Source organism: Paraburkholderia sp. JPY419, assembly GCF_050435705.1.
Lineage (GTDB): Bacteria > Pseudomonadota > Gammaproteobacteria > Burkholderiales > Burkholderiaceae > Paraburkholderia > Paraburkholderia youngii.
In genome coordinates this window covers 1,778,149-1,835,314 of the sequence record NZ_JBNDKV010000002.1, presented here as the reverse complement: position 1 = coordinate 1,835,314, position 57,166 = coordinate 1,778,149, and the positions used below count along the sequence as shown (strand labels likewise).

Sequence of the window (57,166 nt, the reverse complement as noted above, 5' to 3'; positions counted from 1 at the left end):
ATTTCGAATTGAGCCGGCCGCGCTGGTACTGGTTCGACGAGCAGCCGGTCAGCGTGTCGCAAAGCTTGCGGCTGTCGTTCCAGCCGCTCACGCGCGAATATCGCGTGTCGAGCGTGCAGTCGGGCGGCTTGCAGCTCGGCTTTTCCACGCTGAAGGATGCGCTCGCCGTGATCAAGCACGTGACGTCGTGGCACGTTATCGACCGCAATGAGGTGCGTGTCGGCGAAACCTATAACGCGTCGGTGCGCATGCAACTCGACATCGGGCTGATGCCCAAGCCGTTCCAGATCGACGCGGTGAACAACCGCGACTGGAACCTCGCCTCCGATTGGAAGCGCTTCACTTTCACGGCGGCCGATCGTGCTAAATAAAGTGCGCTCATCTTCCACCAGTGTCAGCAGCATCGTCGTGCGCGTGCTGGTGTCGACGGTCGCGGTCACGGCCGTGCTGCTGCTCGTATTGCTGGCCGCCGCGAGCGCGAACACCGAATTCTTCGACCGCTATTACCAGTGGCTGTACGCGGCCAACGTCGCGGTCGCGATGATCTTTCTGCTGGTGGTGGCGACGCTCGTCGTCATCATCGTTGTGCGCTTACGCACGGGCAAATTCGGCACACGGCTACTCGCGAAGCTCGCGTTCTTTATGGCGCTGGTCGGCGTGGTGCCGGGCGGCATCATCTACATCGTGTCGTATCAGTTCGTGTCGCGCAGCATCGAGTCGTGGTTCGACGTGAACGTCGAAACCGCGCTAGCGTCCGGCCTCAATCTCGGGCGCGGGATGCTCGACGCGTCGCTGTCCGATTTGCAGACGAAGGCGCGTCTGATGTCCGAGCAGATCGCGAGCGCGGATGCGGCCGGCACCACGCTGACGTTGCTGCGTCTGCGCGACCAGTTCGGCGTGCAGGACGCGACGATCGTCGAGCCGACCCGCAGCATGTCGGGCGCGACGCCGGACATGCACGTGGTCGCGCAGGCGTCCAGCAATTACGCGATGCTGCTGCCGAACGATCTGCCGACACCGTTGATGATCGAGCAGGCGCGAGGCCACGGCTATGCGGCGATCGAAGGCGAGGTGGACGGCGACGCGCACGCGCAGGGCGGCAAGGGCGCGCTGCGTCTGCGCGTGGTGCAGCGTATTCCCGATGCGAACGCATCGCTATTGCAGCCCGCCGAGCGCTTCCTGCAACTGACACAGCCAGTTTCGACGACACTCGCGCGCAATGCCGACGCGGTGCAGCGCGCGTATCGCGAGTATCAGGAGAAGGCGCTCGGCCGCACCGGCCTGCGCAAGATGTACATCGGCACGCTGACGCTGTCGCTGTTTCTCGCGACCTTCATCGCGATGATGCTCGCGCTCGCGCTCGGCAATCAGCTCGCGCGGCCGCTGTTCCTGCTCGCGCAGGGCACGAAGGAAATCACCGAGGGCGACTACACGCCGAAGCGCGAGATCAAATCGCGCGACGAACTGGGCTTCCTGACTCAGTCGTTCAACGCGATGACGCGGCAGTTGGCGGAAGCGCGCGGGGCCGTCGAGAAAAATCGTATCGCGCTCGAGCATTCGAAGGCGTATCTCGAGAGCATCCTCGCGAACCTGACCGCAGGCGTGTTCGTATTCGACCGGCAATTTCGGCTGACCACCGCGAATCGCGGCGCCGAGCGGATTTTCCGTCAGCCGTTCCAGACGGTGCTCGGTTCGTCGCTCGACCAGATCGGCGTGCTCGGCGAATTCGGCGCGATGGTGCGCAAGGCATTCGCCGATCGCGAAGCGGCGAGCGAAGACGGCCATGACGACAACGGTCATTGGCAGCAGCAGTTCTCGGTGCCGGTTCCCGGCGAGACCGAGCCGCTCACGTTGCTCGTGCGCGGCGCACGGCTCGTCGCGGCGAACGAGCGCGATGCCGAAGACATCCAGACCTCGGGCTACGTGGTCGTGTTCGACGACATCTCCGACGTGATCTCCGCACAGCGGTCGATTGCATGGGGCGAAGTCGCACGGCGCCTCGCGCACGAGATCAAGAATCCGCTCACGCCGATTCAACTGTCAGCCGAGCGTTTGCAGATGAAGCTCGCCGACAAGCTCGCGCCGTCGGATGCGGACGTGCTGAAGCGCGGTGCGACGACGATCGTCAATCAGGTTGCGGCGATGAAGCAGATGGTCGACGATTTCCGCGACTACGCGCGCACACCGCCCGCGGTCCTCGCGCATCTGCAATTGAACGATCTGGTCAGCGAAGTGCTCACGCTGTACGGTATCGAGGAAGGCAAGGGTGTGATCCAGGTCGAGCTTGCGGCCTTGCCGGCAATACGCGGCGACGCCACGCAATTGCGTCAGGTGATCCACAACCTGCTGCAGAACGCGCAGGACGCGGTCGCGGAAGTCGCGCATCCGCGTGTTTTGCTCGAGACGAGGACAGTAGAATACGGAGACCCCGACGTGCAAGGCAAGGCGCGCGTCGCGGTACGTCTGACCGTGTCGGATAACGGACCGGGCTTCCCCGCGCGTATCCTCACGCGCGCGTTCGAGCCGTACGTGACGACCAAGGCCAAAGGTACGGGTCTGGGACTTGCGATGGTCAAGAAGATCGTCGACGAACATGGCGCGCGCATCGACATTCGCAATCGCATGAAGGCTGGCGACGTGATCGAAGGCGCGCAGATTTCGATTCTCTTCCTTCAACTGGCGGACGAGCCCGCGCAGCCGGGTGCACCTGGTTCGGGTGCGCATCTGGCGCATAGTGGCGCGTCGCAGGGAACGACAAAAGCAACAGTGCAGACAAGGGCAGCGTAAATGGCAACCATCCTGGTGGTAGATGATGAAATGGGCATCCGGGAACTGCTCTCGGAGATCCTCAGCGACGAGGGACACGTCGTGGAGGCCGCTGAAAACGCGCAGGAGGCGCGCGAGTTCCGGCTGCGTCAGGCGCCGGACCTCGTGCTGCTCGACATCTGGATGCCGGACACCGACGGCGTAACGCTGCTCAAAGAATGGGCCGCGCAAGGTCAATTGACGATGCCCGTCATCATGATGTCCGGTCACGCGACGATCGACACCGCAGTCGAGGCCACAAAGATCGGCGCGCTCAACTTCCTCGAAAAGCCGATCGCGTTGCAGAAGCTGCTGAAGGCGGTCGAGCAGGGACTTGCGCGCGGCAACTCGGCGGCCGTGCCTGGCGGTGTGGCCGCGAAGCCGGCGTTGCCGGTCAGCGCATCGTCGGTCGCGTCGGCGGCCGCATTGCCGATGCTGTCGGCCGATGGCGTCGGCGGCGGCGCGCTCGCCGCGCAAACCGCGTCGATCTCGTTCGACATTCCGCTGCGCGATGCGCGCGACGCGTTCGAGCGCGCGTACTTCGAATATCACCTTGCGCGCGAGAACGGCAGCATGACGCGCGTCGCCGAGAAAACCGGTTTGGAGCGCACGCATCTTTATCGCAAGCTGAAGCAACTCGGCGTCGATCTCGGCAAGAACAAGGGCGAGTAAGCGCCATGTGTTGCATGCAAACGCGGCCCGGCAATATTTTTTATGAAAGGGCTTGCTGAACTGCAGATCGCTTGATATAGTTTCGTTCTTCGTTGGCCCGGTAGCTCAGTTGGTAGAGCAGCGGATTGAAAATCCGCGTGTCGGTGGTTCGATTCCGCCCCAGGCCACCAGGATTCAGCCCCAGGAAATCGCAAGATTCCTGGGGCTTTTCCATTTGGCGGACAAGTCGTCACTTTGGCTCGCCATGCAGTTGGAGCCACGACGCGTCGGACAACAGGCGTCGGTGACATTCGGTGTCGCGTGATAAAATCGCGCCAGTTCAAGGACTTGCATGCAGGCGTCGCACGCGGTCGTATGCCGCGCGAATGCGGTGCCGAGCGTATCGCACCGAAGCACCCAATCCTTCGCCCGACGATCGGCGGTATAAGCGCCCAGCCACGATAACGCGCAACGCGCGACCTATACTGCTTTGGGCCGGCACAATGCCGGCACACGTCGCGCCGCGTTGCTCGCATAGCGCACCTCGCGCAGCGCGACGTGGCGCTCTCATTCACGGAGTATCACGGTGATCCGCAAAGACGCTAAGCGTAGCGCGCTCGTGCTGTTTTCCGGCGGCCAGGATTCCGCCACGTGTCTCGCGTGGGCGCTCGATCGTTACGACACGGTCGAAACGATCGGCTTCGACTATGGTCAGCGTCATCGGGTCGAGCTCGAATGCCGAGAGGGGTTCCGTCAGGCCGTCGTGCGTGCGTTTCCGGCGTGGGCCGATCGTCTCGGCGACGATCACACGATCGACCTGTCGCTGCTCGGCGCGATCAGCGACACCGCGATGACGCGCGAGATCGAGATCGAAGCCACGGCCAATGGGTTGCCGAACACGTTCGTGCCGGGCCGCAATCTGATGTTCATGACGATCGCCGCGGCCATCGCGTATCGGCGCGGTTTGCAGGTGCTGGTCGGCGGGATGTGCGAGACGGACTTCTCGGGCTACCCCGATTGCCGCGACGACACGATGAAGGCGTTGCAGGTTGCGCTGAATCTCGGCATGGACAAGCGTTTTGCGCTGGAGACACCGCTAATGTGGCTCGACAAGGCCGATACATGGCGTCTCGCGCACGAGCTCGGCGGCGACGCACTGGTCGAACTGGTGCGCGTCGAGACCCATACTTGCTACCTCGGCGAGCGCGCCGAACTGCATTCATGGGGCTTCGGCTGCGGCGAATGCCCGGCATGCCGGTTGCGCAAACGTGGCTATGAGGCTTACCTCGCCGGTGAGAAAGTCACCGAGCCCGTGTGACGGTTCGCGCAAGAGCGCGCATCATTGATTCAGGGACACAGGACAGAAAGCAGCATGACGTACGCGGTCAAGGAAATCTTCTACACGTTGCAGGGCGAGGGGGCGAATGCCGGCCGGCCGGCCGTGTTCTGCCGTTTTGCAGGCTGCAATCTGTGGTCGGGCCGCGAAGAGGATCGCGCGGAAGCCGTCTGCCGTTTCTGCGACACCGACTTCGTCGGCACCGACGGAGAGAACGGCGGCAAGTACCGTACACCTGACGAACTCGTCGCGATGATCGCGTCGCAATGGCCGCAAGGCGAGGGCGAACGCTTCGTCGTGTGCACCGGCGGCGAGCCGATGCTCCAGATCGATCAGCCGCTCGTGGACGCGCTGCACGCGGCCGGCTTCGAGATCGCGATCGAGACCAACGGCTCGCTGCCGGTGCTCGACACGATCGACTGGATCTGCGTGAGCCCGAAGGCCGGCGCGCCGCTCGTCGTGACGAAGGGCAACGAACTGAAGGTCGTGATCCCGCAGGACAACCAGCGCCTCGCCGACTACGCGAAGCTCGACTTCGAGTATTTCCTCGTCCAGCCGATGGACGGTCCGTCGCGCGACATCAACACGAAGCTCGCGATCGACTGGTGCAAGCGTCATCCGCAGTGGCGCCTGTCGATGCAGACTCACAAGTATCTGAACATTCCCTGATTTGCCGTGCTGACGATTACCCGAAAACTCGAATTCGACGCGGGCCACCGCATCCCCGATCACCGCAGCCAGTGCCGTAATCTGCACGGCCATCGCTATGTGCTCGAAATCACGCTGCAAGGCGATCTGGTCGACACCGAAGGCGCGCCCGACCGCGGCATGGTGATGGATTTCGCCGACGTGAAGTCGCTCGCAAACGAGCACCTGGTCGACAAGTGGGACCACGCGTTTCTCGTCTACGAAGGCGACACGCAGGTGCGTGGCTTTCTCGACAGCATGGCGGGTCACAAGACGGTCGTGATCGATCGCATTCCCACGGTCGAAAACCTCGCCGCGATTGCATTCGATATCCTCGCGAACGTCTACGACGCGCACTACGGCGTGAACCTGCGCTTGCATAAAGTGCGTCTGTACGAGACGCCGAACTGCTGGGCCGACGTGGTCCGCGACTAGCTTACCGCCTGAATCCACACCCCGCCGCGCGAGCGAACTCTCGCGTTATTGTCACGGTATGATCGTTGCGACCAACACACGGAGCGAGACATGCCGGTCACCGCATCGCGTCGCAGCAAGTATCGAGGCCGTCAGCGCCCCGGTGCCTGCCTGATTCGCTATCTGGCCCCGCTTCGCATTGCAAACCTGCGCGAGGCCAGCCGATGAGCACCTTCACCAACTCCCTCAAACAACGTCTGAAGGACAACGCGCCGCTGTTCGGGCTGTGGTTGTCGCTCGGCAGCGAGGCCGCCGCCGAAGCGCTCGCGCACGCCGGCTTCGACTGGCTGCTGATCGACATGGAGCACGCGCCGAACGATAGCGGCGGCGTCGAGTCGCAATTGCGCGCGATCGCCGCCGCCCATCTGCCGAGCGAGCCGGTGGTGCGCGTGCCCGCGAGCGAGCCGTGGCTCGTCAAGCGCGTGCTCGACGCCGGCGCGCGCACGCTGATGTTCCCGAACATCGAATCCGCTGAAGACGCGGCACGCGCCGTGCGGCTCACCCAATATCCGACCGCGGAGGCGCTCGACGGCCTGCGCGGTGTCGCGGGCGTCGTGCGTGCGGCCGGCTACGGCATGCGGCGCGACTACGTGCAGACGGCGAACGCACAAATCGCGACGATTGTGCAGATCGAATCGGCGCGCGGCTTGCGCGAGGTCGAGCAAATCGCGGCGACGCCGGGCGTCGACTGCGTTTTCGTCGGGCCGGCCGATCTGGCCGCGAGCCTCGGTCATCTCGGCGACGCGAAGCACGCGGACGTGCAGGCGGCGATGGCGCGCATCGTCGGCGCGGCCGACCAAGCCGGCATTGCCGCCGGCATCTTCGCGATGGACGTGGCCGGCGCGCGGCAGCATCGCGACGCGGGCTTTCGCTTCGTGGCGCTGGCCGCCGACGTGATCTGGATGTTGCGCGCGACGCGCCAGGCATTACAGGAGGTGAGGTCATGAACGGCAGAGTGCAGGGGGGCGCCGGGCCGAGGATTGCGCGGGCGACCGCGCAAGTGACCATTACGGCGGCGGCGCTGCTCGCGAGTACCGCGTGGAGCGCCGCGTACGCACAGGATCACGTCGCCAGGTCGAACGATCCGCAGACGCAATCCGCAGTGGCCGATTACAACGCCGGCAACCTCGCCGCTGCGCTGACCGAATTCCGCGAGGCCGCCGAGCGCGGCAGCCGGCTCGCCCAGTTCAACTACGCGATGATGCTGCTCAACGGCGAAGGCACGCCGGTCAACGTCGACGAAGGCAAGAAGTGGCTGCGCAAGGCCGCCGACGCGAACATGTCGCACGCGCAATACGTGTACGGCAAGATGTACGACGATGGCGAGTTCGTCGAGCGCGACCCGGTGGAGGCGCATCGCTGGTTCATGAAGGCCGCCGCGCAGGGTCATGTGCAGGCGGAACTCGCGCTCGCGAATCAGTTCCTCGACGGACGTGGTACCGAGCGCGACAACAAGCAGGCGTTCGTCTGGTACAAGAAGGCGGCGCAGGGCGGCGACATGACCGCGCAGTATGTGACCGGCTCGTTCTACGAGCGCGGCGGCGATGGTGTCGACCGGAATCTGAATGTGGCGCGCGCGTATTACGCGGCCGCGGCGGCACAGGGCGATCCGGCCGCGCGCCTGAAGTATCAGCAGTTGAGCGCGCAGTTGCGCGATCAGAAGGAAGTGAAACCCCAGTAGTGAAGCAGCAATCAAGCAAAAGGGCGCTCGCAATGAACGCCCTTTTGGCATTTTCAATTGCTGCGTGCCGTTAGCTACGCTTAGCTCTGCATCAACCGCTTCTGTCGCGCGACACTCATGATCAGCCCGGTCGCGACACCCAGTGTAGTCAGCGCGGTGCCGCCGTAACTCATGAACGGCAACGGCACGCCGACCACCGGCAGAATGCCGCTCACCATGCCGATATTGACGAACGCGTACGTGAAGAACGCCATCGTCAACGAGCCGGCCAATAATCGCCCGAACAAGGTCGCGCCATTGGCCGCGATGTAGAGCCCGCGCGCGATCAATAGCATGTACAGCGTGAGCAGCACAATCCCGCCCGCCAAACCGAACTCTTCCGAAAACACCGCGAAGATGAAGTCGGTGTGCTTTTCGGGGATGAACTCCAGATGCGCTTGCGTTCCCTTCAGCCAGCCCTTGCCGAGCGGGCCGCCCGAACCGATCGCTATCACCGCCTGAATCGTGTGGAAGCCTTTGCCGAGCGGGTCCGAGGTCGGATCGAGCAGCGTGCAGATACGGTGCTTCTGATAGTCGTGCATCAGCGGCCACTGCACTTCGGGCTGACAGATCTTGTCCTGGAACGCCGCGATCGACACAACCGCGATCACGCCTGCGATCAGCACCGGCACGATCAGCTTGAAACTCAGCCCCGCGAAGTAGATCACGAACAGGCCGGCGGCGAACACGAGCACGGCCGTGCCGAGGTCGGGCTGCTTCGCGATCAGGCCGACCGGCACGATGAGGATCGCGAAGCCGACCAGGTAGTCGTACCAGCGCATCACGCCTTCGCGGCGCTGGTAGTACCAGGCGAGCATCAGCGGTGTCGCGATCTTCAGTATTTCCGATGGCTGGATCACCACGCCGACGTTGATCCAGCGCTTCGCGCCTTTGCGCGTGAGACCGAACATCGCGACCGCGACCAGTAACGCGATCCCGAACGTGTAAAGCGGGACCGCGAAGCGCATCAGCGTGTTGGGCGGCACATTGGCGAGCCCCCACATCAGCACGAAGGTGAGCAGGATGTTGCGCAACTGGTCTTCGACGCGGCCCGGCATATCGAGACTCGCGCTGTACAGCGTGACGATGCCGACGCACAGCAGCAGAAACACGATCAGGGCGAGCGGACGGTCGAAGCCCGCGAACATCCGCTTGATGCGGTCGAGCCAGGCGCGCTTGTCGAATTGCATGCCTTTCTCCTTATTCGTCGATACCGCCGGTGGCGGGCTGGCGCGGTGACGCGCCCTGGACGCTGTCCTCGCGCGATGGGGCCGCGACGCTCGGCGCCGGCTCGCTGGCCGGACGGGGTTTGTGCGGGGCGTCGGACGTACGCGACGCGGATTTCTTTGCCGCGGCCGAAGCCGATGCCGCCCTGGCCGCCGACGCCGCCCGCGCCGCACTGGCCGAAGCCGCTGCCGGTGCGCTGGCCGGCACCGTTGCCGCCGCGCCAGCCGATGCCGCCACCGGCACGGACGCGCCGTTCGCGCCCGAAGCCGCAACAGCCGCCGACGCACCCGAGGCCGCCGCGGCAGCCGCCGCCCCCGGCACCGGCAGTGCCTTGAAGCCCGCCGCAATCCTGAGCGGCTGGGCGCCCTCATGCTGCGCCGGCGTCTCACCGACCTGTGGCGCGGACGCTTCGACGGTGTTAGATGCCGCTGCCGCGACGGCTGCTTCGACCACGCCGGGCTTGTTCTTGCCGACCAGGTAATAGTCGAGCACCCTGCGCGCGATCGGACCGGCCGCCTCCGCGCCCCAGCCGCCGTTTTCGACGATCAGCGCGAGCGCGATCTTCGGTTGCTCGACGGGCGCGAACGCGATGAACAGCGCGTGATCGCGCAAATTCTCAGCGATCGCGTGACCCTTGTAGTTCGCGCCTTGCAGCGAGTACACCTGCGCGGTACCGGTCTTGCCCGCCGCCTGGTACGCCGCGCCGGCGAACACCTTGGCCGCCGTGCCGTTCGTGACCACGCCTTCCATCGCATGCTTGATGAAGTCGATGTCCTGCTGCTTGACCGCGATCCTGTCACTCGGGTCGCGCACCACCGGCCGCGTGTCCTTCGTGATCGGATTCTCGATGTCGCGCACGAGGTGCGGCTTCATCACGACGCCGTTGTTCGCGAGCGTTGCGGTGGCATGCGCGAGCTGCAGGATCGTGAACGAGTTGTAGCCCTGGCCGATGCCGAGGCTGACCGTCTCGCCTTCGTACCACTTCTGCTGCTCGGGTTTGCGGTACGCGTGGCGCTTCCAGTCGGTCGACGGCAGGATGCCCTTCGCTTCGCCGGCGATGTCGATGCCGGTGATCTGCCCGAAGCCCCACGGTTTCATGAAGTTCGCGATGTTGTTGACGCCGAGATCGTGCGCGAGCATGTAGAAGTACGTGTCGTTCGACACGACGATCGCACGGTTCATGTCCACCCAACCCTGGCCCGAGCGCACGTCGTTGCGGAACGTGTGGCCGCCGAACGTGTAGTAGCCGGGGTCCTGGAAGCCCCAGCTCGGCGTGCGCTTGTGCAGCGACAGCGCGGCGAGCGCCATGAACGGCTTGTAGGTCGAGCCTGGTGGGTAGGTGCCGTGTAGCGGCCGATTCAGCAGCGGATGGTCGGGCGAGTTGTTCAACTCGTCCCAGGTCTGCTGGTCGATGCCGTCGACGAATGAATTCGGGTCGAAGCTCGGCGCCGACACGAACGCGAGCACGTCGCCGGTGGACGGCTCGATCGCCACGAGCGCGCCGCGACGTCCGGCGAACGCCTGCTCGGCGACCTGCTGAAGGCCGATGTCGAGCGACAGCACGAGGTTGTTGCCCGGCGTCGCCTGGGTGCGCGACAGCGTGCGCACCGGGCGGCCGCCCGCCGTCACCTCGACTTCCTCGAAGCCGGTCTGGCCGTGCAGCTCGGTTTCGTAGCTCTGCTCGACGCCGATCTTGCCGATGTAATCGGTGCCCTTGTAGTTGTTCGCGTCCAGACGCGGATCGTAGTGGTCCGGATCGCTGTCGTTCTGATCGCTGGCGTCGTCGATGCGGTCCTGGTCGCGCTGCGAAATCCGTCCGATGTAGCCGATCACGTGCGCGGCGGTAGGCCCGAGCGGGTACTGACGGAACAGCCGCGCGCGCACTTCGACGCCGGGGAAACGGAAGCGCTGCGCGGTGAAGCGCGCGACTTCGTCGTCGGTCAGGCGCGTGCGGATCGGCAGACTTTCGAAGTTCTTCGAGTCTTCCTGCAGCTTCTTGAAGCGGCGGCGGTCGCGCGCGTCGATCGAGACTACCGTAGCGAGGTTGTCGACCACGTTATCGAGCGTGTCGTTCAGCTTCGAGGGTGTGATTTCGAGCGTGTAGGCCGAGTAGTTCTTCGCGAGCACGACGCCGTTGCGGTCGGTGATGATGCCGCGGTTCGGCACGATCGGCGCGACGGAGATACGGTTTTCATCGGCCTGCAGCGAGTACTTGCTGTAGTGCCAGACCTGCAGGAACAGGAAGCGAAAGCCGATCAGCCCGAAGCAGACGAACACGAACAGGCCCGCCGCCGCGACGCGCAGGCGGAATTTCGTGAGCTGCTGTTGAGTGTCCTTGAATTCGGTCATGCGATTCTGCAAAAGGCCGGCATGCGGCCATCAAGAGTGTGCGCCCAAACTGGCCGCGGGCGGTGGGCCCGATGCGGGTTCAAATGGGGCGCGTATCGTCCGGGTCGGCGGGGCGGCGCTGCGGCATCAGCAGCAAGATGCTCGCGAGCGGCCACAGCGCGGCTTCGACGAAACCGTCGATCAGATAACTCCAGCCCGGAAACGCCGCACCGGTCAACAACCGGATCACGAACGGCACCAGTTGCGCGACGACGAGTAGCGGCATCACCGCGAAGGTTTGCACGCCGAGCGACATCCACAGCACGCGGCGGTGAATCGTGATCGCGCCGTACGACAGCAGCGTGTACGCGAGCGCGTGCTCGCCGAGCAGGCTCGCGTTGTGCACGTCCATCAGCAGGCCGAGAAAAAACGCGATGCCCATGCCGACCTTGCGCGGCTGATGCACATTCCAGAACAGCAACACGAGCGCGACGAAATCGGGCACGCCGGCGAGACGCCCCCACGGCATCAGGTTCAGCAGGAACGCGGAGGCGAGGCTGAACGCGATGAAGTACGGGTTGACCGGCTGCAAGATGTATTGCGGGCGATTCATGGCTGAGCCCCCGGCTCGGCTTGCGGCTTCGCGTTCTTCGCGGCGGCCGGTTTGTCGGCTTTTCGGTCGGCTGCGGGCTTTTCGGACTTCTTGTCGGGGGCGGCTTTGGCCGGCGCCTTTTCCGTGGATTTTGCTGCGGGTTTTTCGGCGGGGGCTTTGTCGGCGGCGTTCTTGTCCGCCGACCTGGCGGCGGATTTGTCCGCCGCGCCCTTGCCTTCCGCGGCTTTGGCGCCCTTCTTCGCTTTCGCTTCTTTCGCGACGGTCGCCGCGTCGGGCTCGTCGGCCGGGCGCGGCGGCGCGGTGTTCTGGACGTGCAGCACCAGCACCTGACGCGCGCCGCGCACCGCCGCGACCGGCAGACTGACCACGCGGGCAAACGCGGTGTCGGCCTGCCTGTCGACGCGCACGACCTTCGCGACCGGCAGCCCCGGCGGATACACGCCGTCGAGACCGCTGGTGACGAGCTCGTCGCCGGTCTGCACGTCGGCGCTGATCGGCACGAAGCGCAGATCGAGCGTGTCGCCCTTCGGCGTGCCGTAGATCACGCTGCGCAAGCCGGTGCGCAGAATTTCGACCGGCACCGCCTGGTCCTTGTCCGTCAGCAGCGTGACTTCGGCCTGCAGCGGGAACACCCGTGTGACCTGGCCGATTACGCCGTCCTCGTCGACGACCGGCGAGCCGTTCTGGATGCCTTGCTGCGCGCCGCGTCCGATCACGACCTTCTGCGTGAACGGATCGCGCGTGTCGTACTGGATTTCGGCGGGAAGCGATTGCGTGGTCAGCTGCTGCGACAGTTGCATCAGTGCGCGCAGATGACTATTTTCGGCAGCGAGCGACGCGGCCGTGTTGGCCTGCTGCGACAGCTGCAGCTCCTTCTCGCGCAGCTTTGCGTTTTCGTTGCGCAGCGTGGCGCTCGTCACGGCGAGGTCGGCGGCGCCCATGAAGATGTCGCGCGGCACGAGCGCCGCGCGCTGCAACGGATAAAGACCCGCGCCGAGCACGCCGCGGACGATTTCGAGCGTCCGGAAACGGGCGTCGGAGATCAGCAGGGCAAGCGCCAGCACGACGAAGAACACCAGTCGCGCGAGAGCGGAGGGGCCTTGCTTGAACAGGGGCGGCGGACTGTATTCCATGGTCGGCGCCGGGGGCGTGAGCGGTTGGGTGAGACGGCGGCGCGCTAGGCAAGCGCGTTCAGCGCGCGGAGGCTGGTCGGCCCAGCCAACGACAAAGCGGCCCGCAAGGGGCCGTGTGCCAGATCCGCGCTACTGACATGGGAGGAAGGCTCGCTTACTCGTACGAGAAAATGCTGCCGAGCTTGTCCATGCGCTCGAGCGCCATGCCCGAGCCGCGCACTACGCAAGTCAGCGGATCTTCGGCGACGAGCACCGGCAGGCCGGTTTCTTCGGCGAGCAGTCGGTCGAGATCGCGCAGCAGCGCACCACCGCCGGTCAGCATCATGCCGCGCTCGGCGATGTCCGCGCCGAGTTCCGGCGGCGTTTGTTCCAGTGCGATCTTCACCGACGACACGATCTGGTTCAGCGGATCGGTCAGCGCTTCGAGGATTTCGTTGCTGGAGATCGTGAAGCTGCGCGGAATGCCTTCCGACAGATTGCGGCCCTTCACTTCCATTTCCTTGACTTCGGAGCCCGGGAACGCGGAGCCGATTTCCTTCTTGATGGCTTCGGCGGTCTGCTCGCCGATCAACATGCCGTAGTTGCGGCGGATGTAGTTGACGATCGCTTCGTCGAATTTGTCACCACCGACGCGCACCGAGCCCTTGTACACGATGCCGCCGAGCGAGATCACGCCGACTTCGGTCGTGCCGCCGCCGATGTCGACGACCATCGAACCCGTTGCTTCCGACACCGGCAGGCCCGCGCCGATCGCGGCGGCCATCGGCTCTTCGATCAGGTACACCTGCGAGGCGCCCGCGCCATGCGCGGCTTCCTTGATCGCGCGACGCTCGACCTGGGTCGAACCGCACGGCACGCAGATGATGATGCGCGGCGACGGCGAGAACATACGCGATTCGTGAGCAGTCTTGATGAACTGCTTGATCATCTGCTCGGTGACGGTGAAGTCGGCGATCACGCCGTCTTTCATCGGGCGGATCGCCTCGATGTTGCCCGGCACCTTGCCGAGCATCTGCTTGGCTTCCTTGCCGACTGCCTGAATGGTCTTCTTGCCGTTCGGGCCGCCTTCCTGGCGGATCGACACGACCGACGGTTCGTCGAGAACGATGCCCTTGCCGCGCATGTAGATAAGCGTGTTGGCGGTGCCGAGGTCAATGGCCAGATCGTTGGAGAAGTAGCTGCGCAAAAAACCGAACATTCAAAATCCTGTCTCGCTGGGGGCCGGGCCTCGCACCGTATGCGTGGGACGGCAGCGGAATAAATAACAGCTTCAACCGGGCGGTAGCGACGCCACATGAACTTGAAGCCGCGGGGGAGTCTACCGGAGGCCGTTGCAAAGCCAGGGCGGAAAACGCCGGACGTTCTTTGAATTGTCCGTAAGGCCTTGGTAAGTCGGTCCGGGTTTGGGTCGAACGCGTAATCATACCTTATAATTTTGGATGTTTTGAAGGAAACGGAGCGTACATTTTGCCGTTGCCGCTCCTTTTTTAGATTGTCCTATTTTGTCGTAACCCGCTGTTAAAGCGCGACTTTTTAACTGTAGTGACATTCCACCCTTTCCGGTGATTGCATGGCTCTGACCCTGACCGATGTAAAACGCATCGCGCATCTCGCGCGGCTCGAACTGGCCGATTCCGACGCCGAGCACACGCGTGCCCAGCTCAATGATTTTTTCGGCATCGTCGAGCAGATGCAGGCGGTCGATACCACCGGCATCGCCCCGCTTGCCCACCCGATCGAGCAGATCGAAGACGTCGCGCTGCGTCTGCGTGACGACGCCGTCAGCGAGACGGTCGAGCGCGAGGCTTTCCAGCGCCCCGCGCCGGCCGTTCAGGACGGCCTGTACCTCGTGCCGAAGGTGATCGAATAAGACCCGTCGGGCAGACCCCGGGCCCGGCGCCAGCACGAGCCTTTCGTGCGCAGGCGCGCGGCTTCGCCGCGAGCGTGCCGGGCCGTCTGCCGACGGGCAACCGAACGCCTCCACGGCAGCGTGACCACGCTGCCGCGCTTTCCAGGATAAAACGCAATGCATGAAAAAAGTTTGACCGAACTGCGCGCCGCGCTCGCGGCCAAGGAATGCTCCGCAGTCGAACTGGCGCAGCTGTACCTGAAGCGGATCGACGCGGCCAACAGCCTGAACGCGTTCATCCAGGTCGATCCCGAACTGACGCTCGCGCAGGCGAAAGCCGCCGACGCGCTGCTGCACACCGGCCACGCCGGCCCGCTCGTCGGCCTGCCGATCGCGCACAAGGACGTGTTCGTCACGAAGGGCTGGCGCTCCACGGCCGGCTCGAAGATGCTCGCGAACTACGAAAGTCCGTTCGACGCGACCGTGGTCGCGCGTCTGCAGAACGCCGGCATGGTGTGCGTGGGCAAAACCAACATGGACGAGTTCGCGATGGGCTCGTCCAACGAGAATTCGTACTTCGGGGCCGTGCAGAATCCGTGGGACCGCAAGGCCGTGCCGGGCGGATCGTCGGGCGGCTCGGCGGCCGCCGTGGCCGCGCGTCTCGCGCCCGCCGCGACCGGCACCGACACCGGCGGCTCGATCCGCCAGCCGGCGTCGTTCTCGGGCATCACCGGCATCAAACCGACGTATGGCCGCGTGTCGCGTTACGGCATGATCGCGTTCGCGTCGTCGCTCGATCAGGGCGGCCCGATGGCGCAAAGCGCCGCGGACTGCGCGACGCTGCTCAACGCGATGGCCGGCTTCGACGAGCGCGACTCGACGAGCCTGTCGCACGAGCACGAGGACTACACGCGCTACCTCGGCAAGTCGTGGCGGGACGGCGGCGCGGACAAGCCGCTCGCCGGCCTGCGCATCGGCCTGCCGAAGGAGTACTTCGGCGCCGGTCTCGCCGACGACGTGCGCGCATCTATCGACGCCGCGTTGAAGCAATACGAAGCGCTCGGCGCGACGCTCGTCGAGGTGTCTTTGCCGAAAACCGAACTGTCGATCCCGGTCTACTACGTGATCGCGCCGGCCGAAGCCTCGTCGAACCTGTCGCGTTTCGACGGCGTGCGCTTCGGCTACCGCGCGGCCGAGTACCGCGATCTGCTCGACATGTACAAGAAGTCGCGCGCCGAAGGCTTCGGCCCCGAAGTGAAGCGCCGCATTCTGGTCGGCACCTACGTGCTGTCGCACGGCTACTACGACGCGTACTACCTGCAGGCGCAGAAGATCCGCCGCATCATCGCGCAGGACTTCCAGGAAGCGTTCAAGCAGTGCGACGTGATCATGGGACCGGTCGCGCCGTCGGTGGCATGGGACATCGGCGCGAAGGGCGACGACCCGGTGCAGATGTATCTGGCCGACATCTACACGTTGTCGGTGAGCCTCGCCGGCCTGCCGGGCATGAGCGTGCCGTGCGGTTTCGGCGCGGGCGCGAATGCGCAGCGCCCGGTCGGTCTGCAGATCATCGGCAACTATTTCAATGAAGCCCGGATGCTTCAGGTGGCCGACGCGTTCCAGCGCGCGACCGACTGGCACCGTCAGGCACCGGCAGGAGTGTGAGCACCATGACCAAACAATGGGAAGTCGTGATCGGTCTGGAGACCCACACGCAGTTGTCGACGCATTCGAAAATCTTCTCGGGCACCGCGACGCAATTCGGCGCCGCGCCGAACACCCAGGCCAGTCCCGTCGATCTGGCGTTGCCGGGCACGCTGCCCGTGATGAACCGCGGCGCGGTCGAACGCGCGATTCAGTTCGGCCTCGCGATCGGCGCAACGGTGGCGCCGCGCAGTATTTTCGCGCGCAAAAACTACTTCTACCCCGATCTGCCGAAGGGCTATCAGATCAGCCAGTACGAAATCCCCGTCGTGCAGGGCGGCCAGGTGACGATCCAGGTGCCGGCCAATGAAAAGACGGGCACGCAAGCGTACGAGAAAACCATCAACCTGACCCGCGCCCACCTCGAGGAAGACGCGGGCAAGTCGCTGCACGAAGACTTCGCGGGCATGACCGGCATCGACCTGAATCGTGCCGGCACGCCGCTGCTCGAAATCGTCACCGAGCCGGAAATGCGCAGCGCCGCCGAGGCCGTTGCCTACGCGAAGGCGCTGCACACGCTCGTCGTGTGGCTCGGCATCTGCGACGGCAACATGCAGGAAGGCTCGTTCCGCTGCGACGCGAACGTGTCGGTGCGTCCGGTCGGCCAGAAGGAATTCGGCACCCGCACCGAGACCAAGAACCTGAACTCGTTCCGCTTCCTCGAAGAAGCGATCCAGTACGAAGTGCGTCGCCAGATCGAGCTGATCGAAGATGGCGGCACGGTGGTGCAGGAAACGCGTCTATACGATCCGGACAAGCGCGAAACGCGCTCGATGCGCAGCAAGGAAGACGCGCACGACTACCGCTATTTCCCCGACCCCGACCTGATGCCGCTCGTGATCGACGCCGCATGGGTCGAGCGCGTGAAGAGCGAGATGCCTGAGCTGCCGGAAGCGATTCAGCGGCGCTTCGTGTCGCAGTACGGCCTCACTCCCTACGACGCGAACGTGCTGACCTCGAGCAAGGCGACGGCCGCATACTACGAAGCGGTGGTCGCGAAAGTCGGACCGGCCAACGCGAAGGTCGCGGCGAACTGGGTGATGGGTGAAGTGTCGTCGCAGCTCAATCGCGAAGGCCTCGACATTGCCGCGTGCCCGGTCTCGGCCGCGCAGCTCGCGGTGATTCTGCAACGCATTGCCGACGGTACGATCTCGAACAAGATCGCGAAGGAAATCTTCCTCGCGATCTGGGAAGAGAAGGCCACCGACGAAGCCGCCGCTGATCGCATCATCGAGGCGAAGGGGCTGAAGCAGATCTCGGACACCGGCGCGCTCGAAGCGATCATCGACGAAGTGCTCGCCGCGAACCAGAAGTCGGTCGACGAATATCGCGCCGGCAAGGAAAAGGCGTTCAACGCGCTGATCGGCCAGGCGATGAAAGCAACCAAGGGTAAGGCCAACCCTGCTCAGGTCAATGAATTGCTCAAGAAAAAGTTGTCCTGAGTTGAAGTGCCGCGGCCGGGCGTGATCACGGCCGTGTCACCACGGGCCGTTGCCGGATCGAAGCAGGGCAACGGCCCGTTTTATTTTGCGGACCCGCTTCAGCCGGTTAAGCGTAGACCACGGAGTGTGTGCATGACAAATCATCCCGATCTCGACGATTTCCGCGTGCCGTACTTTGACGACGGCAAGAAGAAGAACCACTTCTCGCTCGACCATTACGATCCGAAGGCGAAGCCGTTTTCGAGCGGCTCGAAAGACGCGGACCGCGCGCGTCTGTCGCAAGTGGGCCTGCTGCTCGACAACCTGCAGGAGCGGCTGCACGCGCAACGCAAGCGTCGTGTTCTGCTGGTGCTGCAAGGCATGGACACGAGCGGCAAGGACGGCACGATCCGCGCGGTATTTCACGAAGTCGACCCGCTCGGCTTGCGCATCGTGCCGTTCAAGGCGCCGACGCCCGTCGAACTCGCGCACGACTTCCTGTGGCGCGTGCATTCGCAGGCACCCGCGGCCGGCGAGCTGACGATCTTCAATCGCAGTCACTACGAAGACCTGCTCGTGCCGACCGTGCAGGGCGAACTCGACGCGGACGAGTTCCAGCAGCGCTGCTGCCACATCCGTCAGTTCGAGCAGTTGCTCGCCCACAGCGGCGCGACGATCGTCAAGTGCATGCTGCATATTTCGAAGGACGAGCAGCGGGTGCGTTTGCAGCAGCGCATCGACGATCCGCTGAAGCACTGGAAATTCGACGTGTCGGATCTCGAAGCGCGCAAGCAGTGGGACGCATATCAGTCCGCGTATCGCGACGCGCTGGCCGCGACGTCGACCGAATACGCGCCGTGGTACGTGATTCCGGCCGACTCGAAGACGCATCGCAACGTGATGGTCGCCGAACTGCTGCTGCGCACGCTCAATGCGCTGAAGCTCGAATATCCGCCAGCCAAGGAAGCGCTGAAGGGCGTCAAGGTCGAGTGAACGCGGCCTCGCCCTTTGGCTTCAGAAACGAATCGAACAAAAGAGGAACGACATGTTGCGTGTGATTACCGCCAACCTCAATGGCATCCGCTCGGCGGCGAAGAAGGGCTTTTTCGAATGGTTCGGCGAACAGGGCGCCGACGTGCTGTGCGTGCAGGAAATCAAATGCTCGCAGGACGACATGACGCCGGAGTTCATGGCGCCGCACGATTTCACCGGCTATTTTCAGCACGCGGTGAAGAAGGGGTACAGCGGCGCGGGCGTCTATACGCGTCATGAGCCGGACGAAGTGGTGATCGGCTTCGGCAGCGAGGAGTTCGACCCGGAAGGGCGCTATGTCGAGCTGCGTTTCGGCAAGCTGTCGGTGGTCTCGGTGTATGTGCCGTCGGGATCGAGCGGAGACGAGCGCCAGCAGGCCAAATTTCGTTTCATGGACGAGTTCATGCCGCATCTCGCCGAGCTGGCGAAGGAACGCGAGGTGATCGTATGCGGCGACGTGAACATCGTGCACAAGGAAATCGACATCAAGAACTGGAAGAGCAACCAGAAGAATTCGGGCTGCCTGCCCGAAGAGCGCGCGTGGCTCGACAAACTGTTCGACGAAGTCGGCTATGTGGACGTGTTCCGCACGCTCGACCAGCGGCCCGAGCAGTACACGTGGTGGAGCAATCGCGGTCAGGCGTATGCGAAGAACGTCGGGTGGCGGATCGATTATCAGATCGCGACGCCGGGCATCGCAAGCAAGGCGAAGCGCACCGACGTGTTCCGCGACATCAAGTTCAGCGACCATGCGCCGCTTACCGTCGACTACGACCACAAGGTCAACAAGTAAGCCCACCAGCCGCGGCGCGTGCAGCGCCGTGGCCCGCCAGCAGTCGGTAGAAGCGGGGTGTCAGTCGCGCGCCGTCTTGCGGGTCGGCCGGCCGATGCCCGCGTAATCGGGCAACTCGTCGACGCTCTTGCCGATTGCCTTCGCATACAGCGACAGCATGTCCGGCAGCCTCTTGATGATGTCGTCGCGGCGCGCCGGTGTGTACGGGTGCACGTAGATGAAGCCCTGCTCGCGATTGCCGCGCGTCGCTTGCGCGAGCTTGTCCCACAGCGTGACCGCCGCGCGCGGATCGAAGCCGGCGCGCGACGCGATATCGCTGCCGATCACGTCGGCTTCGGTTTCGTCGGTGCTCTCGTACTTCATTTCCAGCAGACGCGAACCGATGCCTAACGGCGCCATGCCCAGGTCGGCAAGGCCGAACAGTTGCGGGATCGTGCCGGACGAATCGAGCTGGCTCGCCTGCAACTGACCGAGCCGCATGCGCGCGTGCTCGCGCAACGCGTGCGCGATCTCGTGGCCGATTAGCATGCCGACCTCGTTGTCGTTCAGGCGCACGCGATCGAGTATCCCGCTGTAGACGACGATCTTGCCGCCCGGCAGGCAGTACATGCGGATGTCGTTCGAGCGCACCACCGCGACTTCCCACTTCCAGCCCTTGGCTCGCTCGTTCCATTTCAGCGAGTACGGAATCATCCGGTCGATGATCGAGCGCACGCGCGTCACGCGCGCGTCCGTGTCGCCGTACAGGCGGTTCGCGTGGCTGGCGCCGTAGACGATCTGGCTGAACTCTTCGGCGGCCTGCGCCTCGAGCATCGACGACGGGATCAGGTTGCGGAACACCATGTAGCCGCCGTAGCGCAGTTGGGGGCTCACGTAGTAGGGCGGCGGGACGGCCGCGGGGGCCGACGCGCCGGCGCTCGGAGCGCTGCCGCTAGCGCCGGACGCGCCCGCGGCACCGGCATTGGCGTTGGCGCCGGTACTGTTATTCGCGCCAAGGTTGGCGCCGCCGGCGCCGCTGTTGTTGCCGGCCGCAGCCGAGGTCGCGTTTTCGGCGCTGGCGCCGCTTGGCGCGGACTTGGCCGCAGGCGTCGGGGCCGGGTTGGCTGTCGCACCGCTCGTGGTCGCGGCGGCAGCCGGCGCGGGCGCTTGCGCGCCGCTCACCGGGCTGGCGCCAGTCGCTGGTGTGCCCGCCGCATAGGCGCCCATCGGCATCGCCAGCGCGACGCTCGCGCAGCCGAGCACGCCTGCGGCGCTGAGTGCGGTGCGGCGCGCGCGGGTCGGAAACGGTACCTTCACGACCGGTCCCTCCACGGCGCGATGCGCACCAGCAGCAGCATGCCCGGCACCGCGAGCGCGGTACAGAGGATGAAATAGTCGAACCAGCCGATCCGCGCGACCACAAAGCCGCTCGCCGCCGACGCGAGCGTGCGCGGCACCGACGCGAGGCTCGTGAACAGTGCGAACTGCGTCGCGGTGTAGCGCGGATCGGTGGTGCTCGCGATGTATGCGGTGAACGCGGCCATCGTCAGACCGGTGGCGAAGGTCTCGAAGCCGTACACCAGCGCGAGCGCGACCGAGCGCGGATCGAGCTGCACGCTCCAGTCGATGCCGACCAACGACAGCAGCTTCGTCGTGCCCTGGCTCAGCGCGACGGCGATGTTGTAAATCGCGGCAAGTCCGGGTGAATCCGGGCCGAGATGCGCGAGCCACGCGAAGCCGAGCGTCGACACCATCTGCAGCAAACCGAAGATCCACAAGCCACGGCCGATGCCGATCCTCATCAGCCAGATGCCGCCGATGATGCCGCCGGCGAGACTCGCGCCGAATGCCGTGGTCTTCGCGATCACGCCGATCTGCGTGCGCGAAAAGCCGATGTCGAGGAAGAACGATGTGGACAGCGTGGTCGCCATCGTATCGCCGAGCTTGTAGAGAAAGATGAAGCCGAGCACGAAGAGGGCACCGCGCCAGCCGTCGCGCTGAATGAATTCCCTGAACGGCTCGACGATCGCCTCGCGCAGATTCTTCGGGGGCTGGCCGTGCACCTCGGGCTCGCGCACGACCAGCGTCATCAGAACGCCAGGCAGCATGAACGCAGCCGTCACGATGAACACAGTGCTCCACGGCAGATGATCGGACAATATCAACGCGAGCGAACCGGGCACGAGCGCCGCGATCTTGTACGCGTTCACGTGCACCGCGTTGCCGAGGCCCTGCTGCGTGTCGCTGAGCAATTCACGCCGGTACGCGTCGATCACGATGTCGGAGCTCGCGCCGAAGAACGCGACCAGCGCGGTCAGCGCGGCGACGCTCCAGATCGCTTCGCGCGGCGACACGAAACCGAGCGTCGCCATCGCGCCGGCCACGAGCAATTGTGTGACGAGCATCCAGCCGCGCCGTCGGCCGGGCCGCCAGCCGGGCACGCGCGGCACGTAGCGGTCCATCAGCGGCGCCCAGACGAATTTCCAGGTGTACGGAAACTGGATCAGCGCGAACAGGCCGATTTCCTTCAGATTGACGCCTTCGGAGCGCAGCCACGCCTGCACGAGGTAGACGAGCGTAAACAGCGGCAATCCCGACGTGAAGCCGAGAAAGACGCAAATCAGCATGCGCGTATTCAAAAACGCGCGCCAGCCGGGATGTTCTTCGTGAGCGGTAAGTGCGGGCGCCTCGTGCGGCGGGTTCGACATGTGGATAACTGAGGTTAGCTTTTCTTGACGCGATAGACCGCAAGACTACCACGCCAGTTCACGCCCCACCGCACCACCTGTCCGTCGTGCAGCACGACACGATCGAGAATTTCGATGCCGACTTCGGGCGCGAGCGCTTCGAAGTCCTTGATCGTCAGCACGCGCACGTTCGGCGTGTTGTGCCATTGATAAGGCAGCGACTTCGACACCGGCATGCGCCCTTGCAGCACCGACAGCCGATGCGCCCAATAGCCGAAATTCGGGAACGACACGATGCATTGCTTGCCGACCCGCACCGTCTCGCGCAGGATCGCAGCGGTCTGATGAATGGTCTGCAGCGTCTGCGACAGCACCGCGAAATCGAAGCTGCCGTCTTCGAACAGGCGCAGGCCGTCTTCGAGATTCTGCTGGATCACGTTGACGCCGTTCTGCGTCGCGGCGAGCACGCCGGCGTCGTTGATCTCGATGCCGTAGCCCTGCACCTCCAGTTCCTCGTTCAGCAGCGACAGCAGCGAGCCGTCGCCGCAGCCGAGATCGAGCACGGTCGCGCGCGGTTCGACCCAGCGGGCGATCGCGCGGAAGTCCGGGCGCGATGCCAGATAATCAAGTGCTCGCTGGTTCATGCGTTGACCTCGTTTGCAATGCGTTCGTAGTAGGCGCGCAGCAGGTTGTGATAGCGCGCGTCGTCGAGCAGGAAGGCGTCGTGGCCGTGCGGCGCGTCGATCTCCGCGTAGGTGACCGTGCGCTTGTGATCGAGCAGCGCCTTCACCAGTTCGCGCGAGCGAGCCGGCGCGAAACGCCAGTCGGTCGAGAAGCTCGCGATCAGATATTTCGCGGTGGTGTGCGCGAGCGCGGCGGTCAGATCGCCCTCGAAGGCCTTGGCCGGATCGAAGTAGTCGAGCGCGCGCGTGATCAGCAGGTAGGTGTTGGCGTCGAAGTAGTCGGCGAACTTGTCGCCCTGATAGCGCAGATATGATTCCACTTCGAACTCGACATCGAAGCTGAAGTTGTAGTCGTCGAGCGCGCCTTCCGCGCGACGCAGCGAGCGGCCGAATTTCTCGGCCATATCGTCGTCCGACAGATACGTGATGTGGCCGATCATGCGCGCGACGCGCAGGCCGCGCTTCGGCTTCACGCCGTGCGCGTAGTAGTTGCCGCCGTGGAAGTCGGGGTCCGACAGGATCGCGGAGCGCGCGACCTCGTTGAACGCGATGTTCTGCGCGGACAGCTTCGGCGTCGATGCGATCACGATGCAATGCGCGATTCGCTCCGGATACATCATGCTCCACGCGAGCGCCTGCATGCCGCCGAGGCTGCCGCCCATCACGGCGGCGAAGCGCGTGATGCCGAACGCGTCGGCGACGCGCGCTTGGGCGTTGACCCAGTCTTCGACGGTGACGACCGGAAACGTCGCGCCATACGGCTTGCCGGTGGCGGGGTCGATGCTCATCGGCCCGGTCGAGCCGAAGCACGAGCCGAGGTTGTTCACGCCGATCACGAAAAATTTGTCGGTATCGAGCGGCTTGCCGGGGCCGACCAAATTGTCCCACCAGCCGATGTCCTTCGGATTGTCGGCGTACACGCCCGCCACGTGATGCGATGCGTTCAGCGCGTGACACACGAGCACCGCATTGCTGCGCGCGGCATTGAGCGTGCCGTAGGTCTCGACCATCAGGTCGTAGCCCGCGAGCGAGCTGCCGTTGCGCAATCGCAGCGGCTCGGTGAAATGCATTTTTTGGGGAGCGACGATGCCGATCGAGTCCATTCATTCCGCCATTGAGTCAACAGGGCGGCTAAACGGCGTCGGCGAAGCACGAGGAGAAGGGCGGTGTGCGCAGCTGACGACCTCTTTAGCCGCATTTATAGTGAACCGCGGGCCTGAGGCCCAAGGTTCGCGCGCCCGCAATCGAGTCAGCAAATCGGCGCGTGAAAGGGGGAAACCGGGTGCAACGTGTTCAGGATGCCTTGGCGCGGTCTGTTATGCATCGTGGGACCGCCGCGGCGTCAGGCGCAAAGTATAGCGGAAAATTCCACGCGGCAGCGGCGCGGACGGTGCCACGCGAAGGGAGCGAGTCCTCGCGGACTACTGAAGAATCAGCAGCAGTTGCTCGTCCGCGTGTTCGGCGGGCGGCCGCGCGAAACCGCTGCGCACATAGCGATGCCAGCGGCCGATCACGTAGCTCACCAACAGGCTCGCGCGAATCGCGGGATCGTAGCCGGCGGGCAGTGCGGTGGATTGCGGCGCGGTCTGCGGGTCGGTATGGCCAGTGGCGTGGTTATCGGCACGGGCAAGCGCTTCGGTCTGCGCGAGCCGCAAGCACTGCTTCAGCGATGCCTCGACCCGTTCGAGCATCTGGTTCACGCGCTCGGTCAGCCGTTCGTGCTCGCCGACCAGCGCCTCGCAGGTCAGCACCCGCGTCATGCCGGGATTTTTCGCGGGGAAGTTGAGCAGCATCAGCGCGATCGAGCGCGCCTGCAGCACGCCGTTGCTTTCGTGACCGGTGATCTGGTTGATGAGGCCGAACAGCGTCTGCTCGATGAACTCGATCAGCCCTTCGAACATCTGCGCTTTGCTGGCGAAATGACGATACAGCGCGGCTTCCGACACACCGAGCCGGGCGGCGAGCGCGGCCGTGGTGACCTTTTCGCTTTTCGGCGCCTCTAGCATGCTGGCGAGCGTCTGCAGGATGTGCACGCGACGCTCACCCGGCTTCGGACGCGTTGCGCGTGGCGCGGCGGAGGATGCCGCTGAGGCTTCGTCAGGCTTGTCGATCGGCTGCATGGCTGTCGTCCCCCGGCTGATGTCGTTGGCGGCTTTCGTCCCTACTGTCCCGGCTTGCGTCCCTTCCATCGAACCGCGCGCGCGCCCACTCGTAGCGATTTTAGCGAACGAATGCTGCGGTCGACATAATGCGGCCGGCCGGTGCCCGGCAGGCGCGTCGGTACGCCAGCCGCGTGCGGCTTGCGCGGCAGGTGCCCGGTGATCCACACAGTGCGGATGCCGAGCCGCCGATAGTTCTTCAGGTGCGAGCGCGTGTCCTCGACGAGGATCGCGTCTTTCAGCGACACGTGCGCGTCGCGCATCGCGCGGCGCAGCATCGCGTGATCGGGCTTCGCGCGCCATTGACGGCGATCGCGCATGTGCTCGATCGCGATCACGCGCTCGAACAGCCGCTCGATGCGCAACTCGGCGAGCACCGCGCGCGCGTAGCTTTCGGGCGCATTGGTCAGCACGATCTTGCGGCCCGGCAGCGCCGCGACGAGCCGCGCGACGCCGCGCTCGTGGCGGATCATCGAGCCGAGGTCGGGGAACGTGTGCACGACCTTCAGGAAGTCGTGCGCGTCGAGCGGATGGTGGCGCGTGAGCCCGAGCAGTGCCGCGCCGTAGCGCAGCGTGTAGCCGGTGCGCAGACGGTTGGCTTCGTCGATGTCGACTTGCAGCGCGTCGATGATGTACTGGGTCATGCCGCGATTGATCGCGGGAAAAATGGCATGCGACGCGCGATGCAGCGTGTTATCGAGATCGAACAGCCAGACTGGCTTGCCGCTCGCGATGTCAGGACGGCGGCGCCGCGAAGTGGGGGTGCGCATGGTGGAGGTCTTCAGCCGCTGACGGGCGTTTCATGCTGCGGATGCGGATGCGGATGCGGAGAGTTTGCCGCATCGACGCCCGGGGGCGCGCATAGGCTGCCGGCCGCGAGGTGCGGCACAGGCGTCGCGCCGCTCGGACGCAACCCTGTGCCGGGGATGCCGCAACGCTCAATGCGAGCGGATCATCGTGCCGAATGGCTGTTCGGTCAGGATTTCGAGCAGCACCGAGTGTTCGATGCGGCCGTCGATGATGTGCACCGAGCGCACGCCGCTCTTCGCCGCATCGAGCGCGGACGAGATTTTCGGCAGCATGCCGCCGGAGATCGTGCCGTCTTCGAACAGGCCGTCGATTTCGCGCGCCGACAGGTCGGTCAGCAGATTGCCTTCCTTGTCCATCACGCCGGGGATGTTGGTCATCATCACGAGCTTTTCGGCGTTCAGCACGACCGCCAGTTTGCCCGCGACGAGGTCCGCGTTGATGTTGTACGACAGACCGTCTTCGCCGAAGCCGATCGGCGAGATTACCGGAATGAACGCGTCGTCCTGCAGTGCCTTCACCACCGCCGGGTTGATCGCTTCCACTTCGCCGACCTGGCCGATGTCGACGTACTGGCCAGGCTTTTCTCGATCCGGCATCAGCATCTTGCGCGCGTGGATCAGGCCGCCGTCCTTGCCGGTCAGGCCGACCGCGTGGCCGCCGAAGTGGTTGATCAGCATCACGATGTCCTGCTGCACCTCGCCGCCGAGCACCCATTCGACGACTTCCATCGTCTCTTCGTCGGTGACGCGCATACCCTGGATGAACGTGCCCTGTTTACCAATTTTCTTAAGCGCCTGGTCGATTTGCGGACCACCGCCGTGCACGATGACCGGGTTGATGCCAACCAGCTTCAGCAGAATCACGTCGCGCGCGAAACCCTGCTTCAGACGCTCTTCGGTCATGGCGTTGCCGCCGTATTTGATGACCACGGTCTTGCCGTGATACTGGCGGATGTAAGGCAGCGCCTCGGCCAGAATTTCGGCTTTCAGGGTGGGCGCAATCTGCGAGAGGTCGGGAAGCTCGGACATGGCGGCAGGCTCGGGCACGGAACAGTTAAAACAGCGCGAATTGTACAGGACTGGCGCGCTGCAACCGGGTTTTCGGCAGCGGCGCGAGCGACGGTCGGTGCAGGTTTGGCGGACCGCACCTTGACGGGCCACGGGGGCGGGCAAACAGCAAGCGTAACGCACTTGCGTGACGGCCGTGCATTGGCCGAACGGACGGCTGCACCTAGGCGCATCAGTCATGGCATCATGATCTGACCGATGCCCCCCGGCCTTTCGCGCCCATCCGCAATGAAACCGTCTTCTACCCGTTCCGGGAGCAGCGCGCGCTGTCCGCGCTGCGGCAATGCCTTCGACTGCGGCATGCAGGGCGAGACATCATCTCCGTGCTGGTGCCGTGCTTTGCCGCCGCTGCCGGCAGAGCGGCTGAAGCCGGGGGGCCGCTGCTTGTGCCCGGAATGTCTCGCCGCGGAGATTGCCCAGGCGACACGCGAGGCAAGTGGCGTTGAACGGCCATAAACGCTGCGTTTGCCAACGGCCGATCTGAACCCGCCTATGCACCGCGATGCTGCGCCACCAGCGCTCGCAGATCGCGCGCCACTGCTTCCAGCGCCGGCTCCCACTCGCCGAACCGCGGCTGCCGATACAACGTGGCGCTCGGATACCACGGGCTGTCGCCGCGCTCCAGCAACCAGACCCAATGCGGATTGACGTCGAGCAGCACCCACGTGCGCTGGCCGAGCGCGCCGCTCAGATGCGCGACCGATGTGCATACGGTGATCACGAGGTCGAGCGCGCCGACGAAGGCGGCGGTGTCGTCGAAGGTGGCGAGGCTCGCGGTGTGATCGATGATGCGCAGGCCGGCCGCGCGGGCGGCGGCGACCTCGGCGGCCGCGCCCGGCTGCAGCGAGTAGAAGGTGACGTCGTCGATGCCGGCGAAATGCGCGGCATAGCGCTGCCAGCCGACGCTGCGAAACGGGTTGCGCTGATGCCCGCGGCTACCCGTCCAGGCGAGGCCGACCTTCAGGCGGCGCCCGTCGGCAACGCGTTCGCGCCACGCCGCAAGCGCGGCCACATCGGCGAACACGTAGGGCGCGGCTGGAATGGTCTCTTCGCGGGTATCGAAGACTAGCGGCAAGCTCAGCAGCGGAATTTCATAGTCCATCGGCGGCAGCGATTCGACGCCGCCGCCGGACGAGAAACCGTCGACATGAGCGCCGAGGCTGCGCGCGAGCAGCGCGCCCATCTGCGGAAACGAATTCCACACCACGCGGCCGCCGTCGCGATGCACACGCTCGGCCAGCATCGGGATATAGCGGCTGAACTGCAGCACGTCGCCCATCCCCTGTTCGCCCCATACGAGCAGCGTCTTGCCGGCGAGCGGCTCGCCGCGCCAGATCGGCGCCGGCATCACGGGACGGCTGCCGCCGAGCTCCCTGGAGCCGTCCCAGCGCGCCTCGTGCGATGCCCACCCTTCGGCGTATCGGCCGCGCAGGAGTTGCAGCATGCCGAGGTTCGAGCGCATCGTCGGGCTCTGCGGGGCGAACTCGCAGGCCGTCGTGGCGGCCTGTTCGGCGTCGTCCCAGCGTTGCGCTTCACGTAACGTCAGCGCATAGTTGTTGTGAGCCAGCGGACTGCCAGGCGCGCGCTGCACGGCCTGGGCACCGGCTTCGAGCGCGTGGGGCAAGTCCAGACTCTGGCGATACGCGTTGGCGAGGTTGATCCATGCGTTGCCATCGTCGGGGGCATCGCGAATCGCGGCTTCGAGCAGCGCGAGCCGTTCGCTCAGATCTCCGTCGGTAAGCGTCAGCGCGCTCGCGAGATTGTTGCGTAGCTGCGGCAGCGCGGGGTCGAGCGCCAGCGCACGACGATACGGAGGGATCGCGTCGGCATGCCGGCCGGCCATCTGCAGCGCGTAGCCGGCGCGGAAGTGCGCGACGGCGCTCCCCGCATCGAGTTCGGCAATAATGGCGGCGAGATCGATCGCCTCCGCATGGCGCTTCTGCGCGAGCCACGCGGCGATCAGCGCGTCGAGCGAGGCGCCGTCGAGCGGATGCAGTTTGGCCGCGGCGTCGAGGGAACGGGCTTCGTCCGCCGTGGCGCCGCTGGCTCGGGCCGCGGCGGCATCGCGCATCAAGGTCAGGAATGCGGACGAAGCGTCGGCTTCGCGAATCGCGGTGGGTACCATGAACGGATGGCGCGGAGCAGTCGTCAATGCAGCCTGGCGACGCGCGATGCTATTTCGAAGACAGTCATGTTACCGGCACTCGGCCGCCTGGTCAGCCATGCGGGTCCGAACGGGTAGACTAGGGTCATGCAACGTATAACCAACACCGGCCGCGTCAATCTCGGTCATCTGTTCTGGCTGCGCAGCCTCGCGATCATTGGTCAGCTGCTTACGATCGCGTTCGTGCAGATCTTCATCGGCGCCAATCTGCCGTTGCCCGCGATGCTGCTCGTGATCGGGCTCGAAGTGCTGTTCAATGCGCTCACATGGTTTCGCGTGTCGCAGCAGCGACCTGAGTCCAACATCGAGCTGTTCGGGCAGATCTGGGTCGATCTCGGCGCGTTGTCGGCGCTGCTGTTCCTGTCCGGCGGCACCACCAACCCGTTTGTATCGCTATACCTGCCATCGCTTGCAATCGCGGCGGCCGTGCTGCCGTGGTATCTGATGGCCTGGCTCGCGGCGTTCGCGGTCGCCTGCTACGCGATGCTCAGTTTCGATTCGGTGCCGCTCAATCTCGAGAATCCCGCCAACCTGTTCGACTACTACCGCTCGGGCATGTGGGTCAATTTCATGGTCAGCGTCGGGCTGATCGCGTGGTTCGTCGCGCGCATGTCGCGGGCACTGCGGCTTCGTGACGCAGCGCTTGGAGAAGCGCAGCAGCGCTTGCTCCAGGACGAACGGGCGGTCGCGCTCGGCGTGCAGGCGGCCACCGTGGCTCACGAAATCGGTACACCTCTGTCTACAATCGCGATGTTGTCAGAAGAATTGCGCGACGCGGCGCGCACCGACGCGGGACTCGCTCCCTACCGCGCCGATCTCGAACTGCTCGAGCAGCAGATGACGCTGTGCACGTCAGCACTCGCGCGCTTGCGCAGCCGCGCGACGACCACGACGAACCGTCAGCCGGTCGACGAATGGCTCGATTCGTTTGCCGAGCAATGGCGCCTGCGCCATCCGCACGTGAAGTTCGAGCGGCTCGGCACGCCGCCGGCCGATGTCAGTCTCAACGACACGGTGGCCGTCAGCCAGATACTGACGATCCTGCTCGACAACGCCGCGCGCGCGAGCCGCGATCACGTGACGCTGTCTTGCACGCTCGCGCCGCGCGGCGACCAGATCGTATTCGAAGTGTGCGACCACGGTCCAGGCATTCCGGTCGCGCTGCGCGGCTCGCTCGGCACGATGCCGGTGGAGAGCACGCAGGGCGGTCACGGCGTCGGTTTATATCTGGCGTTTTCGGCGGCGGCGCGTCTGAAGGGATCGATCGAGCTGACCGACGCCAACGGCGGGCGGCCGCGCGGCACGCGTGCGGTGCTGCGACTGCCGCTCGGCGCGCGCAAGATTTCCGGAGCGAGCCCGCAAGGCGCCGCGCCATCCAACACGGAGAAACAGGCATGAGCGAAAAGAATTTTCTGGTGATCGACGACGACGAAGTGTTCTCCGGCATCCTGGCGCGCGGCTTGACGCGGCGCGGCTACACGGTGAGCGAAGCGCACAACGCGGACGAGGCGATCCGGCTCGCGAATCAGCAGAAGTTCAGCGAGATCACGGTGGACCTGCATCTGGGCAACGACTCCGGCCTGACGCTCGTCGCGCCGTTACGCGATCTGCAGCCCGATGCGCGCATGCTGGTGCTGACCGGCTACGCGAGCATCGCCACCGCGGTGCAGGCGGTCAAGGACGGCGCCGACAACTATCTCGCGAAGCCCGCCAACGTCGAGACGATCCTGTCGGCGCTGCAAAGCGAGGCGAGCGCGTTGCAGGCCGAGGAGGCGATCGAGCATCCGCAGCCGCTGTCGGTGGCGCGGCTCGAATGGGAACATATTCAGCGAGTGCTCGCCGAACACAACGGCAATATCTCGGCGACCGCGCGCGCGTTGAACATGCATCGGCGCACGTTGCAGCGCAAGCTGGCGAAGCGGCCGGTGAGGCAGTAGGCCGCGATCGGGCAGCACAAGACAAAACGGGCTGCCTATCCGATATCCGAAGGCAGCCCGTTTTTCATGTATCAGCGCTTGGCGCTGTGACCGCGCATATCACAGCACGTAGCGCGACAGATCCTCGTCTTCCGCGACTTCGTTCAACGCGCGATCGACATACGCCGCGTCGATCTGCACTGTCCGGCCGGAATGATTGCCGGCCGAGAACGACACTTCCTCGAGCAGCTTTTCGATGACCGTATAAAGACGCCGCGCGCCGATGTTCTCAGTCTTCTCGTTGACGGAGTACGCGATCTCGGCAAGACGGCGGATGCCGTCGTCGGCGAATTCGAGGTGCACGTCTTCGGTCGCGAGCAGCGCCTGGTATTGTTTGACGAGGCTCGCATCCGTCGACACGAGGATCGATTCGAAGTCGTTGACCGACAGCGAGTCGAGTTCGACGCGAATCGGAAAGCGCCCCTGCAGTTCCGGGATCAGATCGCTCGGCTTCGCAAGATGAAACGCGCCGCTCGCGATGAACAGGATGTGATCGGTCTTCACCATGCCGTACTTGGTGTTGATCGTCGTGCCTTCGACGAGCGGCAGCAGATCGCGCTGCACGCCCTGACGGGACACTTCACCGCCACCCGCTTCGTTGCGCGATGCGATCTTGTCGATTTCGTCTAGAAACACGATGCCGTTCTGTTCGACGTTCTGCACCGCCTTGGCTTTCACCTCTTCGTCGTTCAGCATCTTGCCGGCTTCTTCGTCGGTGAGCACCTTCAGCGCTTCCTTCACCTTCATCTTGCGGCGCGTCTTCTTGCCGCCGCCGATGTTGGCGAACATCGAGCGGATCTGCTCGGTCATGTCTTCCATGCCCGGCGGCCCCATGATGTCCATGCCGACCTGCGGCTGCTCGACGTCGAGCTCGATTTCCTTGTCGTCGAGCTGGCCTTCGCGCAGGCGCTTGCGGAACGTCTGGCGCGTCGTGCTGCCTTCATCGGCGGTATCGGTCGAACTCGTGCTCGAACCGAAACCGACCGGCCGTGCGGTCGGCAGCAGAATGTCGAGAATGCGGTCTTCGGCCAGATCGCCGGCCTTGGTCCGCACTTTGCGCATTTCGGTTTCGCGAGTCTGCTTGACCGAAATTTCGATCAGGTCGCGCACGATGCTGTCCACGTCGCGGCCCACGTAGCCGACTTCGGTGAACTTGGTTGCTTCGATCTTGATGAACGGCGCGTCGGCGAGCTTCGCGAGACGCCGCGCGATTTCGGTCTTGCCGACGCCGGTCGGTCCGATCATCAGGATGTTCTTCGGGGTGATTTCCTGGCGCAGCGGCTCGTCGACCTGCTGACGGCGCCAGCGGTTGCGCAGCGCGACGGCCACGGCTTTCTTCGCGCGGCCTTGGCCGATGATGTGTTTGTCGAGCTCGGAGACGATCTCGGCGGGGGTCATGGTGCTCATCGATGGGTCCTTACTCGATCGTCTCAATGACGCGGTTATGGTTCGTGTAGATGCACATGTCGCCGGCGATTTCCAGCGATTTCTCCACGATGTCGCGCGGCGATAGCTCGGTGTTGTCGGCAAGCGCCCTCGCGGCCGCCTGCGCGTACGCACCGCCCGAGCCGATCGCGCAGATGCCGCCTTCGGGGTCGAGCACGTCGCCGTTGCCGGTGATGACGAGCGTGGTGGTCGCGTCCGCGGTGATCAGCATCGCTTCGAGACGACGCAGCATGCGATCGGTGCGCCAGTCTTTCGCGAGCTCCACGGCCGCGCGCGTCAGATTGCCCTGATGTTTTTCGAGCTTCGCCTCGAAGCGGTCGAGCAGCGAGAAGGCATCCGCCGTGCCGCCGGCGAAGCCGACCAGCACCTTGCCGTTATAGATGCGCCGGACCTTCTTCGCGCCGCCTTTCATGACGATGTTGCCGAGCGTCACCTGGCCGTCGCCGCCGAGCGCCACCTTGTTGCCGCGGCGCACGGAAACGATCGTCGTGCCGTGAAATTGCTCCATATGCGTTCCTCTTTGCAAAACGGGTAGGACGCGGCAGCGCTGCGCGCTACCGCATGAATCCAGTCAGCGGACGGCGCGCCGGCTGGCGCGCTCGTGAGCGCATGTCCGATCTATTTTAGGGCGGGCGCGGTCATATCAAGATCCGCCGGAAGGCCTAGGGAGAAAAACTGAAAATCCGCTCAGGAAGCCTGAGAAACGAGGCGGGAACGCGAGGCGGGACGGGAGGGATGGCGGAGCTTGCGCGGATGTCGCGCAAAAAGAAAAGGCGCACGGTTCACCGTGCGCCTCTAGACGAAGCAGCGTATTCAGTGCGCCAGGCCGAAGCCGCGCCTCAGCTAATCAGTCGCCGAACAGTTTCTGGCGCAGTTCGCGGCGCTCTTGTGCTTCGAGCGACAGCGTGGCTGTAGGCCGTGCGAGCAGACGCGGAATGCCGATCGGCTCGCCGGTTTCTTCGCACCAGCCGTAGTCGCCCGCCTCGATGCGCGCGATCGATTGCTGCACCTTCTTCAGCAGCTTGCGTTCGCGGTCGCGCGTGCGCAGTTCGAGCGCATGCTCTTCCTCGATCGTGGCGCGATCGGCCGGGTCCGGCACGATGACCGTTTCACGCAGGTTCTCGGTCGTCTGGCCAGCATTGCGGAGAATGTCCGCCTGCAACTGTTCGAGCCTGTTCTTGAAGAAGGCGAGCTGATCCTCATTCATGTAATCCTTGTCGCTCATCTTCAGGATTTCGGCTTCGGTCAAGAGTCGTTTCGTCGTCATCTGGCTTACTTCTTCAATGTGAGGCAAAACTCATAGTGCCCGCACTTTCGTATTGCCCGCAAACGCGTCGCGTGGACGCGCGGCGCAGGGTGGTCACGAACGTTGGGCTGTCGTGACGCCGAAGCGCCTGGCATCCACACACACCGGGCGTTGCTAGCTACGCCGCTGCGGGGCCGAACTCCTCTGGAAACCGATTCACACATGCTCCTGAGGCATCGCTCGCCGACAAGCGCTTGCCCTTTCAGGCCGTGCCCGCCAGCGTTTTCGGCGTGTCTCCGGACAAGATTTTCCGGCGCCGTTTCAGGCCCGTCGCGGGATACGCGCGACCGGGCAATTCGTTGTCATTCTCCAGTGGGCACGTATTGTAACTGAATCACAATCCGGCACCGCAACTGCCGAAATTCCGCCTGCGGTGCAGCGATATCCCGAAAATATAACGCGCACAAAGCCAAAAAGCGATGGTCGTGCACGCTTTAATGCAGCAGGGTTTTCACGCGGTTTTCACATAGCCGGCAATCGCACGGTCTCGGTGCCGCGGCATCGCAGTTTCTGCAGAGGATTCACGCCCGCGCAGTCGGCGTCGCGCGTCTCGGCGCAATAGAACTAGCACGACGCATGCCGCGCTATGCGCGGCGTGTCGTGGGCCTTCTACGGGGTTTGCTGGTGCGACGGCGCTGCGCCCGCTCAGGCGAGGCAGGCGTCGAGACCGTCGGTGATCAGGTCGCGCGGCAGTTCGATGCCGATGAACACCATCTTGTTGGTCTTCTTCTCGGCCGGTTGCCATTTCGCGGCGAGGTCGCTGCCCATCATTTGATGCACGCCCTGGAACACGACCTTGCGATCGACGCCCTTCATGTACAGCACGCCCTTGTAGCGCAGCAGGTGCTCGCCGTAGATCTGCAGAATGCCGCCGAGGAAGTCCTCGAGCTTGTTCGGATCGAACGGACGATCGCTGCGGTACACGAACGACTTGATCTTGTCGTCGTGATGCGCGTGGTGGTGATGCCCATGATCGTGGCCTTCGTGATCGCAATGGCCATGGTCGTGATCGCAGTTCGCGTGATCGTGGTCATGGTCGCCGTGCGTGTGGCCGTGTTCGTCGTGCGCATGCGCGTGGCTGTGCGCGTGTTCGTCTTCGGCGAGGAAGTCCGGGTCGATTTCGAGCTTCGAGTTCAGGTTGAAGCCGCGCAGATCGAAAATTTCCTTGATGTCCGCTTCGCCGAAATTGACGACCCTGATCGCCGCCTTCGGGTTCATGTGCAGCAGACGGTGACGCAGATCGCCCACCTGCCGCTCATCGACGAGATCGGCCTTGGTGATGAAGAGGCGGTCGGCAAAACCGACCTGGCGCTGCACCACTTCGTGCTCGTCGAGCTGACGGTCCGCGTGCTTCGCATCGACCAGCGTGATGATCGCGTCGAGCAGGAATTCGCTCGCGATCTGATCGTCCATGAAGAAGGTTTGCGCGACCGGGCCTGGATTTGCGAGGCCGGTGGTTTCGATCACGACACGATCGAAGTCCACTTCGCCCGCCTGCTTCTTCGCGGCCAGATCGTTGAGCACGCGCGACAGGTCGCCGCGAATCGTGCAGCAGATGCAGCCGTTGCTCATCTGGATGATCTGCTCGCTCGTGTCCTGCACGAGGATCTCGTTGTCGATGTTCTCTTCGCCGAACTCGTTCTCGATGACGGCGATCTTCATGCCGTGCTTTTCGTTCAGGATGCGCTTGAGCAGGGTGGTTTTACCGCTGCCGAGAAAGCCGGTCAGGATGGTGACTGGAATCATGTGGGTCGCCTGTAAGTCGTGAAACGGTGCGTGATCGAACGCTAGCGCAAGGCTAGCCAGAAGCGTGAGGCCGGCCGCCGCAGCCAGATGGCGCGGCCCTGTCCAGCCGGTTATTGAAACATATTTGCCTGGCGGGCGCAGGGGCGGCCGCCTTGCGGCCGGCTGATGTCCGGCCGCGCGGAGGCTGGCCGCTGCCGCCGCCGGCACGCGCAATTGCCCACGAAATATGGGCGATCAGGCGATTTGCAACAGCAGGCCCTTCAGATACTCCCCTTCGGGGAATGCCGTGAGCAGCGGATGATCGACGCCCGCGCCGAGCCGCTTCAGGATGCGTGCGTCGACGCGGGCGTCGGCGGCGGCGCCGGACACGATCTTCTGGAACAGTTCGGGATCGATCGCGCCCGAGCACGAGTAGGTGAACAGCAAACCGCCCGGACGCAGCAGCCTCAGGCCCGTCAGATTGATGTCCTTGTACGCGCGCGACGCGCGGTCCACGTGCTCGCGCGATGGCGCGAACTTCGGCGGATCGAGCACGATCAGGTCGAAACGTTCGCCCTCGTCGTAGAGGCGCCGCAGTGTCTTGAACGCGTCGGCGTCGAGCCAGCTCGCGCGATCGGCGTCGAAGCCGTTGGCCGCGACGTTCTGCTGCGCGAGCGCGAGCGCTTCACCCGACGAATCGACCGACACCACGCGCTTCGCACCACCCTTGAGCGCCGCGAGTGAAAAGCCGCCGGTGTAGCAGAAGCAGTTCAGCACGTCGCGATCTTTCGCGAACTGCTGCACGAGCAGGCGGTTATCGCGCTGATCGACATAGAAGCCGGTCTTGTGGCCGTTGCGCACGTCGACGTGATAGCGCACGCCGTTTTCGCTTGAGATCAGCTGCTCCGAAGGCGGCTCGCCCGCGAGCACACCGGTGACCTGTTCGAGTCCTTCCTTCTGACGGATCGACACGTCCGAGCGCTCGTAGACGTTCGGGCAGCCGGTCGCGCCGATCAGCGCCGCGACGATCGCGTCCTTCCACGCCTCGACGCCGGCCGCCATGAACTGACAGACGATCTGGCTGCGCTGACCCGCGTCCTCGGCGACGTAGTAATCGACGATCAGGCCCGGCAGACCGTCCGCCTCGCCGAAGATCAGTCGCACGGCGCCGGTGTCGCGAACCATCGCCTGACGATGCGCGAACGCGCGCTGCACGCGGCGCTTGAAGAACGCGTGATCGATCGGCTCGGCTTCGTCGAAGCTCCACACGCGTGCGCGGATTTGCGAGTGCGGGCTGTAGGCGGCGCGCGCGAGGAAGCGGCCATCGTGCGCGCGCACGAGCACGGTCGCGCCGGGCGCGGGGCGGCCGTCGACATGTTCGATCGCATTCGCATAGACCCACGGATGGCGGCGCAGCAGCGATTTTTCTTTCGACGGTTTGAGCGTAACGGTATTCATCAGGTGTCGGTCAGGTACAAGCGATGGCGGCGCGTCGTGGCGCGCGGCGGCAGTCGCGTGATCAGTTGCGTTTCTTTGCGCGAGGATGCGCGCTGTCGTAGACGTGGGCGAGGTGCTGGAAATCGAGGCCCGTATAGACCTGCGTCGCGGTGATGCTCGCGTGTCCGAGCAACTCCTGCACGGCGCGCAGATCGCCGCTCGACTGCAGCACGTGCGTCGCGAACGAATGGCGCAGCACGTGCGGATGCACGTTGGCAGGAATGCCGGCCGCGAGCGCCGCGCGCTTCACGCGCTCGCGCACGACGTTCGGCGACAGCCGGTTGCCGCGCGCCGACAGGAAGAGCGGATGAGGATCGTGGCGGACGATCCGTTCGCGCACCGCGAGCCATGCATTCAGCGCCGCGACCGCCTTGCTGCCCACCGGCACGACGCGGCGCCGGTTGCCTTTGCCGAGCACTTCGACTTCGCCGGAATCGAGCTTCAGCCAGCCGGCCGAGCGATAACCGTCGATGTCGGCGAAACGCACGTCGAGGCCGACCAGTTCGGCGAGGCGCAGGCCCGACGAGTAGAACAGCTCGAGCATCGCGTGATCGCGCAGGCCTTCGGGGGAGTCGGCGGGCGCGCTGTCCATCAGGCGCGCGGTGTCGTCGACGGAAAGCGCCTTCGGCAGCGTTTTCGCCTGCTTCGGCGCGCGCACCGCGGCGACCGGATTGGCCGGCAGCTCGATTTGGCCCGCAAGCCAGCGATAAAACGCGCGCCACGCCGACAGCCGATGGCCGATCGACCGCGCGGTGAGGCCGCCCGCATGCGCGCGCGCGACGGCGCCGCGGATGTCGACGGCGGTGAGACTTTCGAGCGCTCGGCCTTTGGCGAGCAGCTTCAGTTCCGCGAGCTCATGCGTATAGCCGCGCAGCGTATGCTCCGACAGCCGCCGCTCGTGCTCGAGATGCGAGAGATAGGCGGCGATCGGGTCGGCGGCGGTCACGGTGGGCGGTGACGTTGCGTGGCTCAGCGCGGCAGCAGCCGGCTCAGCGCGGCGCTCGCGAGCGCGCCGATCTGCGTGAGGAAATCGGTGGCCATGCCTTCGTGGAAGCGTCGCGGGTCGGACGAGCCCATCACGAGCAGGCCGAACGTCGGCGCGTCTTCAGCACCTTCGGGGTCGCGCAGCGCAAGCAGCGCGATCGATTCGGTGGTCTGCGCCGTTTCGCTCGATGGGGCGCTGGGGTCGTCGGTCGCGCTTGCCGGCGGGTTGGCTGCGCCGTTGGACGCGCTCGCCGCCTGCGGGAGCCATTGCGCGGCCTCGAAGCCGGTGTTCGCGCCGCAGTACGGCGTGCTCAGGCTGCCCGCGAAAATCCGCACTTCCTCGCTGACGTGGCGCGCGAAGTCGGCTTGCGCATACGGCTCGGCGACGTCCCACACACGCAATGCCGCTTGCGGCACGTCGAAGATATCGAGCAGACCGCCGGCGATCGTGCGCGGCAGCGCATACGGATCGCGCTCAGCCATCACGCGGATGGTCCAGCGGTTGAACTTCGCCGTGATGCTGTCGTTCTCGTGACCGTAGCGCAGCAGTTCGGCCAGACGCCGTTCGAGATGCTTGTTCTTGTCGCGCAGCATCTCCATTTGCCGCTCCTGCAGCGACACCGCGGCTTTGCCGTGCGGGTTCGCGAGCCGGATGGTCGCGAGCGTTTCCGCGTGTTCGACGAAGAATTCGGGATTGGCGAGCAGATATTCGGCGACTTCGCGATCGTTCATGGTTTCGGCGTGAGGACTACGGGATGGCCGCCTCGCGGCGGCGCATAGGTCAATGAGTTAGACGGAGGGCGCCACGGCGGCCGGGCTGGACGGATTGTGCTGCGACGAGTCGGGCGATGCGCTCGACGCCTCTTCTGCCAACTCGATCTCCCCTTCGAAGACGGTGGCCGCGGGGCCGGCCATCAGCAGCGGCGCGCCTGGTTGCGCGATGTCCCAAGTGATCGTCAGATCGCCGCCGTGCGTGTGCACGAGCACCGGCGAATCCAGCAGCCCGCGCCGGATACCGGCCGCGGCCGCCGCGCACGCGCCGGTGCCGCACGCGAGCGTTTCGCCCGCGCCGCGTTCGTAGACGCGCAGCCTGATCTCGTTGCGGTTGACGATCTGCATGAAGCCCGCATTGACCCGCTGCGGGAAGCGCGTGTGCCGCTCGATGGCCGGACCTTCGACCAGCACAGGGAACGCCTCGGCATCGTCGACGACCTGCACCGCATGCGGGTTGCCCATCGACACCACCGACATCCAGCGCGTCGTGCCGTTCACGTCGAGCGGCCAGAGCGTGTCCGCGCCTTCGCGGCGGCCTTGCAGACCTTTGGTCGCGAACGGCACGAGTTCGGGATCGAACACGGGCGTGCCCATGTCGACGATCACCTCGCCGTTGTCCTGCATCGTCAGCGTGATCGTGCCTTTCTGGACTTGCACGCGCACGCTGCGCTGGTCGGTGAGACCGCGCTCGCGCACGAACTTGACGAAGCAGCGCGCGCCGTTGCCGCAATGTTCGACCTCGCCGCCGTCGCAATTGAAGATGCGATATCTGAAATCGACGCCTTCGACGGTCGGCTTTTCGACCAGCAGCAACTGGTCGGCACCGACGCCGAAATGGCGATTCGCGAGCGCGCGCACCTGCGCCGTGGTCAGTTCAAGCGGTTGGGTATAGCCGTCGAGCACGACGAAGTCGTTACCCGCGCCGTGCATTTTGGTGAATTTGAGCTTCACGTTTTTCGTGTATCCGTTGCTGCGTAGGGCTTCGCGCGTGCGGGCGGAGCCGAAAATCCGGGCCTTGCCGGCTGTTGGGTGAATCACCCTTTCGAGCCGTGCTGGGCCAATAGCAGATGATACACGTTGGCCCATCGGAAACGGTATGGCGGGCAAGGAGCCTGGATGCCGCCTCACGTGCACTCATCGACGTGCTCCGACTGCTGGGAGCCGGGTCCCAGCGCCATCTTCAATACACCCCAGGCACTCCCGGCGGCCGCGTCTTGAACCGCTTGTGCACCCAGTAATACTGCTCGGGCATCAGCGGAATCTGCTCTTCGAGAAATTCGTTCATGCGTCGCGCATCGGCGTCATCGTCGCCGGTCGGATAGTTGTCCCAAGGCTTGAAGACCTTGAGCCGGTAGCCCTTGTAGTTCGGCAGCACTTCGCCGATGAACGGTACCACCTGCGCGTGCCCGACCTTAGCGAGACGGCCGACCGCGGTCAGCGTGCAAGTCGGCACGCCGAAGAACGGCACGAACGTCGAATTGCGCGCGCCGTAGTCCATGTCCGCGCCGAGCATCACCGGTTTGCGTTCGCGCAGCCAGCGCAGTACGACGCGCGCGCTGTCCGCGCGGCTTGCCATGTCCGCGCCGAAACGCGCACGCGCCGCTTTCGCGACTGCCTCGAGCTCCTGATTCGACATCGGCTGATACAGCGAGCCGCACTGGCGCTTCAATGAGTAGTTCAGAAAAATCGAACCGGCCTCGATGCCGACAAAGTGAAAGCCGAGAAAGAGCGTCGGCGGCAGGTTCGGGTCGGTCAGATCGATTGCGCTGTCGAGCTGGATCAGCTTTTCGAGCTTCTTCGCCGAGCCGAACCACTGCACGCTGCGCTCGAGATAGCTGCGGATCGCGTGACGGAAGTGCTTCTGCGCGACGTCCTCGCGGCGCTCGTCGCTCCAGTCGGGGAAGCACAGCTTCAGATTCGTATGAACGATGCGCTTGCGACGGCTCGGGATTTGATAGAGCAGCCAGCCGAGCCCGTCGCCGAGACGGGCGACGAATCCATACGGCAACAACGCAAAGAGTTTGAGCAGCCCGACCGCGAGCTTCGCGCCGTAGCTGCTCAGCATGCAGCCTCCGGGCGCACGGCGCTGCTAGGGGCGGGATTGCGGGGAGCGGAAAAATTGGCGTGATACCGCACTCGTGGACACTCTGTGACATTCAAAGGAAGTCGCTATAATAAGGGCTTCGCCGAGTTAATAGACAACTTGCGGGGCGAAGCCGGCGGGTGCGGTCCATGGGTTTCCATGAGTCAAGCGTCCATCGGTTAAGGTAATCCGCTAAAGCGTCGCCGCTTCAGACTCCCGAAGTCGGCTACGTGGAACGCAACCGTAACCACTAACAGGAGTCTGCAACGTGGCAAACGACTACTTCTTCACTTCCGAATCCGTTTCCGAAGGCCATCCCGACAAAGTCGCGGACCAGATCTCGGACGCGATCCTCGACGCCATCCTCGCTCAAGACAAGTACTCGCGTGTCGCGGCCGAAACGCTGTGCAACACGGGTCTCGTCGTGCTGGCCGGTGAAATCACCACCACCGCGAACGTCGACTACATCCAGATCGCGCGCAACACGATCAAGCGCATCGGCTACGACAACACAGACTACGGCATCGACTACCGCGGCTGCGCGGTGCTCGTCGCCTACGACAAGCAGTCGCCGGACATCGCCCAGGGCGTGGACCGCGCGCACGACAACAACCTCGATCAAGGCGCGGGCGACCAGGGTCTGATGTTCGGTTACGCGTGCGAGGAAACGCCGGAACTGATGCCGCTGCCGATCCACCTGTCGCACCGTCTCGTCGAGCGTCAGGCGAATCTGCGCCGCGACGGCCGTTTGCCCTGGCTGCGTCCGGATGCGAAGTCGCAGGTGACCGTGCGCTATGTCGACGGCAAGCCGCATTCGATCGACACGGTCGTGCTGTCTACCCAGCACGCGCCGGACATCGAGCTCGACACGCTGCGCGAAGCGGTGATCGAAGAAGTGATCAAGCCGACGCTGCCGGCCGAGCTGATGAAGGGTGATATCAAGTACCTCGTGAACCCGACCGGTCGCTTCGTGATCGGCGGTCCGCAGGGCGATTGCGGTCTGACGGGCCGCAAGATCATCGTCGATACATACGGCGGCGCGGCACCGCACGGCGGCGGCGCGTTCTCGGGCAAGGACCCGTCGAAGGTCGACCGCTCGGCAGCTTACGCCGGCCGTTACGTCGCGAAGAACATCGTGGCCGCGGGCCTCGCGTCGCGCTGCCTGATCCAGGTGTCGTACGCGATCGGCGTCGCTCAGCCGACCTCGGTGATGGTCAACACGTTCGGCACCGGCCGCGTGTCGGATGCGACGATCACGGAACTCGTGCGTCAGCATTTCGACCTGCGTCCGAAGGGCATCATCCAGATGCTCGACCTGCTGCGCCCGGTCTATGAGAAGAGCGCGGCGTATGGCCACTTCGGCCGCGAAGAGCCGGAATTCACGTGGGAAGCCACCGACAAGGCGCTCGCACTCGCCGAAGCGGCAGGCACCGAGCCGGTCGCGGCAATCGCGTAACTAGCGCGTAACCAGCGCGAGTCGATCGTTACCTGAAAGCAAAAAAACCCCGCCGGCGTGAGCCGGGCGGGGTTTTTCTTCGTCCGTCGATCGCGTAACGATGCGGTCGCGCTCGAAGTCTTGCACTAGCCACTCAACGCGCAACAGCAACTCACCGGCCCAGCAATCTCAGCGGCTCGCAAACGCAAACGCGAACCACCAGCCGCTGCTCGTCGACAGCCGACGCGGTCGGCGGCTCGCAGGCGTGCGCACCGCCGGCGCGTGTTTCGCGACCGCGAGGTGCAACGGTGTCGGCTTGCGCAGCAATGTGCGCAGCGACAGACGGCGCGTGCCGCTCTGCTGGCGCAGCGCCGAGAAGAACGTATGGAACCAGGTGCGAAAGCCGTCGACGGCCTTCGCGTCGCGCCACTGCTCGCCGAGCGCGCGGGTGCGCGCGGCATGGTGACGCAGCGCCCGCATCATATGACGGCGCGCGGGACGCGCCGCTTTCAGCGCGGCGCGGGTAAGACGGTTGCTCAAAAGAGTATGCATGGCTTCACATTTAGGCAATGAACCGCACGTCGGCGCGTGCATCGGATGTGCACGGACAAACAGCACCATATGTGCCAATGACGGGGTTGCGATGGACGGCCTGAAAGCCGGATATTCGGTGCGGCTCGTATCGCGGGAGGTCGCGACGCGAAACACGGCGCGCAGCGCAGCGAAGGTACAACGCGAAGAAACCGACGGCACGAGCCTTGACGGCCTGCGCACAAAAGAAAACTGCGTGAGCGGCGATCGACATGCGAGCAGGCTACACGGGAATCGTGACGTCAGAAAGTCGGGTTACTACCCTGCGAGATCGAATTCCCTCAGGATCGAATCGTCGCCAACAACAATCTGGTCTCACTTTTGACGGGCAATTTACGTGCATAGTTGCCCAGCGAATGTGCGGCGCGGGTGCACAGCACGCCTGATACCGGTGCATTGGCGCGCCGCGAAACAACGCACCCCGATCGCGCCCGTTTTACAATCGAACATCAGTTAGTCGACGTTAACGGAACGCCATGTCACTCCATTCGAAGAAAGAGCAGATTCAAACGTTGCGGGAGCAGGGTTTTGTCGTCGTGCCAGGACTCCTGTCGCCCGAGCGTTGCGATGAGCTGAAGCGGATCGCACAGCGGCAACTGCAGGAAGCGACGGCGCCGATCGAATTCGAAGCGGATCTGAAATATCCGGGCGCGCCGTCGTCGAAAGATGCGCCGGGCGGACATACGGTGCGGCGCCTGCTCGACGCGTACGGCCGTCACCCCGCGTTCGCGCAATGGGCGACCGCGCCCGAAATCCGTGGCTGGATGGAACTGTATTTTGGCGAGGAGCCGCGACTATCGCGCGCGCATCACAACTGCATGATGACCAAGCACCCCGCATACGGCAGCCTGACCGGCTGGCATCGCGACGTGCGTTACTGGTCGTTCGAGCGCGACGACCTGGTGTCGGTGTGGCTCGCGGTCGGCCCGGAAACCATCGATAACGGCGCGCTATGGTTCGTGCCGCACTCGCACGGCGCCGCCTTCACGTCCGACCGTTTCGACGAAGCGAAATTTTTCCGCACGGATCTCGCCGAGAACGAGGCGGCGATCCGCACCGCGGTGTCGCCGGAGCTGCAGACCGGCGACGTGGTGTTCTTCCACTGCAACACGCTTCACTCGGCCGGCAAGAATCTCAGCGATCAGGTGAAGTTCTCGCTGGTGTTCACCTATCACGGCGTAAGCAACGTGCCGCTGCCCGGCACGCGCTCGGCCGCGAAGCCCGAGATCGCGTTCTAGCTATTTTCGTCGTGGGCCTCGTGCGGACGCTCAGCGCTTGCGCCCCGACATCGCAATTCCCGTCAGCCCGGCGAGCGTCGCCACCACGCCCGCGACGATCAGCACGATCGCCTTGTTGCTCGGCGAACCGGTAAAGAAGCGCGACACGTCGCTGCTCACCGAATTGAACGCCTGCCCGCCGAAATACAGCAGCACGATGCCGCCGACAATCAGCGCGATCGAAATCGCCTTCGCCATCTGCACCTCCCATCAACTTGAACCGGCCAGAGTGTAGGTGAGCCGCGCGTGCTCGTCCATCCCGCATACTGGGTGCCTGCAAGCGCCGCGTCGATTGGCTAACATAGCGGTCTAGCCGCACCACGGCGACATCACGACAATAAATCCCCGAGCAGCACGCCTCCCGCAACGCGCGAATCCTCACGCCCGCAATTCTCGGGCGATCTCATCGACAAGGACACTAGCAATGGCTTACGAAGCAGCTTCAGAACGCTATTCGGACATGCAATACCGCGTCTGCGGCAAGTCGGGTCTCAAACTGCCGGCGCTGTCGCTCGGCCTGTGGCACAACTTCGGCGACACCACGCCGATCTCGACGCAGCGTGACATCCTGCGCACGGCGTTCGACCTCGGCATTACGCACTTCGATCTGGCGAACAACTATGGCCCGCCGTACGGCAGCGCGGAAACCAATTTCGGCCGTCTGTTCAAGGACGATTTCAAGCCGTATCGCGACGAGCTGCTGATTTCGTCGAAGGCCGGTTGGGATATGTGGCCGGGTCCGTACGGCCAGGGCGGCGGCTCGCGCAAGTACGTGCTCGCGAGTCTCGACCAGAGCCTGAAGCGCATGGGCCTCGAATACGTCGATATCTTCTATTCGCATCGCTTCGACGCGCACACGCCGCTCGAGGAAACCGCGGGCGCGTTGGCGAGCGCGGTGCAGCAGGGCAAGGCGCTCTACATCGGCATCTCGTCGTACTCGTCGGCGAAGACCCGCGAAATGACCAGGCTGCTCGCCGAATACAAGGTGCCGCTGCTGATCCATCAGCCGTCCTACAACATGCTGAACCGCTGGATCGAACACGATCTGCTCGATACGCTCGCCGAAGTCGGCGCGGGCGCGATCGCGTTCACGCCTCTCGCGCAAGGGCTGTTGACCGGCAAGTACCTGAACGGCGTGCCGGCCGATGCGCGCGTCAACAAGCCGGGCGGCGGTTCGCTGAAAGACGAGCATCTGAACCCGCAGAACATCGAACACGTGAGGAAGCTGAACGACATCGCACAGCGCCGTGGTCAGAGCCTCGCGCAGATGGCGCTCGCATGGGCGTTGCGCGATGAGCGCGTGACGTCGGTGCTGATCGGCGCGAGCCGCGCGGAGCAGGTGCGCGAGAACGTCGGCGCGCTGAAGAACCTCGCGTTCTCGGCCGACGAACTCGCCGAAATCGATCGCTATGCGACCGAAGGCGGGATCAACCTGTGGGAAAAGCCATCGACGGACCAGGCGATCTGATCGCGTGAGGGGAGCCGTCTGCGCAACAGGCGGACCAAACGAACGGCAAAACGAAGCCGCACGCTCAGCGTGCGGCTTTTTCGTTGGTACTTCGCGCCGCGCCGCTACACGAGCGCCGGCAGACCCTCGACCAGCGCCACCGCGCACATCACACCGATCAGCGCGCCCAGCACACGCAGCGCGTTGTGTCGCAACTCGGTTTTGCAGGGCAGCGCGCCGACGAATAGCGCACCCGCTAACGCCATCGGAATGACCAGGATGAAATCGCCGATCGTGAAGTACGTCATCTTCGTCTCCTCCCATGCAGGATGGATGCTATGTCGTTCCGGCAGAGGGCTGCGGCTTTGAAATCATGCAGTACCAGTGCACGAATCGAGTATAGGAGACGGATGGAGCGGCGCGAGCGCGCGAGCTTACGTGTCGGCGCGTATTCGCAACTTGCTGAACCCCGGCGCGACGGGCGTGCGGCGATTGGCGCGGCGCAACAAAACATGGCGGAAAATATCGAGCGTTCGCTTACGCAAGCCTTTCGTTTTTCCGCCGATCCACGCGGGCTCGGTGACTGCGTGCGGCTATTCGCGTCCGCGCAAGTGCCTCGCCGCGATCAAGCCAATCACGAGCAGCGCACCGACCAGCCCGACGACCCCGTTCCAGCCATGACCGGCCCACACGTGGCCCCCATACGAGCCGACCAGGCTCGAGCCGATGTAGTACGCGAGCAGATACAGCGCCGCGGCCTGGCCTTTCGCGTCTTTCGCCAGACGCCCGACCCAGCCGCTCGCGACCGAATGCCCGGCAAAGAACCCGAACGTCACGCACGCGATGCCGGTCGCGACCGCCGCGAGCGGATGCAGCATCGTCAGCGCGAGGCCGAACACCATCAGCAGCAGGCTCCCGATCAGCACGCGCGCGCGGCCGAACGTATCGGCCATGCGCCCGGACCACGGCGACGCGACCACACCGACCAGATAGACGATGAAGATCGCGCCGATCTCCGTCTGATTCAGCCGATACGGCGGCGCGAGCAGCCGGTAGCCGATGTAGTTGTACAGCGTGACGAAGCTGCCCATCAGAACGAAGCCGAGCAGGAACAGCAGCGGCAAGCCCGGTCGCGTGAACTGCCGCAACAGCAGCGTGCGGTGATGCGCGAAGCCGAGCCCGCGGCGTGGCACGAAATGGCGCGATGGAGGCAGCAGTGCGCGGAACGCGAGCATCGACAGCAGGCCGAGCACGCCGATCGTGCCGACTGCGACGCGCCATGAAAACAGATCCGCGACCACGCCGGTGATCACCCGCCCTGCCATGCCGCCGATCGCCGTGCCGCCGACGTACAAACCCATCGCGAGACCGAGACCGTCGGGATGCACTTCCTCGGCGAGATAGGCCATCGCGACGGCCGGCACGCCGCCGAGCGCGAGCCCTTCGAGCGTGCGCAGCACGAGCAGCTGATTCCAGTGCGGCGCCACGGATACGCCAATCGTCAGCACCGACGACACCGTCAGCGACAGCGTCATCAGCTTGTGCCGACTCCAACCCTCGGAGACGAAACCGGCGACGAAAATCGCCAGCGCGAGCGCCGCGGTGGATAGCGACAGCGACAGACTGCTTTGCGCCGGCGTCACGTTGAACGCTTCGGAGAACGACGGCAGCAGCGGTTGCACGCAGTAAAGCAGCGAGAACGTCGCATAACCGGCGAACAGCAGCGCGAGGCTGGCGCGCCAGTACGCGCGCGAGCCGCGTTCGAGATAGGGGATGTCCGACACGCTGGCGGTGCGGGTGGAAGCAACTGAAGCTGCAACGGGGGAGGGAACGGCAGATGCAGTCCGCTGGGATTGCGGCGGCAGGGTCACAACAGAACTCCTTGGGTCACACGGAAACGCGCGAAAGGCGTTAAGGATACGCTGAAAACTCGCTTCGAGCCCGTGACGTGGGCAACGCGCGCGCCCTTCACGCCTCGCATGTCGCGCGCCCCTCTCTGGGCGCTAGCCGTGCGCGCCGGCGTCGTTGGCCGGCGCCGGCGTCTGCGTCGCACCCGAAGTCGCGGACGTCGGATGCCCGATCGCATCGTCTCCCGGCAGTCCCGACGTATCCCAGCCGCCGCCGAGCGCCTTCACGAGCGCGACGCTCGCGGCCATCCGGCGGCGCGCGATCGACACCGCGTTGCGCTCGTTGGTGAGCGTGGTCGTCTGCGAGACGACCACGTCGAGATAGGTGATCGCGCCGTTCCGGTAGCGGTCCGACACGACCGCGAGCGCGCGCCGCGCGGCCGCGACCGCGTCGTCCTGGGCGGCCGCTTCCTGTTCCAGCACGCGCAGCGCGGCGAGATTGTCCTCGACCTGGCCGAACGCGTTCAGCACCGTTTGCCGATATTGCGCGACGCTTTCGTCGTAGTGCGCGCGCGCCTGCTCCTTGACGGCCGCGCGGCCGCCGAAGTCGAGCAGTGTGCCCGCGAGCGTCGGCCCGAGCGACCACAGCCGGCTCGGCGCGAGCAGCCATTGGCTGTAGTTGGTCGCCTCGAGTCCGCCCGTCACGGCCAGCACGAGATTCGGGAAGAACGCCGCGGTGGCCACGCCGATCTGCGCGTTCATCGCGGCGACGTGCCGCTCGGCCGCAGCGATATCGGGACGCCGCTCGAGCAAGCCGGACGGCACGCCGGTCGCCGCGACGACCGGCACCGCGACGAGCGGCGCGACCGGCAGCGTAAAGCTCGACGGCGGCTCGCCGATCAGGATCGCGATCGCATGTTCGAGCTGCGCGCGCTGCACGCCGAGGTCGAGCGCCTGCGCCTGGGTCGTCTTCAGCTGCGCTTGTGCCTGCGCGACGTCGGCATCGGTCGCGATGCCGCCGGCGTAGCGATGCTGCGTCAGTTCGAGCGCCTGCTGGTAGGCCTTGATCGTGTCGTCGAGGAGTCGGCGCTCCTGGTCGAGCCCGCGCAGCTCGAAGTAATCGGTGGCGAGCTCGGCCTGCATCGACAGCAGCGCGGCGTCGACGTCGGCGGCGCTCGCCTGCGCGCCAGCCTTCGCGCCTTCGACGCTGCGCGACACGCGGCCCCACAGGTCCGGTTCCCACGACGCGTCGACCTGCACCAGATAGTCGTTCAGCGCGAGACCGGCGGTCGATTTATGCAGCACGTTCTCCGAGGTCCGCGTGCGCGAATACTGGACGCCCGCGGTGACCACCGGGAAGAATTGCGAGCGATATTGCGCGACGCTCGCGCGCGCCGCGCGAAAGCGCGCTTCGGCGGCCTGCACGTCCTGGTTCGCGCTCGCGACCTGCGGTTCGAGCGCATCGAGCGATGCGTCGCCGTAGATGCGCCACCACGCGCCGCGCGTGAGCGTGTCAGCGGGTTGCGCGGGCTTCCAGCCGGTGCCCTCGAGTTCGCGCCAGGTCGCGGGCGTGACGGCGGCGGGCTTCACGTAGTCGGGGCCGACGGTGCAGGCGCCGAGCGCGCCGGCGAGAGCCAGCGCGACTGCCGGGGCGCGAATGGAAACGCTCGCCGACCCGCGCGCGAATTCAGCCGAAGACGCAAGCATGCGCCGCAAAACCGACATCTTCATCATCACGTCCTCGCGCCCGGCCGCGCGTCGGCTCGCGCCGCCGGCGAGCTGGCCGCCGCGCCGGTCGCACCGGCGGCTGCAGCCGCGCCTTCCGAAGCCGGACCGTCTTCCGCCTTGCGCGGCACGATGCGCACCGGTGCGCCATCGACGATCGAATCCTGCGGATTCAGGATCACCTGCTCGTTGCCCTGCAAGCCCGCCACGATCGCGACGCGCGTGCCGAAATCCGTGCCGAGCGATACCGGCAGCAGCTTCACCCTGTGCTGCGGATCGACGGTCGCGACCTTGACGCCGTCGGGGCGGAACAGCAGCGCGTTGCCCGGCAGCGTGAACGACGCCGTGCCCGCGCCGAGCGCGAAATGCACCTGCGCGTACGCGCCCGGCAACAGCTCGCCGCTGCGATTGTCGACGTCGACTTCGACGAGCATCGTGCGCTGCTGCGGATCGACCGCGCCGGCGGTGCGCGCGACCGTGCCCGGATAGTGCCGCGACGGCATCTCGGTCAGCGTCAGAAACGCGCTCTGCTGCGCGCGCACCTGCTGCGCGTACGCTTGCGGCACGTTCACATAGACCCGCAGTCGGTCCGCCTGAGCGACATGAAACAGTTCCTTCGCGGGACCGCCCGAGCTGCCCGCGTCGATCAGCGCGCCGACGTCGACGTTGCGCGCGGTCACGGTGCCGTCGAACGGCGCATAGACCTTCTGGAACGACTGGGTCTTTTCGAGTCGTGCGACGTTGAAACGCGCGGCGTCGAGCGTGGCCTTTTTCGCGAGCATGTCGCCGACCTTTTCGTCGGTCTCCTGCTTCGACACCGACTGGCTTCTGAACATATCCGTCCAGCGATCCGCGGTGCTCTTCGCCAGCGCGTAATTCGCTTCGGCGTTCGCGAGATCGGCGCGGGCGGCGCGCAACTGGTCGTCGATTTCGGGCGTGTCGATTTCCGCGAGCAACTGGCCGCTCTTCACGCGCGCGCCGATGTCGGCGTACCACTTCTTCAGATAGCCGTTGGTGCGTGCGTAGATCGGCGTGTCGAGGAAGGCCTGCACGTTGCCGGGCAACGTCAGATCGAACCCGGCCGACGACTTCTGCGGCTGCACGACTTCGACGCTCATCTGGCTCGTGTGCTCGGCATCGCGTTCGAGCGCCGCATGCGCATCGTGGCGCGACCAGATGCCTTGCGCGGCGAGCGCGAGCACCGCGACGGCGGCGGCGATCATGATGAGGCGCGTGCGTCGCGCTTTCGCAGGATCATGCGCGGCATGACCGCCAGAGCCAGAGCCCGAACCCGAACCCGAGCCGCCGGGACGTTGCGCTTCCATCAAGCTTCCCCTTCGAAATTGCATGGGCAGTCGAGGCTGCCTCTTGTGTCGTGGCATCGCATGTTGCGCGTGCCAGTTGGTACGGTCATCGCGTGCTGGATGTTCATGGCTTCTGCACCACGTGTTCCGCGGCACGCTGATGCCGCGCCGCGAGCCGTCGATAGATCATCGAGAACACCACCGGCACGAAGATCAGCGTGGCCAGCGTGCCGACCGCGAGCCCGCCGATCACCGCGCGTCCGAGCGGCGCGTTCTGCTCGCCGCCTTCGCCGAGACCGATCGCCATTGGCACCATGCCGATCACCATCGCGAGCGCGGTCATCAGCACCGGGCGGAAACGCGTGAAGCCCGCTTCGATCGCCGCGCGGGTCGCGTCGCCGTGCAGCAGCAGCTGTTCGCGCGCGAAGCTGATCACCAGAATCGAGTTCGCGGTCGCGATGCCGATACACATGATCGCGCCGGTGAGAGCAGGGATCGACAGTGTGGTGTGGGTGAGGAACAGCATCCACACGATGCCCGCGAGCGCGCCCGGCAGCGCGGTGATGATGATGAACGGATCGAGCCACGACTGGAAATTGACGACGATCAGCAGATACACGAGCAGCACCGCGAACAGCAGACCGGCGAGCAGGCCCGAGAACGACTCGTTCATCGTTTGCACCTGGCCGCGCAGTTCGATCGTCGAGCTCTTCGGCAGCTCGGCTTTCGATTCGTCGATGATCTTGCGGATGTCGTCGGACACGCCGCCGAGGTCGCGGCCGTCGGCGGTGCCGTAGATGTCGATCGTGGTTTGCGCGTTGTAGTGCGTGAGCACCGCGTTGCTGGCTTCGCGGCGCATCGTCGCGAGCGAGCCGAGAATGTTGTTGCGGCCGTTGGCGTTCAACGGAATGTTCGCGAGCGATTGCAGCGAATCGATCGTGTATTGCGGCGCTTCCGTGATCACGTTGTAGCTGACGCCGTTGCGCGGATTGAGCCAGAACGTCGGCGTGGTCTGCTGGCTGCCCGACAGCGTGATCAGCAGATTGCTCGCGATATCGCGCTGCGAAAAGCCCGCTTGCTGCGCGCGCGTGCGATCGACGTCGATGAAAATCCGCGGCAGATCGGCGGGCTGCTGGATGCGCGCATCGACGAGACCCGGCACCGTGCGCAGACGGTTCAGCAGCTTCGCGGCGAACGCACGATTGGCGGCTACCTCACGGCCGACGATCTGGATATCGATCGCCGACGGCATGCCGAAGTTCAGCGTCTGACTGACGATATCGGCCGGCAGAAACGCGAACTGCACGCCGGGGAATTCGTCGGTGAGCGTGCGCCGCAAGGTGCGCACATAGCCGGCGCTCGGATGATGTTCGGGATTCAGCGTGATCAGGATGTCCGAGTCGGAGGTGCCGATCGTGCCCGTGTTGCTGTACGACAGGTTGATACCCGACACCGGCAGGCCGATGTTGTCGATGATCGAATGCAGTTCGCCGGCCGGAATCAGCTGACGGATGCGCGCATCGACTCGATCGGTCAGCACCGCGGTTTCCTCGACCCGCATGCCGGTTTTTGCGCGCATATGCAGTGCGATCGTGCCGGCATCGACGGCGGGGAAAAAGTCGCGGCCGATAAACGGCAGCAATAGCAGCGACGCGCCACAGCACACGAGAAACAGCGTGACGAACAGACCCGGTCGCGCCACACGCGCTTCGAGAAACTTGCGATAGCGCTCGCGCAAACGCGAGAAACCGCGCTCGAACGCATAGTGCACGCGCATGAACGGATTGCGCGTTTGCGCCGGCGCGTGATGCAGATCAGCGGGCTTGTGGTGATAGCGCAGCAGATACTTCGCGAGCGTCGGCACGAGCGTACGCGAGAAGAAGTACGACGCGAGCATCGCGAACACCACCGCTTCGGCGAGCGGAATGAACAGGTAGTGCGCGACACCGGTGAGCAGAAACATCGGCACGAACACGATACAGATCGACAACGTCGACACGAGCGTCGGAATTGCAATCTGATGCGCGCCGTCGAGAATCGCCTGTTCCAGCGTCTTGCCCTGTTCGAGCTGATGGCTGATGTTCTCGATCGCGACGGTCGCATCGTCGACCAGAATCCCGACCGCCAGCGCGAGCCCGCCGAGCGTCATGATGTTGATCGTCTGGCCGAGCGCGGACAACGCGATGATCGACGTGATCATCGACAACGGAATCGATACCGCGATGATCAGCGTCGCGCGCCAGTTGCCGAGGAACAGCAGAATCATCAGGCCCGTCAGGCACGCGGCGATCAGCGCTTCACGCAGCACGCCCTCCACCGATGCACGCACGAACAGCGACTGGTCGGCGACAGGGTCGATATTCAGCGACGGCGGCACCAGATTGCGCAGCGTCGGCATCATCGTCTTGATGCGCTCGACGATATCGAGCGTGGACGTGTTGCCGCTTTTGTTGATCGTCAGCAGCGCGGCGCGCTGGCCGTTCACGCGCACGATGTTGGTCTGCGGCTGGTAGCCGTCGCGCACGTGTGCGACGTCGCGGATATAGACGGTGCCGTTTGCGGTGGTGCGGATCGGAATGTTGTTCAGCCCGGCGAGCGAATCGGGGCTGCCGTTCATTACCACCGAGTACTCGGTCGAGCCGATTTTCGCGGTGCCAGAAGGCAGAATCAGGTTCTGCGCGGAGACCGCGCTGACCACGTCCATCGGCGACAGATTGCGCTCCTGCAGCTTGCGCGAATCGATATCGATCATGATCTGCCGTTGCTTGCCGCCATACGGCAGCGGCGCGGATGCACCCGGCACGGTGGCGAGCTGCGTCTTCAGGAAGTTATTGCCGAAGTCGAACAGCTCCTGCTCGGTCAGCGACGCGGATGACAACGCGAGCCGCAGAATCGGTACCGTCGACGCGTTGTAGCGCAGGATGAACGGCGGCGTGATGCCGGGCGGCAGCGAGCGCACCTGCGACTGCGACAGAGCGGTGACCTGCGCGAGCGCTTCGTCGATATTCGCGCCCGGCTGGAAAAAGATCTTGATGACCGTGATGCCGTTCAGCGACGTCGATTCCGTGTGTTCGATATCGTTGACCGCTACCGACAAGCCGCGCTCGTAGTTCAGCGCGATGCGCCGCTCCATTTCGTCGGGGGGCAGGCCGTTGTACGACCAGATCACCGACAGCACCGGAATATCGATGTTCGGAAAGATGTCGGTGGGCGTGCGCAGAATCGTCAGTGGCCCGACGATCAGCAACAGCAACGCCAGCACGACGAACGTATAGGGGCGCCGTAGCGCGAGACGAACGATCCACATGACTAGCGCAGTCGAATGAAATCAGCGGCACTAGCGCCGCGCGGATCGGAAACGCAGGCGCGCCGGTCGGCGCAAAGGCAGGTGCGAAGCTGCGCCTCACTCGCATCTGGCAGATCGTTCTGGTAATGCACGTTTTTGATGTCTCCCCCGGCAGGGTTTATGATGGTCTTCATTACGACGTCTGACGCCGAGATCATCGGCTGTGCGCAGCGTAATGGGAATAGGGCGAAACGACTGGTGAAAGCCTTCTATTCGCCTTCCCAAAGCCCCTCAAAGCGGGAACAATGACTCGAACCTCTCACGCGCCATGCGCGCGACAGATCAAGTGCGCACGCAACGTCCAATGCGAAGCGGCGTTTTTATCATCACCTCGACCGGCGTGAAATCATAAAGCCGGCTAAGGGAAGCGGGGAATTATCATGCAAGTCGGTTCCATTGTCCGATCGGTACATATCGCCGTGCCGCAAGGCGCGCGCGGAATCGTCATGCGCATTCTTGGCGACATGGCGATGGTGGCGTGGTACGCCGGCGAACCCGGCGCATCGCGGCAGCTCAATACCGAACCCTTTTTCCTCGAAGATCTGATCGATACCGGCGACCTGATACGTCCGGCCGGCGCGCAGACGCATTGAACGAGAGGCTTACCTGTTGCTCATTGCCGTGGTGTGACACGCAGGAGTGGGCTGTAGTGATGTTGTAAGGTGAGATCGGCTCGCCAGCATCGCTGCGGGTCGATGCGCGCGTCGATTCACGGCGCGCCGCAAATCAGCCCGTATTTCTAGCGATGCCACGCACGCATTGCGAGCCGTCGCCCTCGTCTTTAGCCGCGGCGCGGCGCACAATGCGGGGCATGAACGACACCATTCCCGATAATTTCCATCCTGAGGCCGGCGCCGATGGCGCCGTGCCGTTCGCGCGGCTCACGCCGGAAACCGTGCTGGACGCGATCGACGGCGTGCTCGCAACGTCCGGCGTGCGGACCGACGGCCGTCTGCTGCCGCTCAACAGCTACGAAAATCGCGTGTATCAGGTCGGCGTCGAAGACGGTCCGCCCGTGGTCGCGAAGTTCTATCGTCCCGAGCGTTGGAGCGACGCGGCGATTCTCGAAGAGCACGCGTTCGTCGCCGAACTCGCCGCGCGCGAGATTCCGGCCGTGCCTGCGCGCATTCTCGATGGCCACACACTGCATAGCTTCGACGGTTTCCGCTTCTCGGTCTTCGAGCGACGCGGAGGTCGCGCGCCGGATCTCGACCGGCGCGACACGCTCGAATGGCTCGGACGTTTCATCGGACGCATTCATGCGATCGGGCAAACCCAGGACTACGCGGAACGTCCCGCGCTGAACATCGACACGTTCGGCTACGAGCCGCGCGACTTCCTGCTCGCGCATCGTTTCGTGCCCGACGACCTGCGCACCGCGTGGGAAACCGTCGTGAATCTCGCGCTCGAAGGCGTCGCGCTTGCGTTCGAACGGCCCGGCGAGATTCGCACCTTGCGACTGCACGGCGACTGTCATCCGAGCAACGTGTTGTGGACCGATGCGGGCCCGCATTTCGTCGATTTCGACGACAGCCGCATGGGTCCCGCGATTCAGGACCTGTGGCTGCTGCTGCCGGGTGAACGCGCGGAGGCGTCGCGCGCGCTCGCCGATCTGCTCGCCGGCTACGAGGATTTCTGCGAGTTCGAGCCGCGCGAACTGTATCTGATCGAAGCGCTGCGCACGTTGCGGCTGATTCACTATCAGGCCTGGCTCGCCCGCCGCTGGAACGATCCGGCGTTTCCGGCCGCGTTTCCATGGTTCAACACCCAGCGCTACTGGGAGGACCGCATCCTCGAGATGCGCGAGCAGATCGGCGCAATGCAGGAAGGGCCGTTGTGGCCGGTTTGACGCGTTGACGATCAAGGCGCCTGCGACGCCACGTTCGACGACTCCACCAGCGTCGATCTGACGATCACCTCCGCGCGCACGTCCCGTCCGATCGCTTCGATCGCGGGACGCATGCGCGTGAAATCATCGGGCGTGCAGACGTCGCTGTCGAAATGGGTGGCGCCGTCGCGCGTCATCGTGACCACGTTGCTGAGCGGATCGAACGTGTACCCCGACGTGAAATCGACGAAGCGGTCCTGCGTGCGTTGCGCCTCCGGCATGTCGAGCACGCGGAAGTTGGCCGGCAGTTCGATGCGCGCGCGTTCGTGGATCGCGAGGTTGTGGCACAGGAACGGCTGCGTGCGCTTGCGTTCGCCGAGCCAGTAGCGCGTATCGGCCTCGACGCCGCCGCCGAGGCTCGTCAAGGCCGGGATCGATGCGGTCATGCCGGTCACCACGAGACTTTCCAGCGTGCCTTTCATCGTCAGCGTGAGCGGGCCGTCGACCGCGCTGAGGTCGCTCGTCGTCAGCGTCGCGGTGCCGCGCAGATTCGCGTTGCGCAACTCGGCCTGGATCGATTCCTCTCGTTGCCCGGGCGTCTGCGTGCGTAGCCGCGCGCGGGCCTGCTCGGCATGCGGTCCGGCATCCTGCAGCCGATACGTGAAGCTCGCCGAGCCGTCCGGTTCGATCTTGATCGCGAGATCGGTGCTGCGCGACATCTGCGCGGTGGCCGGTGTTTGCGCGAGCACGCCGTCGTCGATCAACACGGTGGGACGGTTCATGTCGGATGAAGGCAGAAAACCGAACTCGACGTTCGACGCGGTCGAATCCGCGTACGTCTGCAAATCGGGCAGCCACGTGATCGCATGATTGATGACGCCGTAGCCGGGCACGCTCGGCAGCGTGTAGATGGTGCCGCTGCTGATCAGCGCCGGCTGGTTGCGCACGCCGACCGCGTCGAGCAGCGCGCCGTAGAGCGCGACGTGGTCCTTGCAATCGCCATAGCGGTTCGCGAGGATCGCGCTCGCGCTGTGCGGCACGACGGAGCCTCGCCCGACGTAGATCGCGACATAGCGGATATTGCGGCGAACCCAGTCGTACAGCGTTTTGGCTTTGTCGCGCGGGGTGTGATCGTGCGCGGTCAACTGCTGCGCGAGCTGGGTGATCGCGGCGTCGTGCGTACCCGGGTCGGCCGCGGAGCTGCGATAGGACGCGGCGAACGCGGCATAGCTCGGAAACGTCGACACCATCAG

General features: G+C 64.8%; 52 protein-coding genes and 1 tRNA gene (2 of these 53 running past the window's edge). 22 read left to right on the top strand and 31 right to left on the bottom strand.

The genetic code is table 11. The features are described 5' to 3' along the window. From QFZ91_RS14540 to QFZ91_RS14500, 9 genes are all read left to right on the top strand, one after another. On the top strand, positions 1-371 hold the 3' portion of the coding sequence (locus QFZ91_RS14540; protein WP_176109835.1) for a DUF4390 domain-containing protein. Its footprint begins 229 nt before the window's first position; 371 of the gene's 600 nt are visible here — the last part of the coding sequence; its start codon lies off the left edge, out of view; it ends in the stop codon at positions 369-371. Continuing rightward, a complete protein-coding gene (locus QFZ91_RS14535) occupies positions 361-2,787 on the top strand; it encodes an ATP-binding protein (RefSeq protein WP_429567622.1) in 2,427 nt (808 codons plus the stop codon). The genes QFZ91_RS14540 and QFZ91_RS14535 overlap by 11 nt, the downstream gene beginning before the upstream one ends. Further along, positions 2,788-3,477, top strand: coding sequence for a response regulator transcription factor EsaR (esaR, locus tag QFZ91_RS14530; protein WP_176109833.1), 690 nt, complete (start codon positions 2,788-2,790; stop codon positions 3,475-3,477). A 94-nt stretch (positions 3,478-3,571) separates the two neighbouring features. Continuing rightward, positions 3,572-3,647: transfer RNA gene (locus QFZ91_RS14525), tRNA-Phe, on the top strand. Between the two features lie 395 nt (positions 3,648-4,042). Continuing rightward, positions 4,043-4,774: a 7-cyano-7-deazaguanine synthase QueC gene (queC, locus tag QFZ91_RS14520; protein WP_176109832.1), complete on the top strand. Its 732-nt coding sequence runs from the start codon at positions 4,043-4,045 to the stop codon at positions 4,772-4,774. Between the two features lie 54 nt (positions 4,775-4,828). Continuing rightward, positions 4,829-5,461: a 7-carboxy-7-deazaguanine synthase gene (gene queE, locus QFZ91_RS14515; protein WP_429567621.1), complete on the top strand. Its 633-nt coding sequence runs from the start codon at positions 4,829-4,831 to the stop codon at positions 5,459-5,461. Between the two features lie 9 nt (positions 5,462-5,470). Continuing rightward, on the top strand, positions 5,471-5,914 hold the full coding sequence (queD, locus tag QFZ91_RS14510) for a 6-carboxytetrahydropterin synthase QueD (protein WP_026228977.1): 444 nt from the start codon (positions 5,471-5,473) through the stop codon (positions 5,912-5,914). A gap of 203 nt (positions 5,915-6,117) precedes the next feature. Further along, complete coding sequence (locus tag QFZ91_RS14505) at positions 6,118-6,900, top strand: HpcH/HpaI aldolase family protein (RefSeq protein ID WP_429567620.1); 783 nt, start codon at positions 6,118-6,120, stop codon at positions 6,898-6,900. After that, a complete protein-coding gene (locus tag QFZ91_RS14500) occupies positions 6,897-7,634 on the top strand; it encodes a tetratricopeptide repeat protein (protein ID WP_184226150.1) in 738 nt (245 codons plus the stop codon). The genes QFZ91_RS14505 and QFZ91_RS14500 overlap by 4 nt, the downstream gene beginning before the upstream one ends. Before the next feature lie 80 nt (positions 7,635-7,714). Here the strand turns inward: QFZ91_RS14500 and rodA are convergent, their stop codons facing one another. The 5 genes from rodA to QFZ91_RS14475 all read right to left on the bottom strand — a co-directional run bounded on the left by rodA (position 7,715) and on the right by QFZ91_RS14475 (position 14,172). After that, a complete protein-coding gene (rodA, locus tag QFZ91_RS14495) occupies positions 7,715-8,863 on the bottom strand; it encodes a rod shape-determining protein RodA (RefSeq protein ID WP_176109829.1) in 1,149 nt (382 codons plus the stop codon). A 10-nt stretch (positions 8,864-8,873) separates the two neighbouring features. Continuing rightward, a complete protein-coding gene (mrdA, locus tag QFZ91_RS14490) occupies positions 8,874-11,249 on the bottom strand; it encodes a penicillin-binding protein 2 (RefSeq protein ID WP_429567619.1) in 2,376 nt (791 codons plus the stop codon). 79 nt (positions 11,250-11,328) lie between these two features. After that, on the bottom strand, positions 11,329-11,841 hold the full coding sequence (gene mreD / locus QFZ91_RS14485) for a rod shape-determining protein MreD (protein WP_176109827.1): 513 nt from the start codon (positions 11,839-11,841) through the stop codon (positions 11,329-11,331). Continuing rightward, on the bottom strand, positions 11,838-12,974 hold the full coding sequence (gene mreC, locus QFZ91_RS14480) for a rod shape-determining protein MreC (protein WP_429567618.1): 1,137 nt from the start codon (positions 12,972-12,974) through the stop codon (positions 11,838-11,840). The genes mreD and mreC overlap by 4 nt, the downstream gene beginning before the upstream one ends. A gap of 154 nt (positions 12,975-13,128) precedes the next feature. Then, complete coding sequence (locus QFZ91_RS14475; protein WP_004189550.1) at positions 13,129-14,172, bottom strand: rod shape-determining protein; 1,044 nt, start codon at positions 14,170-14,172, stop codon at positions 13,129-13,131. A 372-nt stretch (positions 14,173-14,544) separates the two neighbouring features. Between QFZ91_RS14475 and gatC the strand changes: the two genes are divergently transcribed. The 5 genes from gatC to QFZ91_RS14450 all read left to right on the top strand — a co-directional run bounded on the left by gatC (position 14,545) and on the right by QFZ91_RS14450 (position 19,773). Then, entirely contained in the window at positions 14,545-14,844 is a 300-nt protein-coding gene (gatC, locus tag QFZ91_RS14470; protein ID WP_429567617.1) for an Asp-tRNA(Asn)/Glu-tRNA(Gln) amidotransferase subunit GatC, read from the top strand. Positions 14,845-15,000: 156 nt separating this feature from the next. Then, positions 15,001-16,488: an Asp-tRNA(Asn)/Glu-tRNA(Gln) amidotransferase subunit GatA gene (gene gatA / locus QFZ91_RS14465; RefSeq protein WP_429567616.1), complete on the top strand. Its 1,488-nt coding sequence runs from the start codon at positions 15,001-15,003 to the stop codon at positions 16,486-16,488. 5 nt (positions 16,489-16,493) lie between these two features. Then, positions 16,494-17,969 (top strand): Asp-tRNA(Asn)/Glu-tRNA(Gln) amidotransferase subunit GatB, encoded by a 1,476-nt coding sequence (gene gatB / locus QFZ91_RS14460; protein WP_176109823.1) that lies wholly within the window; start codon positions 16,494-16,496, stop codon positions 17,967-17,969. A gap of 132 nt (positions 17,970-18,101) precedes the next feature. Further along, positions 18,102-18,941, top strand: coding sequence for a PPK2 family polyphosphate kinase (locus tag QFZ91_RS14455; protein WP_429567615.1), 840 nt, complete (start codon positions 18,102-18,104; stop codon positions 18,939-18,941). Positions 18,942-18,993: 52 nt separating this feature from the next. Then, complete coding sequence (locus tag QFZ91_RS14450; RefSeq protein ID WP_176109821.1) at positions 18,994-19,773, top strand: exodeoxyribonuclease III; 780 nt, start codon at positions 18,994-18,996, stop codon at positions 19,771-19,773. 60 nt (positions 19,774-19,833) lie between these two features. Here the strand turns inward: QFZ91_RS14450 and QFZ91_RS14445 are convergent, their stop codons facing one another. From QFZ91_RS14445 to argB, 7 genes are all read right to left on the bottom strand, one after another. Beyond that, positions 19,834-21,084 carry a M48 family metallopeptidase gene (locus QFZ91_RS14445; RefSeq protein ID WP_176380661.1) on the bottom strand — a complete coding sequence of 417 codons (1,251 nt, stop codon included), beginning with the start codon at positions 21,082-21,084 and terminating at the stop codon, positions 19,834-19,836. Next, the gene (locus QFZ91_RS14440) at positions 21,066-22,460 is read right to left on the bottom strand and encodes an AmpG family muropeptide MFS transporter (RefSeq protein ID WP_176109819.1); all 1,395 of its coding nucleotides are present in this window, start codon (positions 22,458-22,460) and stop codon (positions 21,066-21,068) included. The genes QFZ91_RS14445 and QFZ91_RS14440 overlap by 19 nt, the downstream gene beginning before the upstream one ends. 14 nt (positions 22,461-22,474) lie before the next feature. After that, positions 22,475-23,083, bottom strand: coding sequence for a methionine biosynthesis protein MetW (gene metW / locus QFZ91_RS14435; RefSeq protein WP_013088070.1), 609 nt, complete (start codon positions 23,081-23,083; stop codon positions 22,475-22,477). After that, positions 23,080-24,225 carry a homoserine O-succinyltransferase MetX gene (gene metX / locus QFZ91_RS14430; protein ID WP_429567614.1) on the bottom strand — a complete coding sequence of 382 codons (1,146 nt, stop codon included), beginning with the start codon at positions 24,223-24,225 and terminating at the stop codon, positions 23,080-23,082. Before metX ends, metW begins: the two co-directional genes overlap by 4 nt. Before the next feature lie 318 nt (positions 24,226-24,543). Next, positions 24,544-25,242, bottom strand: a complete 699-nt coding sequence (gene slmA, locus QFZ91_RS14425) for a nucleoid occlusion factor SlmA (RefSeq protein ID WP_429567613.1) — start codon at positions 25,240-25,242, stop codon at positions 24,544-24,546. 41 nt (positions 25,243-25,283) lie between these two features. Continuing rightward, positions 25,284-26,051, bottom strand: a complete 768-nt coding sequence (locus QFZ91_RS14420; protein WP_429567612.1) for a pyrimidine 5'-nucleotidase — start codon at positions 26,049-26,051, stop codon at positions 25,284-25,286. 168 nt (positions 26,052-26,219) lie between these two features. Beyond that, the gene (gene argB, locus QFZ91_RS14415; protein WP_013088074.1) at positions 26,220-27,119 is read right to left on the bottom strand and encodes an acetylglutamate kinase; all 900 of its coding nucleotides are present in this window, start codon (positions 27,117-27,119) and stop codon (positions 26,220-26,222) included. Between the two features lie 237 nt (positions 27,120-27,356). On the opposite strand from argB, the gene QFZ91_RS14410 reads away from it, so the two are divergent. Continuing rightward, entirely contained in the window at positions 27,357-27,614 is a 258-nt protein-coding gene (locus QFZ91_RS14410; protein WP_429567611.1) for a cysteine-rich CWC family protein, read from the top strand. 34 nt (positions 27,615-27,648) lie between these two features. Here QFZ91_RS14410 and QFZ91_RS14405 read toward each other — a convergent pair whose 3' ends face one another. After that, positions 27,649-29,283, bottom strand: a complete 1,635-nt coding sequence (locus QFZ91_RS14405; protein ID WP_429568646.1) for a tetratricopeptide repeat protein — start codon at positions 29,281-29,283, stop codon at positions 27,649-27,651. A 126-nt stretch (positions 29,284-29,409) separates the two neighbouring features. On the opposite strand from QFZ91_RS14405, the gene QFZ91_RS14400 reads away from it, so the two are divergent. Together QFZ91_RS14400 and QFZ91_RS14395 are read left to right on the top strand one after the other, a co-directional pair. After that, complete coding sequence (locus QFZ91_RS14400; RefSeq protein ID WP_429567610.1) at positions 29,410-30,720, top strand: ATP-binding protein; 1,311 nt, start codon at positions 29,410-29,412, stop codon at positions 30,718-30,720. Next, on the top strand, positions 30,717-31,259 hold the full coding sequence (locus QFZ91_RS14395) for a response regulator transcription factor (RefSeq protein WP_013088076.1): 543 nt from the start codon (positions 30,717-30,719) through the stop codon (positions 31,257-31,259). Before QFZ91_RS14400 ends, QFZ91_RS14395 begins: the two co-directional genes overlap by 4 nt. A gap of 99 nt (positions 31,260-31,358) precedes the next feature. Here the strand turns inward: QFZ91_RS14395 and hslU are convergent, their stop codons facing one another. From hslU to QFZ91_RS14350, 9 genes are all read right to left on the bottom strand, one after another. Continuing rightward, positions 31,359-32,705 carry an ATP-dependent protease ATPase subunit HslU gene (gene hslU, locus QFZ91_RS14390; RefSeq protein WP_176109812.1) on the bottom strand — a complete coding sequence of 449 codons (1,347 nt, stop codon included), beginning with the start codon at positions 32,703-32,705 and terminating at the stop codon, positions 31,359-31,361. Between the two features lie 10 nt (positions 32,706-32,715). Beyond that, positions 32,716-33,252: an ATP-dependent protease subunit HslV gene (gene hslV, locus QFZ91_RS14385; protein ID WP_368594914.1), complete on the bottom strand. Its 537-nt coding sequence runs from the start codon at positions 33,250-33,252 to the stop codon at positions 32,716-32,718. A 339-nt stretch (positions 33,253-33,591) separates the two neighbouring features. After that, on the bottom strand, positions 33,592-34,011 hold the full coding sequence (gene dksA / locus QFZ91_RS14380) for an RNA polymerase-binding protein DksA (protein ID WP_008923580.1): 420 nt from the start codon (positions 34,009-34,011) through the stop codon (positions 33,592-33,594). 684 nt (positions 34,012-34,695) lie between these two features. Beyond that, a complete protein-coding gene (locus QFZ91_RS14375) occupies positions 34,696-35,796 on the bottom strand; it encodes a CobW family GTP-binding protein (RefSeq protein WP_429484047.1) in 1,101 nt (366 codons plus the stop codon). A gap of 234 nt (positions 35,797-36,030) precedes the next feature. Next, positions 36,031-37,233 (bottom strand): class I SAM-dependent rRNA methyltransferase, encoded by a 1,203-nt coding sequence (locus tag QFZ91_RS14370; RefSeq protein WP_368716810.1) that lies wholly within the window; start codon positions 37,231-37,233, stop codon positions 36,031-36,033. Between the two features lie 61 nt (positions 37,234-37,294). Beyond that, positions 37,295-38,218, bottom strand: coding sequence for a tyrosine recombinase XerC (gene xerC / locus QFZ91_RS14365; protein WP_429567609.1), 924 nt, complete (start codon positions 38,216-38,218; stop codon positions 37,295-37,297). A gap of 23 nt (positions 38,219-38,241) precedes the next feature. Continuing rightward, the gene (locus QFZ91_RS14360; RefSeq protein ID WP_429567608.1) at positions 38,242-38,988 is read right to left on the bottom strand and encodes a DUF484 family protein; all 747 of its coding nucleotides are present in this window, start codon (positions 38,986-38,988) and stop codon (positions 38,242-38,244) included. A 57-nt stretch (positions 38,989-39,045) separates the two neighbouring features. Then, on the bottom strand, positions 39,046-39,981 hold the full coding sequence (gene dapF, locus QFZ91_RS14355; RefSeq protein WP_176122340.1) for a diaminopimelate epimerase: 936 nt from the start codon (positions 39,979-39,981) through the stop codon (positions 39,046-39,048). Between the two features lie 229 nt (positions 39,982-40,210). After that, a complete protein-coding gene (locus QFZ91_RS14350; protein WP_176109805.1) occupies positions 40,211-41,095 on the bottom strand; it encodes a lipid A biosynthesis lauroyl acyltransferase in 885 nt (294 codons plus the stop codon). A 286-nt stretch (positions 41,096-41,381) separates the two neighbouring features. Here QFZ91_RS14350 and metK point away from each other — a divergent pair, with 286 nt between their 5' ends. Next, on the top strand, positions 41,382-42,569 hold the full coding sequence (gene metK, locus QFZ91_RS14345; protein WP_368716807.1) for a methionine adenosyltransferase: 1,188 nt from the start codon (positions 41,382-41,384) through the stop codon (positions 42,567-42,569). Positions 42,570-42,737: 168 nt separating this feature from the next. On the opposite strand, the gene QFZ91_RS14340 is transcribed toward metK, so the two are convergent. Beyond that, positions 42,738-43,100 (bottom strand): hypothetical protein, encoded by a 363-nt coding sequence (locus QFZ91_RS14340; protein ID WP_429567607.1) that lies wholly within the window; start codon positions 43,098-43,100, stop codon positions 42,738-42,740. A 515-nt stretch (positions 43,101-43,615) separates the two neighbouring features. On the opposite strand from QFZ91_RS14340, the gene QFZ91_RS14335 reads away from it, so the two are divergent. Then, positions 43,616-44,377: a phytanoyl-CoA dioxygenase family protein gene (locus tag QFZ91_RS14335; protein WP_429567606.1), complete on the top strand. Its 762-nt coding sequence runs from the start codon at positions 43,616-43,618 to the stop codon at positions 44,375-44,377. Positions 44,378-44,407: 30 nt separating this feature from the next. On the opposite strand, the gene QFZ91_RS14330 is transcribed toward QFZ91_RS14335, so the two are convergent. Further along, on the bottom strand, positions 44,408-44,614 hold the full coding sequence (locus tag QFZ91_RS14330; RefSeq protein WP_152851698.1) for a DUF3185 family protein: 207 nt from the start codon (positions 44,612-44,614) through the stop codon (positions 44,408-44,410). A 226-nt stretch (positions 44,615-44,840) separates the two neighbouring features. On the opposite strand from QFZ91_RS14330, the gene mgrA reads away from it, so the two are divergent. Next, entirely contained in the window at positions 44,841-45,884 is a 1,044-nt protein-coding gene (gene mgrA / locus QFZ91_RS14325) for an L-glyceraldehyde 3-phosphate reductase (RefSeq protein ID WP_429567605.1), read from the top strand. Positions 45,885-45,988: 104 nt separating this feature from the next. Here mgrA and QFZ91_RS14320 read toward each other — a convergent pair whose 3' ends face one another. The 6 genes from QFZ91_RS14320 to QFZ91_RS14295 form a co-directional block, all read right to left on the bottom strand. Continuing rightward, positions 45,989-46,171: a hypothetical protein gene (locus tag QFZ91_RS14320; protein ID WP_008923386.1), complete on the bottom strand. Its 183-nt coding sequence runs from the start codon at positions 46,169-46,171 to the stop codon at positions 45,989-45,991. 285 nt (positions 46,172-46,456) lie between these two features. Beyond that, positions 46,457-47,647: an MFS transporter gene (locus tag QFZ91_RS14315; protein ID WP_429567604.1), complete on the bottom strand. Its 1,191-nt coding sequence runs from the start codon at positions 47,645-47,647 to the stop codon at positions 46,457-46,459. A gap of 219 nt (positions 47,648-47,866) precedes the next feature. After that, complete coding sequence (locus tag QFZ91_RS14310) at positions 47,867-49,435, bottom strand: efflux transporter outer membrane subunit (RefSeq protein WP_429568645.1); 1,569 nt, start codon at positions 49,433-49,435, stop codon at positions 47,867-47,869. 8 nt (positions 49,436-49,443) lie between these two features. Continuing rightward, complete coding sequence (locus tag QFZ91_RS14305) at positions 49,444-50,760, bottom strand: efflux RND transporter periplasmic adaptor subunit (protein ID WP_429567603.1); 1,317 nt, start codon at positions 50,758-50,760, stop codon at positions 49,444-49,446. A gap of 103 nt (positions 50,761-50,863) precedes the next feature. Further along, positions 50,864-54,046, bottom strand: a complete 3,183-nt coding sequence (locus tag QFZ91_RS14300; protein WP_429567602.1) for an efflux RND transporter permease subunit — start codon at positions 54,044-54,046, stop codon at positions 50,864-50,866. Positions 54,047-54,048: 2 nt separating this feature from the next. Beyond that, positions 54,049-54,219 carry a hypothetical protein gene (locus tag QFZ91_RS14295; RefSeq protein ID WP_429567601.1) on the bottom strand — a complete coding sequence of 57 codons (171 nt, stop codon included), beginning with the start codon at positions 54,217-54,219 and terminating at the stop codon, positions 54,049-54,051. Between the two features lie 246 nt (positions 54,220-54,465). On the opposite strand from QFZ91_RS14295, the gene QFZ91_RS14290 reads away from it, so the two are divergent. Further along, on the top strand, positions 54,466-54,678 hold the full coding sequence (locus QFZ91_RS14290) for a hypothetical protein (RefSeq protein ID WP_013088095.1): 213 nt from the start codon (positions 54,466-54,468) through the stop codon (positions 54,676-54,678). 218 nt (positions 54,679-54,896) lie between these two features. After that, positions 54,897-55,934: a serine/threonine protein kinase gene (locus tag QFZ91_RS14285; RefSeq protein ID WP_429567600.1), complete on the top strand. Its 1,038-nt coding sequence runs from the start codon at positions 54,897-54,899 to the stop codon at positions 55,932-55,934. 11 nt (positions 55,935-55,945) lie between these two features. On the opposite strand, the gene QFZ91_RS14280 is transcribed toward QFZ91_RS14285, so the two are convergent. Beyond that, on the bottom strand, positions 55,946-57,166 hold the 3' portion of the coding sequence (locus QFZ91_RS14280; RefSeq protein ID WP_429567599.1) for a DUF3857 domain-containing transglutaminase family protein. The gene runs 678 nt beyond the window's last position; the window shows 1,221 of its 1,899 coding nt (coding positions 679-1,899); its start codon lies beyond the right edge, outside the window; its stop codon occupies positions 55,946-55,948.

What these genes read in the sequence shown, in the direction of transcription:
- QFZ91_RS14455 (WP_429567615.1), top strand. Translation starts at nt 18,102, where the DNA reads ATGACAAATCATCCCGATCTCGACGATTTCCGCGTGCCGTACTTTGAC.
- hslV (WP_368594914.1), bottom strand. Translation starts at nt 33,252, where the DNA reads ATGGAGCAATTTCACGGCACGACGATCGTTTCCGTGCGCCGCGGCAAC.
- queE (WP_429567621.1), top strand. Translation starts at nt 4,829, where the DNA reads ATGACGTACGCGGTCAAGGAAATCTTCTACACGTTGCAGGGCGAGGGG.
- QFZ91_RS14420 (WP_429567612.1), bottom strand. Translation starts at nt 26,051, where the DNA reads ATGCGCACCCCCACTTCGCGGCGCCGCCGTCCTGACATCGCGAGCGGC.
- QFZ91_RS14335 (WP_429567606.1), top strand. Translation starts at nt 43,616, where the DNA reads ATGTCACTCCATTCGAAGAAAGAGCAGATTCAAACGTTGCGGGAGCAG.
- QFZ91_RS14410 (WP_429567611.1), top strand. Translation starts at nt 27,357, where the DNA reads ATGCCCCCCGGCCTTTCGCGCCCATCCGCAATGAAACCGTCTTCTACC.
- hslU (WP_176109812.1), bottom strand. Translation starts at nt 32,705, where the DNA reads ATGAGCACCATGACCCCCGCCGAGATCGTCTCCGAGCTCGACAAACAC.
- QFZ91_RS14295 (WP_429567601.1), bottom strand. Translation starts at nt 54,219, where the DNA reads ATGAAGACCATCATAAACCCTGCCGGGGGAGACATCAAAAACGTGCAT.
- metW (WP_013088070.1), bottom strand. Translation starts at nt 23,083, where the DNA reads ATGAACCAGCGAGCACTTGATTATCTGGCATCGCGCCCGGACTTCCGC.
- QFZ91_RS14440 (WP_176109819.1), bottom strand. Translation starts at nt 22,460, where the DNA reads ATGTCGAACCCGCCGCACGAGGCGCCCGCACTTACCGCTCACGAAGAA.
- QFZ91_RS14360 (WP_429567608.1), bottom strand. Translation starts at nt 38,988, where the DNA reads ATGAACGATCGCGAAGTCGCCGAATATCTGCTCGCCAATCCCGAATTC.
- QFZ91_RS14285 (WP_429567600.1), top strand. Translation starts at nt 54,897, where the DNA reads ATGAACGACACCATTCCCGATAATTTCCATCCTGAGGCCGGCGCCGAT.
- gatC (WP_429567617.1), top strand. Translation starts at nt 14,545, where the DNA reads ATGGCTCTGACCCTGACCGATGTAAAACGCATCGCGCATCTCGCGCGG.
- esaR (WP_176109833.1), top strand. Translation starts at nt 2,788, where the DNA reads ATGGCAACCATCCTGGTGGTAGATGATGAAATGGGCATCCGGGAACTG.
- QFZ91_RS14340 (WP_429567607.1), bottom strand. Translation starts at nt 43,100, where the DNA reads ATGCATACTCTTTTGAGCAACCGTCTTACCCGCGCCGCGCTGAAAGCG.
- QFZ91_RS14395 (WP_013088076.1), top strand. Translation starts at nt 30,717, where the DNA reads ATGAGCGAAAAGAATTTTCTGGTGATCGACGACGACGAAGTGTTCTCC.
- mreC (WP_429567618.1), bottom strand. Translation starts at nt 12,974, where the DNA reads ATGGAATACAGTCCGCCGCCCCTGTTCAAGCAAGGCCCCTCCGCTCTC.
- QFZ91_RS14405 (WP_429568646.1), bottom strand. Translation starts at nt 29,283, where the DNA reads ATGGTACCCACCGCGATTCGCGAAGCCGACGCTTCGTCCGCATTCCTG.
- QFZ91_RS14370 (WP_368716810.1), bottom strand. Translation starts at nt 37,233, where the DNA reads ATGAATACCGTTACGCTCAAACCGTCGAAAGAAAAATCGCTGCTGCGC.
- QFZ91_RS14310 (WP_429568645.1), bottom strand. Translation starts at nt 49,435, where the DNA reads ATGTCGGTTTTGCGGCGCATGCTTGCGTCTTCGGCTGAATTCGCGCGC.
- QFZ91_RS14500 (WP_184226150.1), top strand. Translation starts at nt 6,897, where the DNA reads ATGAACGGCAGAGTGCAGGGGGGCGCCGGGCCGAGGATTGCGCGGGCG.
- QFZ91_RS14475 (WP_004189550.1), bottom strand. Translation starts at nt 14,172, where the DNA reads ATGTTCGGTTTTTTGCGCAGCTACTTCTCCAACGATCTGGCCATTGAC.
- QFZ91_RS14400 (WP_429567610.1), top strand. Translation starts at nt 29,410, where the DNA reads ATGCAACGTATAACCAACACCGGCCGCGTCAATCTCGGTCATCTGTTC.
- argB (WP_013088074.1), bottom strand. Translation starts at nt 27,119, where the DNA reads ATGTCCGAGCTTCCCGACCTCTCGCAGATTGCGCCCACCCTGAAAGCC.
- mrdA (WP_429567619.1), bottom strand. Translation starts at nt 11,249, where the DNA reads ATGACCGAATTCAAGGACACTCAACAGCAGCTCACGAAATTCCGCCTG.
- rodA (WP_176109829.1), bottom strand. Translation starts at nt 8,863, where the DNA reads ATGCAATTCGACAAGCGCGCCTGGCTCGACCGCATCAAGCGGATGTTC.
- QFZ91_RS14305 (WP_429567603.1), bottom strand. Translation starts at nt 50,760, where the DNA reads ATGGAAGCGCAACGTCCCGGCGGCTCGGGTTCGGGTTCGGGCTCTGGC.
- mreD (WP_176109827.1), bottom strand. Translation starts at nt 11,841, where the DNA reads ATGAATCGCCCGCAATACATCTTGCAGCCGGTCAACCCGTACTTCATC.
- QFZ91_RS14450 (WP_176109821.1), top strand. Translation starts at nt 18,994, where the DNA reads ATGTTGCGTGTGATTACCGCCAACCTCAATGGCATCCGCTCGGCGGCG.
- gatB (WP_176109823.1), top strand. Translation starts at nt 16,494, where the DNA reads ATGACCAAACAATGGGAAGTCGTGATCGGTCTGGAGACCCACACGCAG.
- QFZ91_RS14300 (WP_429567602.1), bottom strand. Translation starts at nt 54,046, where the DNA reads ATGTGGATCGTTCGTCTCGCGCTACGGCGCCCCTATACGTTCGTCGTG.
- gatA (WP_429567616.1), top strand. Translation starts at nt 15,001, where the DNA reads ATGCATGAAAAAAGTTTGACCGAACTGCGCGCCGCGCTCGCGGCCAAG.
- QFZ91_RS14290 (WP_013088095.1), top strand. Translation starts at nt 54,466, where the DNA reads ATGCAAGTCGGTTCCATTGTCCGATCGGTACATATCGCCGTGCCGCAA.
- metX (WP_429567614.1), bottom strand. Translation starts at nt 24,225, where the DNA reads ATGGACTCGATCGGCATCGTCGCTCCCCAAAAAATGCATTTCACCGAG.
- dksA (WP_008923580.1), bottom strand. Translation starts at nt 34,011, where the DNA reads ATGACGACGAAACGACTCTTGACCGAAGCCGAAATCCTGAAGATGAGC.
- slmA (WP_429567613.1), bottom strand. Translation starts at nt 25,242, where the DNA reads ATGCAGCCGATCGACAAGCCTGACGAAGCCTCAGCGGCATCCTCCGCC.
- QFZ91_RS14330 (WP_152851698.1), bottom strand. Translation starts at nt 44,614, where the DNA reads ATGGCGAAGGCGATTTCGATCGCGCTGATTGTCGGCGGCATCGTGCTG.
- QFZ91_RS14375 (WP_429484047.1), bottom strand. Translation starts at nt 35,796, where the DNA reads ATGATTCCAGTCACCATCCTGACCGGCTTTCTCGGCAGCGGTAAAACC.
- mgrA (WP_429567605.1), top strand. Translation starts at nt 44,841, where the DNA reads ATGGCTTACGAAGCAGCTTCAGAACGCTATTCGGACATGCAATACCGC.
- QFZ91_RS14350 (WP_176109805.1), bottom strand. Translation starts at nt 41,095, where the DNA reads ATGCTGAGCAGCTACGGCGCGAAGCTCGCGGTCGGGCTGCTCAAACTC.
- QFZ91_RS14320 (WP_008923386.1), bottom strand. Translation starts at nt 46,171, where the DNA reads ATGACGTACTTCACGATCGGCGATTTCATCCTGGTCATTCCGATGGCG.
- QFZ91_RS14505 (WP_429567620.1), top strand. Translation starts at nt 6,118, where the DNA reads ATGAGCACCTTCACCAACTCCCTCAAACAACGTCTGAAGGACAACGCG.